This is a genomic window from Lysinibacillus sp. NPDC096212 (assembly GCF_044763105.1).
GTDB lineage: Bacteria > Bacillota > Bacilli > Bacillales_A > Planococcaceae > Lysinibacillus.
Genome location: NZ_JBIWFQ010000006.1, coordinates 171,161 through 213,947, shown reverse-complemented (window position 1 = coordinate 213,947; position 42,787 = coordinate 171,161). Strand labels below are relative to the sequence as shown.

45 protein-coding genes and 3 pseudogenes (1 of these 48 only partly in view) are annotated in these 42,787 nt (G+C 33.9%); 4 read left to right on the top strand and 44 right to left on the bottom strand.

All coding sequences use genetic code 11. The annotated features are described in order from the left end of the window. Positions 1-134: 134 nt before the first annotated feature. The 12 genes from ACIQ7T_RS08925 to ACIQ7T_RS08870 all read right to left on the bottom strand — a co-directional run bounded on the left by ACIQ7T_RS08925 (position 135) and on the right by ACIQ7T_RS08870 (position 6,672). Positions 135-662, bottom strand: a complete 528-nt coding sequence (locus ACIQ7T_RS08925; protein ID WP_402869860.1) for a hypothetical protein — start codon at positions 660-662, stop codon at positions 135-137. A 52-nt stretch (positions 663-714) separates the two neighbouring features. Beyond that, the gene (locus ACIQ7T_RS08920) at positions 715-1,137 is read right to left on the bottom strand and encodes a hypothetical protein (RefSeq protein ID WP_402869858.1); all 423 of its coding nucleotides are present in this window, start codon (positions 1,135-1,137) and stop codon (positions 715-717) included. Positions 1,138-1,202: 65 nt separating this feature from the next. Then, positions 1,203-1,772, bottom strand: coding sequence for a suppressor of fused domain protein (locus ACIQ7T_RS08915; protein ID WP_402869856.1), 570 nt, complete (start codon positions 1,770-1,772; stop codon positions 1,203-1,205). 37 nt (positions 1,773-1,809) lie between these two features. After that, complete coding sequence (locus ACIQ7T_RS08910) at positions 1,810-2,190, bottom strand: hypothetical protein (protein ID WP_402869854.1); 381 nt, start codon at positions 2,188-2,190, stop codon at positions 1,810-1,812. Positions 2,191-2,302: 112 nt separating this feature from the next. Beyond that, positions 2,303-2,539: a hypothetical protein gene (locus tag ACIQ7T_RS08905; RefSeq protein ID WP_402869852.1), complete on the bottom strand. Its 237-nt coding sequence runs from the start codon at positions 2,537-2,539 to the stop codon at positions 2,303-2,305. 9 nt (positions 2,540-2,548) lie between these two features. Next, entirely contained in the window at positions 2,549-2,980 is a 432-nt protein-coding gene (locus ACIQ7T_RS08900; protein ID WP_402869850.1) for a hypothetical protein, read from the bottom strand. A gap of 68 nt (positions 2,981-3,048) precedes the next feature. Continuing rightward, positions 3,049-3,501: a hypothetical protein gene (locus ACIQ7T_RS08895; protein WP_402869848.1), complete on the bottom strand. Its 453-nt coding sequence runs from the start codon at positions 3,499-3,501 to the stop codon at positions 3,049-3,051. Between the two features lie 231 nt (positions 3,502-3,732). Beyond that, entirely contained in the window at positions 3,733-4,167 is a 435-nt protein-coding gene (locus ACIQ7T_RS08890; RefSeq protein ID WP_402869846.1) for an SMI1/KNR4 family protein, read from the bottom strand. A gap of 69 nt (positions 4,168-4,236) precedes the next feature. Then, positions 4,237-4,539: a hypothetical protein gene (locus ACIQ7T_RS08885; RefSeq protein WP_402869844.1), complete on the bottom strand. Its 303-nt coding sequence runs from the start codon at positions 4,537-4,539 to the stop codon at positions 4,237-4,239. Positions 4,540-4,692: 153 nt separating this feature from the next. After that, on the bottom strand, positions 4,693-5,094 hold the full coding sequence (locus ACIQ7T_RS08880) for a hypothetical protein (protein WP_402869842.1): 402 nt from the start codon (positions 5,092-5,094) through the stop codon (positions 4,693-4,695). Positions 5,095-5,439: 345 nt separating this feature from the next. Beyond that, the gene (locus ACIQ7T_RS08875; RefSeq protein ID WP_402869840.1) at positions 5,440-5,937 is read right to left on the bottom strand and encodes a YfbM family protein; all 498 of its coding nucleotides are present in this window, start codon (positions 5,935-5,937) and stop codon (positions 5,440-5,442) included. A gap of 309 nt (positions 5,938-6,246) precedes the next feature. Next, positions 6,247-6,672, bottom strand: coding sequence for a hypothetical protein (locus tag ACIQ7T_RS08870; protein WP_402869838.1), 426 nt, complete (start codon positions 6,670-6,672; stop codon positions 6,247-6,249). Positions 6,673-7,004: 332 nt separating this feature from the next. Between ACIQ7T_RS08870 and ACIQ7T_RS08865 the strand changes: the two genes are divergently transcribed. Next, complete coding sequence (locus tag ACIQ7T_RS08865; RefSeq protein ID WP_402869836.1) at positions 7,005-8,243, top strand: DUF418 domain-containing protein; 1,239 nt, start codon at positions 7,005-7,007, stop codon at positions 8,241-8,243. 217 nt (positions 8,244-8,460) lie between these two features. Here the strand turns inward: ACIQ7T_RS08865 and ACIQ7T_RS08860 are convergent, their stop codons facing one another. The 15 genes from ACIQ7T_RS08860 to ACIQ7T_RS08790 form a co-directional block, all read right to left on the bottom strand. Beyond that, positions 8,461-9,108: a hypothetical protein gene (locus tag ACIQ7T_RS08860; RefSeq protein WP_402869834.1), complete on the bottom strand. Its 648-nt coding sequence runs from the start codon at positions 9,106-9,108 to the stop codon at positions 8,461-8,463. 294 nt (positions 9,109-9,402) lie between these two features. Beyond that, positions 9,403-9,960 (bottom strand): SMI1/KNR4 family protein, encoded by a 558-nt coding sequence (locus ACIQ7T_RS08855; protein WP_402869832.1) that lies wholly within the window; start codon positions 9,958-9,960, stop codon positions 9,403-9,405. Then, positions 9,947-10,573, bottom strand: coding sequence for an SMI1/KNR4 family protein (locus ACIQ7T_RS08850; RefSeq protein ID WP_402869830.1), 627 nt, complete (start codon positions 10,571-10,573; stop codon positions 9,947-9,949). The genes ACIQ7T_RS08855 and ACIQ7T_RS08850 overlap by 14 nt, the downstream gene beginning before the upstream one ends. Positions 10,574-10,881: 308 nt before the next feature. Continuing rightward, positions 10,882-11,577 carry an imm11 family protein gene (locus ACIQ7T_RS08845; protein ID WP_402869828.1) on the bottom strand — a complete coding sequence of 232 codons (696 nt, stop codon included), beginning with the start codon at positions 11,575-11,577 and terminating at the stop codon, positions 10,882-10,884. A gap of 61 nt (positions 11,578-11,638) precedes the next feature. Then, positions 11,639-11,956: a hypothetical protein gene (locus ACIQ7T_RS08840; RefSeq protein WP_402869826.1), complete on the bottom strand. Its 318-nt coding sequence runs from the start codon at positions 11,954-11,956 to the stop codon at positions 11,639-11,641. Positions 11,957-12,479: 523 nt separating this feature from the next. Then, on the bottom strand, positions 12,480-12,872 hold the full coding sequence (locus ACIQ7T_RS08835; protein ID WP_370079788.1) for an immunity 22 family protein: 393 nt from the start codon (positions 12,870-12,872) through the stop codon (positions 12,480-12,482). A gap of 207 nt (positions 12,873-13,079) precedes the next feature. Then, on the bottom strand, positions 13,080-13,472 hold the full coding sequence (locus ACIQ7T_RS08830; protein WP_402869824.1) for a hypothetical protein: 393 nt from the start codon (positions 13,470-13,472) through the stop codon (positions 13,080-13,082). A gap of 159 nt (positions 13,473-13,631) precedes the next feature. Next, on the bottom strand, positions 13,632-14,360 hold the full coding sequence (locus ACIQ7T_RS08825; RefSeq protein ID WP_402869822.1) for a hypothetical protein: 729 nt from the start codon (positions 14,358-14,360) through the stop codon (positions 13,632-13,634). A 157-nt stretch (positions 14,361-14,517) separates the two neighbouring features. Next, a complete protein-coding gene (locus ACIQ7T_RS08820; protein WP_402869820.1) occupies positions 14,518-14,958 on the bottom strand; it encodes an ankyrin repeat domain-containing protein in 441 nt (146 codons plus the stop codon). Between the two features lie 377 nt (positions 14,959-15,335). Further along, positions 15,336-15,977, bottom strand: a complete 642-nt coding sequence (locus ACIQ7T_RS08815) for a hypothetical protein (RefSeq protein WP_402869818.1) — start codon at positions 15,975-15,977, stop codon at positions 15,336-15,338. Positions 15,978-16,044: 67 nt separating this feature from the next. Beyond that, complete coding sequence (locus tag ACIQ7T_RS08810; protein WP_402869816.1) at positions 16,045-16,362, bottom strand: hypothetical protein; 318 nt, start codon at positions 16,360-16,362, stop codon at positions 16,045-16,047. A gap of 252 nt (positions 16,363-16,614) precedes the next feature. Continuing rightward, the gene (locus tag ACIQ7T_RS08805; RefSeq protein WP_402869814.1) at positions 16,615-17,244 is read right to left on the bottom strand and encodes a hypothetical protein; all 630 of its coding nucleotides are present in this window, start codon (positions 17,242-17,244) and stop codon (positions 16,615-16,617) included. Between the two features lie 194 nt (positions 17,245-17,438). After that, positions 17,439-17,783 (bottom strand): hypothetical protein, encoded by a 345-nt coding sequence (locus tag ACIQ7T_RS08800; protein WP_370079774.1) that lies wholly within the window; start codon positions 17,781-17,783, stop codon positions 17,439-17,441. A 92-nt stretch (positions 17,784-17,875) separates the two neighbouring features. Next, a complete protein-coding gene (locus ACIQ7T_RS08795) occupies positions 17,876-18,289 on the bottom strand; it encodes a hypothetical protein (RefSeq protein WP_370079772.1) in 414 nt (137 codons plus the stop codon). Positions 18,290-18,519: 230 nt separating this feature from the next. Next, positions 18,520-19,194: a hypothetical protein gene (locus tag ACIQ7T_RS08790; protein ID WP_402869811.1), complete on the bottom strand. Its 675-nt coding sequence runs from the start codon at positions 19,192-19,194 to the stop codon at positions 18,520-18,522. A gap of 280 nt (positions 19,195-19,474) precedes the next feature. Between ACIQ7T_RS08790 and ACIQ7T_RS08785 the strand changes: the two are divergent. Next, positions 19,475-19,728: pseudogene (locus tag ACIQ7T_RS08785) on the top strand (IS3 family transposase); the annotation flags it as partial. Between the two features lie 206 nt (positions 19,729-19,934). On the opposite strand, the gene ACIQ7T_RS08780 reads toward ACIQ7T_RS08785, so the two are convergent. Then, positions 19,935-20,831 (bottom strand): DegV family protein, encoded by an 897-nt coding sequence (locus ACIQ7T_RS08780; protein WP_323646460.1) that lies wholly within the window; start codon positions 20,829-20,831, stop codon positions 19,935-19,937. A gap of 166 nt (positions 20,832-20,997) precedes the next feature. On the opposite strand from ACIQ7T_RS08780, the pseudogene ACIQ7T_RS08775 reads away from it, so the two are divergent. After that, a pseudogene (locus ACIQ7T_RS08775) lies at positions 20,998-21,586 on the top strand (IS66 family transposase); the annotation flags it as partial. 251 nt (positions 21,587-21,837) lie between these two features. Here ACIQ7T_RS08775 and ACIQ7T_RS08770 read toward each other — a convergent pair. The 10 genes from ACIQ7T_RS08770 to ACIQ7T_RS08725 all read right to left on the bottom strand — a co-directional run bounded on the left by ACIQ7T_RS08770 (position 21,838) and on the right by ACIQ7T_RS08725 (position 31,094). Further along, complete coding sequence (locus ACIQ7T_RS08770) at positions 21,838-22,158, bottom strand: hypothetical protein (protein ID WP_370079766.1); 321 nt, start codon at positions 22,156-22,158, stop codon at positions 21,838-21,840. Between the two features lie 124 nt (positions 22,159-22,282). Then, positions 22,283-22,783: a CPCC family cysteine-rich protein gene (locus ACIQ7T_RS08765; RefSeq protein WP_402869809.1), complete on the bottom strand. Its 501-nt coding sequence runs from the start codon at positions 22,781-22,783 to the stop codon at positions 22,283-22,285. A 158-nt stretch (positions 22,784-22,941) separates the two neighbouring features. Next, positions 22,942-23,388, bottom strand: a complete 447-nt coding sequence (locus tag ACIQ7T_RS08760) for a hypothetical protein (RefSeq protein ID WP_402869807.1) — start codon at positions 23,386-23,388, stop codon at positions 22,942-22,944. Positions 23,389-23,725: 337 nt separating this feature from the next. Then, positions 23,726-24,151 carry a hypothetical protein gene (locus ACIQ7T_RS08755; protein WP_402869805.1) on the bottom strand — a complete coding sequence of 142 codons (426 nt, stop codon included), beginning with the start codon at positions 24,149-24,151 and terminating at the stop codon, positions 23,726-23,728. Positions 24,152-24,233: 82 nt separating this feature from the next. Then, complete coding sequence (locus ACIQ7T_RS08750) at positions 24,234-24,998, bottom strand: macro domain-containing protein (RefSeq protein ID WP_402869803.1); 765 nt, start codon at positions 24,996-24,998, stop codon at positions 24,234-24,236. A gap of 884 nt (positions 24,999-25,882) precedes the next feature. Next, positions 25,883-26,212: an Imm45 family immunity protein gene (gene imm45 / locus ACIQ7T_RS08745; RefSeq protein WP_370079757.1), complete on the bottom strand. Its 330-nt coding sequence runs from the start codon at positions 26,210-26,212 to the stop codon at positions 25,883-25,885. Positions 26,213-26,386: 174 nt separating this feature from the next. Further along, positions 26,387-26,824: an SMI1/KNR4 family protein gene (locus ACIQ7T_RS08740; RefSeq protein ID WP_370079755.1), complete on the bottom strand. Its 438-nt coding sequence runs from the start codon at positions 26,822-26,824 to the stop codon at positions 26,387-26,389. Between the two features lie 216 nt (positions 26,825-27,040). Continuing rightward, positions 27,041-27,487: a contact-dependent growth inhibition system immunity protein gene (locus ACIQ7T_RS08735; protein WP_370079753.1), complete on the bottom strand. Its 447-nt coding sequence runs from the start codon at positions 27,485-27,487 to the stop codon at positions 27,041-27,043. A gap of 602 nt (positions 27,488-28,089) precedes the next feature. Then, entirely contained in the window at positions 28,090-29,031 is a 942-nt protein-coding gene (locus ACIQ7T_RS08730; RefSeq protein ID WP_402869800.1) for a hypothetical protein, read from the bottom strand. Next, positions 29,022-31,094: an RHS repeat domain-containing protein gene (locus ACIQ7T_RS08725; RefSeq protein ID WP_402869798.1), complete on the bottom strand. Its 2,073-nt coding sequence runs from the start codon at positions 31,092-31,094 to the stop codon at positions 29,022-29,024. Before ACIQ7T_RS08725 ends, ACIQ7T_RS08730 begins: the two co-directional genes overlap by 10 nt. Positions 31,095-31,414: 320 nt before the next feature. On the opposite strand from ACIQ7T_RS08725, the pseudogene ACIQ7T_RS08720 reads away from it, so the two are divergent. Beyond that, positions 31,415-32,969, top strand: a pseudogene (locus tag ACIQ7T_RS08720) (IS3 family transposase); the annotation flags it as partial. A gap of 109 nt (positions 32,970-33,078) precedes the next feature. Here the strand turns inward: ACIQ7T_RS08720 and ACIQ7T_RS08715 are convergent. The 6 genes from ACIQ7T_RS08715 to ACIQ7T_RS08690 form a co-directional block, all read right to left on the bottom strand. Next, positions 33,079-34,539, bottom strand: coding sequence for an IS1182 family transposase (locus tag ACIQ7T_RS08715; RefSeq protein ID WP_402869796.1), 1,461 nt, complete (start codon positions 34,537-34,539; stop codon positions 33,079-33,081). Between the two features lie 192 nt (positions 34,540-34,731). Next, positions 34,732-35,670 carry a hypothetical protein gene (locus ACIQ7T_RS08710; RefSeq protein WP_402869794.1) on the bottom strand — a complete coding sequence of 313 codons (939 nt, stop codon included), beginning with the start codon at positions 35,668-35,670 and terminating at the stop codon, positions 34,732-34,734. Further along, positions 35,661-41,186: a DUF6531 domain-containing protein gene (locus tag ACIQ7T_RS08705; RefSeq protein ID WP_402869792.1), complete on the bottom strand. Its 5,526-nt coding sequence runs from the start codon at positions 41,184-41,186 to the stop codon at positions 35,661-35,663. The genes ACIQ7T_RS08710 and ACIQ7T_RS08705 overlap by 10 nt, the downstream gene beginning before the upstream one ends. A 30-nt stretch (positions 41,187-41,216) precedes the next feature. Continuing rightward, complete coding sequence (locus ACIQ7T_RS08700) at positions 41,217-41,615, bottom strand: DUF4280 domain-containing protein (protein ID WP_402869790.1); 399 nt, start codon at positions 41,613-41,615, stop codon at positions 41,217-41,219. Positions 41,616-41,991: 376 nt separating this feature from the next. Beyond that, positions 41,992-42,489, bottom strand: coding sequence for a hypothetical protein (locus ACIQ7T_RS08695; RefSeq protein WP_402869788.1), 498 nt, complete (start codon positions 42,487-42,489; stop codon positions 41,992-41,994). Positions 42,490-42,528: 39 nt separating this feature from the next. Further along, on the bottom strand, positions 42,529-42,787 hold the 3' end of the coding sequence (locus tag ACIQ7T_RS08690) for a pentapeptide repeat-containing protein (RefSeq protein ID WP_402869786.1). The gene runs 839 nt beyond the window's last position; the window shows 259 of its 1,098 coding nt (coding positions 840-1,098); its start codon lies off the right edge, out of view — the gene reads right to left on this strand; its stop codon occupies positions 42,529-42,531.

Sequence of the window (42,787 nt, the reverse complement as noted above, 5' to 3'; positions counted from 1 at the left end):
CGACTATCTCCTATAGGAAATCCAACAGATTCCCCAGTTGTCCGGATCAACTGGAAATTCTATCGGAAAGAGCTCTTACTACTAATATACGAGGGATTAGAATTATGAAATTAACTCAAATAGAAATTAATACATTATAGAATTTTTGATAGTTCTGTACCAATAAATTTATTCCCCCATCCTCTATTTTCTACTATAGAAGATTTTAGAAACGGTTCAATGTTTGGCAATGGGAATTTATTTTCAATCATAAAATTTATGAGTACTTCCAAGGATAAAAGACTGCCTTCACCGTATTCTTCAATGATTGTGTACACATGACTGATTCCAAGATTATAGATATATCGAAGTAACACATTAATAGAGTCCTCAACACTTTGATATAATTTATATAAAGTTATAAATTCATCTCTACTTAAACGCTCAAACTCTTCTTCTTCGTATGTTTTAAATTCCAATAAATTTTCTGGAATTAATTCGACTACTACATCATTCCAATTATCTAAATATTGTATGCTTGTGAATTCCCATAAATAGTTTAAAACTATTTTCCAATCGTTCCTATCATAATTTAATGCTATTAGTGCATTCTCAAAACAACTAACGCTATAAGCTACTCTCCCTCTGAAGGAGATCTGTCTAAATGGTTCCATATTAATCATAATAATTCCTCTTTAGAATCCCGATTGAATGTATCTTGTTAAAGATACACAGCTATTTAAACTTTTCTAAACTATAATATGGATTCGAAATAGTATCCCCCACTTCTTCAACTGTCTCTATTATTTCAGCTAGTATTATTTCATTTATCCGCTTATTCATATTTATAGAGTCTCTTATTTTTTGAAAACTTTTTACCAGTCCAAGATTTACAACTATAGAAAGTATGATATCAACCTCTTCATAAGAATCTGTATTCCATATTTTTAAAATCGTTAAATCCAATTTATTTCTTATACTATTTTCTAATAATTCGTATGTCATAACTTGTCTATCAGTTAATTGACTAATGATAAGTAAAAACTCACCCTTTACAATCTTTCCTTCTCCAAATTCAATTAAAGTTTTTTGAAAAATCAATGCTATCGTTTCTGTTGCTAATCTGTCCGGTAAATTTTCAACTTCTTTTAGATTCATATATTCATTTACCTTTTATGTATATACTTTTGTTATTAATCTATGTAGCAGGCAGACACTCCCTATTAAACCACCGAAGCTCTTTTAACGTTAAATGGATCCACGTTCCCTTCTTCTAACAGATCCTCAAATTTCTCTGCCCCATGTTTTGCAAAATAATCATATTCGGACTTTGAAATGAAAAATGCTAGCAGCAGTTTTCCATCCCTTTCGTAAGAGTCTGTAAGGGCCGTACTATATTCTTCTGGAAAAGCATACAGCTCAGTAAAATAGACAGCACTTTTATTATATTTATGAACAAAAGCAGCATCAATGTTCTCTATTCCACTGATCGCTATGCCTCTCCCTATCTGCATTTGATTTTGGACACAGTAAAATAACGTATTTGCAAGAATAAAGCCCGAACTATTAAACGCTCCATCAACTACCATAGAAATCTCAATATAATCGCCCACTACTTCTGTATATTTACTCAAACCAAGTGTGGTATAAACCAAGCATTCTTCAAAGACATTTTCATACTTCAAAATTTGGATACTTGGCATTTCTTCACTATATTTATACACCTCCCGATCGATTGGCCTTCCTAAAAATTTTGTGTAATGATCGAAGTAAAGAGTTCCATAGTTAATCATCTAATTTCTCCTTTAGTTCCTTCTATATTGTTTCCACCTAAATTTCAACTAAAGACAGCACTTCAAAACTAGCACAGTAAAATTTAATGATGTTATTTTCATAATCTTCTACCAAATATTTATTATCTAATTCAAAACCATTTTTACTTAAATTATGAATTGTAAAGCCCATTAATTGGTTGTAGCTATTTCCAAATCCTATTAAATCAAGGGAAGAAACATCATTAAATTTCATCTTCAACGTATACTTACTTCTATCCACTTCTACTAAAAAATCTACTTCTAAATAGGAAACTTCATCATAATATGAATTGTATCCTATATAATAATTGAAACCTGTAATATAGTTCATATTCGTTGAACTGAAACTTGGGATCTTTATTGGAATTACTGTTTCTTCATACCACTCTTTTGTCATTTGTATTGTTTACTCCTTTGACCATTGTTTATAATTAAAGATTCCCTATATCTTCAATAACAGCACTTTCATCCTGAATTCCGATTAGACCAAGTTGTAAATATCACCTATTTTAATTGATTTCTTCCGGTATTTTATATAAACAAAGAGTATCTAATGCTTCAAAAATGTTGTCGCCGAATTTATATAATGAGCTTGCATTTTTACCTAATACATCAATCACAGAATCATTTACTTGATATCCCATCGTTTCCAAAAACATTACGGATTTAGTTACGTTAATCTTATTATTTGGATTCCAGCCTGCCTGTAGTAGTATGTCTCTCGTTTTTACCGACAAATTCTCCATAAGCACTCTTTACCATTTCCCTCTCTCAAAATCATCAGTATCTATTTCTTTAACAAATACCGATATCCACAATACGGTATGCTCAATTGGATCAGTTTCAATATATATACCATTTGAACTAACATAGACTTCTTCAAAATCATCATATTGAAAACTCGGCTCTATTTTGTGCACCTCATCAATATGCATCCCAATATATATCTTGTTAAATAATAATCCTTTGTAATCTTTCAATGCTGTTATTTTAAAGAGCTTCCCATTCATCAAATTGAACCAAAGGTCTACAGAATCTTTAATTTCATATCTAATAAAAAACTTTGTAAACAATCTTGACTTCTCATCCATATTAACAATTAAATCGTAGAACTGGCTTATATGACTATAAAGCTTAACCCCTCCAAGTCCTACCCAAGGAACAATAGGTAAATTGTTATCAATCACTCTACTCACTCCTTTACAGAAAACAGGATAAATTCTCACAGTTTTGCTTACTCTGGATAGCTTTGCATTTATAAATTACCCTCGAATTTCTTATTAATATATTTACAAGCCGTCTCGAGATCTTTAAATATCCATCCAATTTTATCTATAGGTTCTTTACTATCAATTCCTAATAATAATGTTCTAACTGCCTTTTCACAGCCCGTCCCAACGATAACAGCTAATGGTAATGCCTCATTAGGGTATTTATCTGCACTAATATTAAACACATATTCTAGCATATCTCCCCATTCATAATTTAAATCTTGCAGATCAATAATAATGGCATCAGGATCCCATGCCTCCATCGCTGCCTTTCCCATAGCATTCATATAAATAGCATCAGTATTTCCAGCAGATCCGAACCCGTATTTACCAGAATACTTTATTACTAATATTTCTATTTCTTCTGAAACCCCAAAGTAATAATCAACTTGAATATCACTTAGTTGAGAAAGTTCGACTTTCTTAAGATTTTTCATTTTAATTCCTTTCTATTCGAAAGAGATTCTATTTCTTCTCCTAACAGGGCTTGGCACAATAATCTAATGCTTCGAAAATATTATCACCAGATTAACTCAATCAGCTACTCCTCAATCAGCTACTGATTATTCTAATTCAATGTTGGAGAGGATTGTCTCTTTTATGTAGTACAAATAATTATTAGCAGAAGAAGAAACTTCACTGAAACTTTTATCAAGGCTAATCAACATTTATCCATTTAAAAACTGAGGCAAGTTGTTGATCCATTCTTCAAAGCTTGTATTGTATTCCTCAACATTAAAATCTTCACTAGAATAGTAATATACAGGGGATGCTGGGCCGTATTTTGCATTTATACAAAAATAATCACCGTTACCGATCTCGAAGAATGGAATCATATTTGCATTCCAATTGCCATTATTAATCTCATAATCATACACAAACGTAATTAAATCATTCCCATTATTTTTTCCTGTTGATACGTTTAAAATACCTGGTAATACATATTTAGAAATTAAGATAAAAAAATATTTAAACTCATCCCCAAATCTACAATTAAGTTTTCTCTCTGTTTTTTCCCAATCATTCAAAGAAGGTGGATCTAAGTCATCCCATTCTCTATCCAACACTTGAGATAAAACGGCTTCCACTTCATCATATGTCATATTACATTACCTCTCTTTTTATATTAGAAAGTTTTGAATATGCAATAGCTTAATGCACCTCCCCCTTTTTTATTCCATATGCTCTTCAGCAATTTGTATATGCGTTTTTAAATTTAAGTCTGGATATCTTTGATCTAAAGAATATAGTAACTCAATATACTTTTTACTTTGCAAATTATAAGCAACTTCTTCGAAAACCTCACTTACAAATAAAAGTTCCATTTTTGTACATACTTGCAAGAAATTCATGGTCAAATTTTCTTCTTCACTTAGTAAGGCTATTAGTTCTTCCCATTTCTGCTCAATTCTTGGATCATTATCATGAAGTAATGCTCGTTCACCTATGACTTTCCTTATTTTTTCCTCAAACATTGATTAATATCTTCCTTTCGATTAGATGATAAATGATAGGGTTCGCACTTGGTATCTATTCGCTATGAATAAGGGTTTGTATTTGGTCAATGAAAAAATTTAACGAGCTCTATTTTTTAATACTATGATTTTTTCTTTACTCAATGTAACTATTCAAACCTTATAAAATTCTTCTACCGAAATGACTTCCATAGAAGTACAATAAAACTCAATAAATTCGAATCCATCATTTTCACCATATCCACTATCATCATGTACATGATAACGCTGACTGCTCACCAAACCTTGCTCTTTCATATCATGAACAATTAAGTCCCTAGACAGTGGAAAAGTTGTTGCTTTTCTTATCGTTAAATCGTAAACATGATAATATCTAATCCTTATTTTGAAAGGTTCTTTTGTTTCTATAAAGGTAATATGAAAGGTAAGATCCAGTGTTCCAATATAGTTATCTTCAACATCCTTTTCAACATTATATTCAATCTTTACGATTCTCTCGTAAACCCAAGCACCATCTAATCTCTGTTTAATTAGTTCTTTGTTTTTTAAATGCACTATGCTCTAACCCTCTTTTCATTTGGTAGTCCAAGGTATAAATCAAATCCAATCAAGCTCCTCTTATCCGTGTAAGCGTCAACGGGCATAGTGAAGCGTAACTGAAAAATGTTCTTAATACTTGAAAAAAGCGATGTTCGATGTAAAAAACAAATGTTGGTTGTGATTAAAGCTGTCAGTCGGCGACTGCTGGAGTTGACCGTGTAGATGTAGGTGTAATTTTTGCCACTCTATTTCTAAGCGTTTTAGAGTAAAAGAAAAAACTCGTCAGAATAAACTGTGCCCTATCGAGTAGACACTTTATAAAAGTCTCTCGATGGGGTACAGTTTATTATTGTTGCGGTTTTAATAAATGCTGATCAATATGTCATGACCCCGGGCAAGGCTTTGTTCATAAAAATGGATTAACTGATCGAGTTCCGCTATAAGTTCTGCGAAAAGTTCCTCAGCTTCATCGTCCGCCCAAATATCCGGATAAATCTGTTTCGCTCTAAAATCGGCTGGCTTGAATTGTTGCTGCAAGACGGTCCTATCCATAGAATGAAGAGCCTCTAAAATGCGGGGTAGCTCATCAGAACCAATGACGCTGACGAATTCTTCAATATCCAGCACGCGGACTCCGACAATGGCCTCGCTTAATGGGTGGTCCTCGATTGGCTGCGAGGCAGAGATCCCTGTTAGCAAACAATGCAATCCGTCCCATAATTTATCCATTTCATATACGGGACAGCATTGTTTTTCCATAAGCTCCTCAATCTTCTCGACGATATGAGAATTGTCTAACTGGGAAATTTCATCCGCTAAAGCATCGTTTAATGATAAGTAACTGGCCATGATTCCCATCGTGTATCTTCTCCTTTTTTTCTATCAATTTATTCTTAAACCTAAACGGCAAACTTGTGAGAATTTGTTCCCCTAATGCCGTCCATTTGGCATCGATGAAAACGTATCGTCTTCTCATATAAGATTACCATATTTTAGGTATGTTTGATAATTTTCAAGGCATACTTACGGTAGAACAAGCTGCAAACATTGGTACACCTTGCCACTCTCCCTGTTGCGCAGACGTTTTAATTAACGCGGAAGGTTTATATTCCATTTTCACTAAATTTGGAGATTATATGATAAACAAGAAATTGATTTTTCGAAAACTTATCTGTGCTTTTTTGCAACCTCACTATCTGGTTTTATTTTTAAGACTTTTTCAGCTAGTATTTTAGCCTCTCGATCACTTAATAATTTATCAGGTATAGCGTTAAAAAATAATAAATATTCTTTTAGCTCTACATCATCTTCATCGCAGTCGATTGCCTTTTTTGCGTGATAAAATGCTGCCTGATAAGCTCCCTCTAAATGACATAATGGGAGAGATAAAATAATTGAAGCTATATAGTGAAGGAAAGCTGTTTCTCTATTTTTTAATAAATCTAAAACAAAAGAATAATATATGATACTTTCTGATTTATAACACAACTCCAATATATAATCTTCAAATTCATCTTTATTCAAACCATCCACTAATGCTTTCGCTTCTATAAATTTTAACGAAAGAATGCAGTCTTCTAATCTAGTTTTCATTGTAGTTTCACCTCTTATAAAGTCATCATTACCGTACATAAAATTCCCTTAATTTATCTTCCATGTATATTCCAGGAATATCTAACTTAACATATCTTTTCCTTATGATACACTCTTTTTCCTACTTCCTTATCTCTGTTAATTCCGATAATTAATAGTTCATGCATAAAAAAGAATGAATTTCTTATACAGTAAATATTTCACAAAAAATCACGATATTTAGTTTTCCTTATAAAATCCTGATAATTATCATTTAAAGTTTCATTAACAAGTTTTTTTCAACTATAGGCCACTTGTTGAAAGGACAAAATAACAATTGAAAGGACGATTATATGAAGCAAAAGCTTTCACCCATATCTGCCAAAGAGCGGATTGAAACACTCGATGTATTAAGGGGGTTCGCATTATTAGGAATCATATTAGCCAATATTGTTTGGTTCCTTTATCCGGCCTATATGCAGGAAGATCTAAGTTTTAAAAATGAATGGACTTCTTTTTGGAATCAAGCCGATTATACAGTTCATACTATTCTTACTATGTTTGTCGAAGGAAAATTTGTTATGCTGTTTTCTATGCTGTTCGGTTTTGGAATGGTCATTATGCAAGAAAGAGCCACTGCTAAGCAATTAAACTTTTGGGGAATTTATTCTAGACGACTTATTGCGTTATTTATTTTCGGTTGTATCCACGCCTATTTCATTTGGTTTGGAGATATTTTAACAGACTATGCAATTTTAGGATTATTACTCCTTCTCATGCATAAGTTAAAACCAAAAGCTATGTTAATTATTAGTTTAACTTTATATAGCTTACTTTTGGGATCATTTACGTTTGGGGCAATATCTTCTGATTCTACTACGCCAATGTCAATGTCCATGTCCATGTCAGAGGAAAGTCGTCAGCTCATGCAAGTTACGATCGATGCCCACCAAAATGGAGATATTCAAGAATTATTAGATGCTAATCTTATGGAAAGAACTTTTTATACAATGCGTAATGGGCTGTATGTTCTTTTTTTAGGCAATCCTATATTTTTTTTATTTTCAAATCTTCCATTCTTACTAATGTTCTTATTTGGAGCAGCTGTTGCGAAGAAAAAATGGATTCATCGTTTTGAAGAATATCGAAAAGGATTTTTCATTACGTGGTTACTAACATTGATTTTTGGTGGAACATTGGGCTGGATATTACCTTCCCTTTCAGAAAACTTTTCTACTGTTCAATATATTAGCTCGCCACTCCTAACAATCTTTTATGCCATTAGCTTAATCTTTATTTATCACACGGTGAAAGGGAAGAAAATATTACAGTGGTTAGCGTTCCCAGGAAGAATGGCATTCACAAACTATATCGGGCAATCTATTATATGTACATTTTTATTTGGACCATTTGCATTCGGCGTATACGGAAAACTCCACTTAACTACAGCTATCATCATTGCCATTGTCATTTTTGTTTTCCAAGTGATTTTTAGTAAGCTTTGGTTATCCAAATTCCGCTTCGGGCCATTAGAATATATTTGGAGGTCATTCACTTATTTAGGTATTAAAAAGGAATCTATAAATGCATAGCTTAGGTGAGGATTGACTGCAATTAATTGAGTTCTCGATAAACTCGCAAAATTAATCGATTAATTCAGGATTCTTCTCGATAAAATGAACTAAGGGGCTGCCAGTTGACAGCCCCTCTTCAATTATTTCGTTAATCGTTCCTTCTTTTTAATAATTTTAACATCAACTCTTAATGTGAAACGCAAGATAAAGTTCCGTAACTACATTTTTTTGATTATCAACCATATAAGTAATCGATAAAATTTTCAACAAGTTCATCGTTTTTATTTATCTTACTTATCATCTCTTTTAAATCTTCTATAAAGCCTTCGAGCAATTCACAAGATTCATCATCTATTATTTCCCCATTATATTTTCCTTGTACTAATTCTAAAGTAATTGAGAGATAATCCAGAAAATCGGAAAAAGAGTTTGCAATCGGAAAAAGAGCACCTGTTTCATAAGAGGCCATGACTGGTGAGCCTTCTTTATCAGTTACAACCACGACAGGATCATCATTTTTATCTGCAATGACAAGCCAAAATGGATTCCATTCTGGATCATCTTCTAGATCCGTTCCAATCCAACGAAACCCCTCTTGCCTATAGACAAGATTTTCAGGAGACCAAAGACTAAGAGATGAATTTCCTAAATCAATGCTCGTGCTTTTTAGCTTGTGACCATCATGACGGATATCACAAATTATTTCACAACGTTCATAAAAAAAATTTAATTCAGGAGAAAAATAAATTTTTTCATCTACCTGTAGTTTTACTAATTCTGATTTATAACGTACTCCACCATTCTTTACAACTGGGGATTCTTCTTGTGGGTATTTATTCATTGTCTGTATAAATTTTAATATCGAATTTTCTATTTGTTTCACATAAGCTCAACCCTCTCGTTTATTTTTTTCATTGATCTGTCCAATGTTCTTGCCTCTAAGAGAGAAACCGTGATTTACAATACATTTCCCATTTCATTACGAATGACATCGATTATTGCACTAAGCTACTCGCAATCCAAAGGTTATCTGCCAATCCTTGAAAACCCTTTGTCTGATGAAACAGAGTAGTAAATACACAGGACAAGGCAGTTCTTTACCAACAAAAACACATATAAAAAAGCTTAATTGGCTTCTTTATATGTGTTTTTAAATCATTTCTGTTGTTATTTGTGCCTAAAGTTTTAAATAACGGAAATCAAAATCAATACCTTCGCCATCCAGCAGATTTGCTTTATACTCTATTTCTTCCTTAGAACTATCAAAAGTAACTTCTGTGTACAATTTCTGGATTTCAATTATCTCATTTAATAAATAGTCATTGAAATCTTTATATACTTTAGCCCCATTAATGGGATCATGAGAAAACAAATAAACCTCTCCAGTGTCTCTTTTAAAACAAATAGGATCATTGCTAGGGCTTTCAGAAAAAACAATATATTTATCTGTTTCTTCCTGTTGAAAGTGTAATGATACAAATTCCCAAATAGAATTTGTCAATACTTCCCACTCATCAATTTTCTTAAGGTTGTACATGAAATCAGAACTTTCAATACCACCAAAATTTATGAAATAGTCTTTCGTTTGTGAGGGAATTATCCAATCTAGATATTGCTCTGTCTTTTGAAAAATTTTTTCACATTCTAATGAAATCACTTCTACATCATAATCCTCAAGAAAGGATGTTAGGTTTTCAATCCAATCGTCTTCCCCTATCTGTCTAATTGGTATCATCATAAGCATCCCCATACGATTCGAAATTTTCAGCTAACCAAAACCAATTTTCACCTTTACTAGAGTATAAATGCTCTAACAGTTCCGTAAAGCTTTTAGCAATAATCTGACTATCCCCTGGTGTTGCATGGGTTTCCAAGAAACTATCATAGCAATAACCGAAATGAGACTTGCTCATGTCAATACTAATGTATTGGTTTATTTGTTCAGATTCAGCAATAAGATACCAGTCATTACTAATATCATCTTCTAGTTCCTCCCAAATAACATCATCCTCTGGATAAAGCCTTTTACTAGTCGGAATAAACTCATTTGAAGAAACTATTTTTATTCCATAAGGCTTATCTAAAAACATTTGTAAGGAGTCATAATTGCTAAAAAAATAATGCAAATCTTTTGGAAGAACTAAATCACTTGTGAAATCTGTGATCCTTTTCACAAGTCTACAATTACTATCCTGTTCAATTTTTTTAATAATCTCTATTATCTTCATACTTGCTCCTTTAATCTCAAATTTACTTGTATTTATCATATATGTATTATTGAATTCTTTGTAAAACTTATCTCGTGCTTCCCCTAGGTACTTAGCTGCATCAAACGTTACATCTAACAACTCTTGTGCTTGCTTTGCTATTATTTTATCCCAATCCCCCTACTTTTCCAATTGTTTCCTCGAATCACTTCTGAATACGTCATAACAATAGTTAAACTTTATCCAAAAGGTAAATAAATTTAGTTTAAAAAAAGAGTAGCAATAAATCCAGATACTGCGGATTTATGCTACTCCTTAAATGTTTTTTGCAAGTGAGAAATTCTTAATTATCATAGAGATATACAGATAAATGTTATCACATATCATCCAGCGAGTACTACGATGTCTGTTTTATTATCACTAAGTTTCTACTTCCATTCAGAATTATTTTATTTTAAATCAACAAATTCCGGACTACGTACATTTCCTTCTTTAACTAACAGAACGCCTTGAATTTTCTCTTTTCTGCAAGCATCCACGAAAACTTCATCTACAACTATCTCTTCTTTTGATTCTTTCATTCTTACGACATGATATCCATTAAGGGATTCTTGAATAAAAGCAATAATATTTAAACTAATTGGCCCATCAGGTATGGATTTAATTAGTGGTTCATAGTCTGATCTATTATGATCTAAACAAGGAATCAGATTTAAAACATTCATTACAAAGTAAGAATTGTTTATTTCTCCCGTTTCTGTAGATTTTATTATTGCAGGAATGAACTCGCAATCTGAACCTAATCCTTCTATTAGTGTTTTTAGCTTTAAACTTACTAGTTTACCACCGACTGTTGGTAAAATATCATACTGTTCCATATAAGAATCGAACCTATCTTCCACGTATAAAAGTTTTTCACTCTGAGAATAAGGTATTCCTTTATCTAAATTAAATCTATTATATTTGTTCTCATTAGAATAAAAGAAATATACATCTCTTTTGTAAGAAGCTAACAATCTGAAATAACTCATCTCATACTCATCCTTCACAATGTAGTCTGGTTTTGCAAGTTCTAAGATTTTTCTTTCCCTATTTATTATATCTTTCATAGCATAGTGGTATTGCTTAGAAGTCCATTTGCTCAACTCACAGACATTCGTTGTATGTTTTATAGCGATTCAAATATGAGCTGCAAACACCATGATATTAAATATTTATTGTTAACGATTCAGCAAAATTTTGTAATTTTTTTATAAGATAATTGATTTCTTCAACCCCCATAATCATACACTCGTCGGCTTCCATAATCATAATGTCTTTAATAATGCCTTCAATTTCATTTGGTAAGTGTCGATTATATTCTAAATAAACAATATAAGCAGATTTGGCAATCTCAATAGGATCGTTTGTACTTTCCCAAACAGATACTAGTTCAATTAATGATTTTTTTATCGACATATTTTTTGTAATCCTATTTTCCTTTCTTAATTTTTGTGCAACCTTACCTTCTTTGATATCTTTCAATATTTCCTGTCTTCTATTCTTTCTTTCTACCTGTTATACCCCAGGTTGAGAACTATTCGAGTCATATGTCGTAGATAAATTCCATTATCTCACTGTTGAAATCAATATCGTATTGTTTCAAAATTTCTATTGGCCTTGGAGCAGCAGGATGATCCATAGCAATGTGAAAACAGTTCCATTTATAGCAAAAAAAGAGCAGAAAAACCACCTATCACCTAAGGTTCTATTACTCTTTTGATATGCTTACTGCACTAAAATATAAACGTTTAAATAAATATGTACAAAAATGCTTTTTTAACCAAGTACATTTTTGATTTCCTTTGTATTATAACTTTACAGGAAGTGGCGAGCATCATAGCCTTGACCGGTTAGCCAGCTCTTGATATAGCTGGGTTCTAGGCTATTGAGTAGAGGTCCGTGTCAAGTTGTAATTATTCACGCATTTGTATAGAAAAGTAGTTAATCAGCGAAAGTGTACATACTTATACTAGCAAAAATGTACATTGTTATTTTTACGTTTGCACTAAAAATCGGTTTCGAATAATCCGATATAATGCAGGCCGTTATAAAGCTTTTTAACATCTGTAATTTCGATTTCCGAATCGAAATAATAAAACATTGTGTTTACTTTGTCTAATCCTTTTTGAATACAGATGTTTTTTATTTCAACCATCGACTCATCCTCTACTGATAGTTCTTCAATAAATTCATCCACGTCTGTTAATTTATCTTGCCAGTAGACACCAATCCAATCCTCGTCATACACTTTTTCATTAATATCCTTACAAAATTCACATATCTTATATTTTGGATCATCGATATCCATGTTTGGATCACTATAATCAATTTCAAAGTATTCATTAAAGGTATCGTTATCTACGTTGCTAATTCCTATCCAAACATGAACCTTACTCATTATCCCCATTATTATTTACAACTCACTTTTATATGATTTTTATGATATTTTGCAATTATTTTTCTAACTTCCCTTTTGGAGTTCTTGAAAGCCTGAGACAGTTGTCTATGAAAATTACTACTTGCTTTACTAGATTTTCCAGGTAGCCTTATTAAATTTACATGTGCTCGTTTAGGTTTCTACATCTTTTGTAATTAGCTATTCTTTTTATTCTATGTTAAATTTTCCATCAACCGTTTTTATAAAATCTATTACATTTTTTTCCGTAAAAGAAAATGGACTAAAAATATTTTTTGTTAACAACTCTTTTTCTTCATAACTCAACTTCTCCCATTCCACATTTTGAGCATTTTCTACTGCTCTTTCTTTAAAAAAATTATGATTTTCAATCTTCCGCCATTCACTCCATGTATCTTTACCTTTTTCTTCGATTTCGTATTCTGTTAACATATCTACAATATTGTTGCAGATTTTTGCAATAATGGGACTACCCGCAACATCGAAATTATCTGGACTCTTATGAAATTTTGCCTCAAGTAAAGCTTTATGTAAGTTTAAAATTTCATAATATCCCTGAACCTCTAGTTTTATTTCATTCATAGAAATGATTTCCTTCCTTTATAAAATTCAGTTTTTAAGCTCCTTACATGTGATTTAGTTTCCAATACCATATATAGATTAACCAGCATTATTTTCTCTTTCAGTAATATCTTTATGCAGTTTGTTAGGGATTCTTTCCATGTTCACTTGGATTATATTCTACTGGATTTTGGATTTTTTGATCTTCCACCTTAACTTTTCGACATCCATTTGATTTAGTTTCAATTGTTTTGTGTATATGAATATATCTTCGTTAACATACTCAAATCGAAATGTGGTAGTTGGTATAATATTTTTATTTTCATGATAGAAACCATTTCTAATAATTGTATCAATTGTCTCATTGCTATTATAAGAATATTTATCCACCAAAAATGTTTCTTCGTTCAATTCTTCGTCTCCATCCAAGTCAACGTCCTTTAAATAGAATATTACTTTTTCAATCGCAGTCTCTTTAAAAACTACACAATATACTTGTTCTAAAACTATTTCATCATTATCGTTATTTAGATACCTAAGATACAATTTCATTCCATCTTCTTTTATTACAAAAACGCTGCTCCATCCCTTATTTTCACTATCATATGAATAGTACAGTTCACCATCTTTTAACTTATTTACTATAACCCCCTCGTTAGATTTGGGCTCAGCTTTATAGATTTTCGGTTCCTTTAAATGATTCAGTGCATTTTGGTATGGGGAAAATTCCAAAAACGAATCACTCCAAATAACTGTTTCATTTACTATGTCTTTTATTTGGTAAAGCATATCTTCGTATGAGTCGAAATATTTTTCAAAAATTTTACGCAGCAAATCGTATTCTTTTTTTATCACCTTGTACACTTCCCTAATTTTTTTGTCGTTTTTGTTTCCCAACTTTAATTCCATCTGGATTTTCCGTAGACCGTCATGCTGATAAGTCTTTCGTCAAATACAAAAAACATATGTAAAGAAAGTGCTTATACGTCTTCTTTACATATGTTTTTGAATCTTAATAAAATACATTATTATCAAGAAAATAATATAGAATTAGTTGTAGATCGCACTATTCGAGTAAATCCTTTGGTGCTATCCCACGATTGTTTGCCTTTTTAGGATCTGCTCCATTCTCTAATAGATATCTTATTGTTGATGTTTCATTACTATTTTCCATGATCGCTCTCCATAAGGGTGTATTGCCTAAATTATCTACTGCATCAATTTCAGCACCACGAATTATAAGAACCTTAACAATATTATATCTGTCATAAATAGCTGCAAAATGCAGTACGGTTAAGCCCGATGCATCTTTAATATTAACATTACATCCAATATTCACAAGATAATTAACAATATCATCCTTTCCTTCAACGATTGCGGTCATCAGAAACGTACGACCGTCCCTATCCACACTATCTAAACCATATTTTTGTAAAAACGCATTAATTTTCTCGTAATTTGATTCATTTAGTAACACATACAACTGTGTATCATCGAATTTATTCATTTTCTTTTCTTTCCTTCCCTACATGATTTTATCTGATTTATCTTCGTTCTTATGACATTAATTCAATGCAGGGTCCTCGATATAGTATAAATCAGAGCTATTCATCATAAGCTTCACTAGGCGATCCGAGATAATTACTAATCATTATATTTTCGAATTTATCTGAATTATCCCGCGAGACATACTCATGTAGAATTCTATTTCCATCCTACAAATCTCATCGTTTTTTCGTCAGAACTCTTCTCTATTTCTCTACCTAGCGGGTCATACTTGAAAGAAACTTATGTCTTATCTGATTTGATTTACTTTGCCATAATATTCATACTTTTACGTATCAGCATTCATCTCCAAAGATTATAATCTTAAACTTTTTGATATTACTTTTTTCTTTTCCACCACACAACTTCATCAATCATGATTTTTTCTAATTTCTCTTCATTATCGTAGATAAAATCATAACATAATGGTGTCTCTACATCAGAATTACAAGCAACTACCTTTTCCATTCTATTAGAGTCATTATAAATATAGTTCATTGCTGACCAATCTTTTTTTCCACCTATTCCTACATCTATCCAATTATGTTCATCTATAGGTTTAAATACGCTAATACCTGATAATTTCGTAGGGAAATTATTCTCCGGATACCACCTCGTTACATACGTATTCACACTTTTATCTGAATTTATAGTATATATTTGAGTTCCTGTACCTAGTTTTATATTATTATCAATTTGTGGATATTGCATAATAATTAGTTGATCTAATTCATTAAATCCGAAAGAATGAATCATTCTTTTACTAAATCTTTCGCTTTCCGTTATATTTTTTAAAATTCTACCCTTTTTAAATTTATTTATCTCATGAAAGTAAGGAAGATGAGTATAAAATTCATCAGAAGCATATTTCCAATAAGAAATCTCTGATAGCTTTGTAGTAATCATAATGTCTATATTCTGTTCTACTTCACTCCACTTATCTAATAATTCTTTTCGAATTTCAAGTACTGTTGAGTTCATTCTACTCCTCCATTTAAAAACACATATCATTGAACCTTTTATAAGAGGTAACATATAAATCACTTAACTACGGCATAAGACTACTTACCCACTCTTTAAGATTTTCAGTCCACTCTTTACTCTTAACTTTTTTAAAGTAAAGTATCTTGCCATTCCGACTTCCTTCACAATAGAAAATATCATTCAGATTAGTACTTCTTCTCCCAAAATCACCATGAATAGGGAATATTAAAGTAATAGCTTCTTTATTTATACCTCTCGTTATTTTCCAATAAACTGTAAAATCATTTGTTACATAATACAATTGATTAGAATATGCATTTGAAACCGACCAGCCTCTTTGAATTAGCTGATTCTCTAACATTTCTAAATGTTTAATTGACATAGTTCTCCTTCTTAAAATTGATCCCGGAATTTTTACTCAAAGTATTTCCATCCTTAGTTAAATGTCTTCAATTTTTCTGCATTAAAGGAGAACCTCATCCGCAAATCCCCTTGGCGGGTGTTCTGGAAATTGGTTTTTCCATTTACAATATGTCTTCATCAACTTGATTTCCTCGTACATTATTCAAATATAGTTTCGTTTTCTATCCTCTATTTTATAAAAATAACTTATTTCACTAGAATATTTATCAACCTATGAATATTGCCAATATCCTACTATTGGATTCTTTATTGAATCCTCCGTCACAATTGCATACAAATACACAGCACCAAACCCAAATGGAAGGCTTGCGCCTGAATGGAATAATCCATTGGGATAACCGTCCTCATCAATTTGACACAAGAAACTATACCCATCTTTTTCTAATTCTGAGTAATAATATTCTTCTTCTTGAATGTGAAAGGGATTCCCACCAAGCTTAATAAAAAAAGGTGTTTCAAAGGCTTGTTCCTCATTTACAAAAATACCTTCTGAAATATAGTGTTTAACAATTCCAAATTCGGTATAAGTGGAATCCAAACTTTCTTTTGAAACCGGATGTTCAAACACGTACAATGAGCAGTTTGGATAAATATTTTTTGAAACACGATTTTCGTATTCTTTTGGTATAAAGATCGAAACCATGTTATTTTTATCTAGTGGACTTACAAAACAAAGATAGAAGTGATAATCAAATCCAATTTCACTAAAAAATTCACTTTTATCGTCAAAATATGCTGGGGCATTTCCACCAATCCATCCATTACCAACATTCTGATTTTTGTCTAACTGAAATATAATACTTTCTTTTCGTTCAACTACTATGTTATTTTTATTCTCCATATTATTATCCAAATAACTTATCGGATTTCCCCCCCCTTTGCTCTTTCTACAGATTAATCCATGTCTTCAGGCGACTTCATTCCATTACCAAAGTATTCGTACTTCCACACATCGCCATTCGGTTCTGTTTTCTGAATCAAGTGGCCCTATCATAGCTGAAAATCCTAGTCTAAGAAGAGGATGAAGAGTAAATATTACATCTCTTCCAGCTCATATTGCAAACTTAGGTTTACAATGACTTTACAAACTTCCTCTATTAACTCACTTTCTTGAACTCTTCTGTTACCATTAGTGCAGATGTATATTTCATCCTTGCAATTTTCTATAGTACACCATCGATCCCAATTAAAATCGTCATATGGAAATACAATTACTTTTTGATCCATAATTACATCTTTATACATTTCATTAGACTTTAGGACAGAGAATATCTCCTCGATTACCAAATCTATTTTTTCTTTATCTTCAAGAACTATACTGTACTCAATACCCATATTATCAACCCCCTTCTTCATGATTTCTTCATCTACGTCAGCCAAGTTGACTGCTTATTCGATGGTCTACCGGTATAATATATTCTTTACATATGTTTTTGGAAGTCTTGTATTTAGATTCCATCAAAATATTAAGTTCATCCAACAATCCAGCTAATTATTATCCCTTTTGCCTTTTTCAAATTATCATTATTTAATGTACAAACTATTACTAATTCATTCAGAGTACCTTTGGCATCAACAGTACTATTTCTCCAAGAGGTAAATACGTCCCCTTCAATTGGATTTTCTTGAATAACCCTTATTATTCTCCCATCTTTTTTAGATCTCGCTGAGAATATTGGGTTTCCATCCATCACTTTTTTCCCATTACTGAAAGTGGTTTTATAAAATGGGCTTAACCAATCGCTCTTATTAATATTTTCTGTATCTAGCCACTTAAAAAAGTTATCCATCCAATATTTTTCTAAAGCTTCATATACCTTTTCATCATTTAAATAATTATCAAAACCGTGGATATTTTCTTCTTTATCCAGGACAAACACCTCCAATGCCTTTCACCTATACAACTAACCTTTCATGCACAATTCCTTTACTAGAAAAACTTTTTTAGACTTCAGATACAGTTAGCGGATGATTTTGAGGCCATGCAATAGACTCCTCAAATTTTACAACTTGCTCTTGAATCCTATTCCGCAAAAAACATGTAAGGAAGGAGCTCTTAATTTTATTAGCGTTGGCTCTCTGAACATCACTCAAATTCTTTAGGAAGGCTATTTGCTTAATTTTTTACTGGACTAATTAGAATCACATTCTTTGAATTGTGAACCTCTAAACAATTGTATTTTTGATTTAAAATTTCAATTGTTTTTCCATACTTCATAAGTGTGATATCTTGGATCACTAAAAAAGGTACACCATTCAGTTTTTCTCTAATATCTTTTATAGAAAGTTTCAAATTAAAGCATTTTCTTATGTCCATAATAAATTTATTTGCATCATTTGGTACTCTGACAACATACACTTTTACCTCATCTATCAAATCAAGTTCGACTGAAGGAACATCTTCTTCATCTATAACAGGATTATTTTCAAGCCAAGTAAAAAAATCAATATCTAAAGAATATAAAGGCGACGACAATGCACCCAAATCTTGATAGAATACGTTTAGTTGGTCGCTATTCTTTTTTAAAAACACTCCTTGACCTCCACCATCATCCCCTATCAAAATATAATCTGCTGCATAAACACTTACTTCATACAACCCGTTCCTTTCCACTGCAATGTTAAAACCATAAATATTTATTCCGTTTTCAAATGTAACTTCCTCAAAAAAATTCCAAAACTCAATTAGTTTCGTAGGTATGTTCGTTTGAAAACTGGTATTGATCTCATTTGCATCAAAATTTCTTTCTGTTCTAGTGATTAAAGGTGTCGACTTAAAATTTAAAATCATTGATTTCCTCCAATTAAATATGACCTAGTTTATTTGCTATACCTTTAAGGAATCTTTTCCCCATTTCGCTGTTTGTTTCTGAGTTCTTCATTAGTAGAAGGAAAAAACAGACAAGCTAAAGCGATAACCTCTGTATAAATTGTCTGTTTTCTTTACCTAAGGCCCTTTTTTATCTCTTCTGGAATTAATCATCTTCACATTTTTCAAGATTATTTATGAAGGTAACAAAGCTATTTGATAAAAAATTGATGCTTCTTTCTGTAACTTCCCCCAAGTCCAAACAATTGATTCTACACAAGATACGTCATTCGCTTTGGATACTTTATATCAATTCTACCGCAATGCTGCATCTTGCATAGCGATCAAGGTTCTATGTACACATCATATGCGTATCAAAAATCAGTCAAAGAAAAAGGAATTACCCTAAGCATGTCCCGCAAAGGCACACCCACTGATAATTCCCCAATTGAAACGTTCTATCTCGACGGAATCTACCGCACGACAAATGCGCATATGATTCAAATCGTCGAAGACTAAATTACCTATAATAACAATATCCGTATTCAAACAAAATTTAACAGCCAGTCCCCCATACCTGAATGAAAACACTGCTATCATTCAAAAAATAACGTTACATCTGCCAGTTTACTTAAGCTAAAATGCTCTCTGACTGTATAATAGTTGGTTTATAGGAATTTCGCAACTTCATGTACCTACAATAATTTAGATTACAATTATGTTTATATAGTAACTAATTCAGCTTTCTTTTTCTTAAGTGGTGCAAGCTCTGGTAGACGTACCCAACTTAAACCAAGCGTTCCTTCACCTGCATGAACCGCTACACAAGCACTTAGTGGTAATACGGAGAAGTTTATGAGCGGATATTCGTTCTCTAAAGCTTTTTTCCAAGCGGTTGCGCCTTCTTCATCATTACAGTGAATAATTGCAACTTCAGGGATAATACTTTTTTCTAGATCTGTATTTAAAACATTTTGTACATATGTTTTAGCTCTAGTCGTAGCGCGTACTTTTTCTTTCATAACGGGCTTCCCATCTTCAAATGATATGACAACTTTAATATTCAACAAGTTACTTAAAAATGCTTGAGTCCCTGAAACTCGACCACTTTTATGTAATTGTGATAAGTTAGCCGGAATAAATGAAAGCTCACTGTTATCTGCCATCTCATTGATTCTTTCAACAATATAGCCAGGTTCAAAACCTTCACGCTCTAACTGCTGACCGAGTTTAATCATTTTCATCATCGGAAATGACCCGATTTTTGAATCCACTGGATATACTTCAAATTCAGCTTGACCAGCTGCTGTGAAAGTGCTTTGATAAGTGCCCGAAAGATGTTGAGAGGTATGAATTGCAATTGCACATGTATACCCTTGTTCTTTTAATGATTTATATAAGTCTACAACTTCACCAATAGCAGGTTGTGATGTCTTTGGATTTTTTTTAGCATTTCGTAGCTTTTCGTAAAACTGATCATGTGTCATATCAACAGTTTCGCGTAAAGCCCCTTCTTCGAACACTATATTAAGTGGTAATACGTGAATTTGATTGTCCTGTATGAACTTTTCATCTAACAATGCTGCTGTATCTGTAACCCATGCAATTTTCTTTCCCATTTAAAAGTAATCCCCTTCATCTATCGTAGAATATTATTCATTTTATCTTATGCAACTATACACAGATAAGATCATCATGAGTAGTGATATTTATAATACTGTATTTATTTTTTACAATCTTCGACATTATTTCGACAATAATTGCGATAAAAATAGCATTTTATAAGCATACGGTAAGCTATCTAATATTTCATTCGCTAATTGTTGGGCGCATATACGACGTTATTGGCTGAAAGCCGATAGCAAAAATGGGAAAATCGGCTTGGATTACTGTGATCAACTGTATCGCTTAGAACGGCAATATAAGCATCTCTCACCAGGAAAGCGTCGTAAAGCACAGCAAAAGCAATCAAAACCGATTGTCGAAAAGTTTCAGGAATGGGTAGATAAATCGCCATTCTTCGGAAAAAACACCTTGGATAAAGTTTCCAAAAATACATTAAATCGTGTACATAGGTTAAAAGTTTCTCTGTTCGATGGTCGGATTGGAATTGATAATAATCCAGTTGAAAATCCGATTCGTCCTAATGTGATTGGCCGAAAGAACTGGCGTTTTTCTGTGAGTGAAGCTGGTGCTAAAGCGAATGCACTGCTTGAGTCTGGCTGAAACAGCAAAAGCGAATGGTATCGATTTCTATCAATATTTAGTTAAACTAAGGATGGAGCTGCCGAATTTACCGATCCATCAGCAACCCCAAATTTTAAATAAATACATGCCTTGGTCGAAAAATATCCAAGCCACATGTGCAAAATAGCCATCTATTCGAAAAAAATTTCAGATAGATGGACATTCGTTGTGCGGTCCGGAAAGATGCGCATATTTTTTGTATTTCGGGCTTACAACATACGAGATAATACATTTCTATTTCTAAAAAAACACATGTAAAGAAGGACTTAAATACTTTTCTTTACATGCTTTTAAGTTTCATCTTGAAACAAGTAGCCCTGCTTTTTAATTTTTTTATAAGGTGTAACTATAGCTAAACAGTTTAATTTAAATTTTCTGTTATTTCCGAGTAACTGGAATCATTTTTTTATAGACTCCCCTCAAAAATACATCATTAATAGCGGATAATAGTTTCTCTTTGGTGATTTTATCTACTAGTACAACATTTTCCTCATAAAAGAAGCTATACATTTTTAATTCATCATCTACATCTTGCTTAAACCTTGTAGAATCATAAAAGTTGATCTGGAATTCATTTTCATTATTTATTTTTAAAATAGTACCATATAAATAACCTTTTGATTGCATTTCAAATTGAACTAATTCGTCATCTAAATCATAATCGAAAAATACTTGAAAACCATTTAGTTTAATTTCCATTTTATTATCACCTTGTACATTCTGTTTTTACTTTAGACAACTCCTGCTTATATTGCTCCGGTGTTACTATATAGGAATAACATTCAAAATGCTTCTAAATAGAAACCTCAGTTACAGCGAGAAACTACTGTGAATTCTCGTAACCTTTCTTAAAAGGAATTATATTTGTATTAATTTCTTTGTGTTTGCTCTCTCTGTAGTTTCTTAGTGTTGAAGCATTGGCATAACTATAATTGTCTTGAGAGGCTTCTGATTTGCCATCATCCTCCCAAAAACATACTGGGCAAACATCATACTCACCTCTAGATTCTAATGTTAAGTACCCACAGCAGTGACATTTGTATAATTCCTTTTCTTTGCCTATAACAGTATAATTTTCTTTGAAACAGTCTTTAATAAATTTTTCTAAAAATTCATTTGAAACACCAGCAAATATTTTTTCGCAATAGAAGTTAATTAAAAAATTTTGTACTTCATCAGAGTATAAATCACTGTATTCAATTGAATTTCCGTTATCATCTAAGTAATCAGCACAAAATCTATCTTTTATTTCGTTTTCAGATAAACTTGATATTTTATTAATAGAATAACATTTAAGCGCAAAGTTCCTACTTAACTTGTGCATTTAATTTTAACCTCCGATAAGGATAATCCTGGTTTTTCAGTGCTTTAGAATTTTTCTATCTTTAACATGCCTTACAAGTATCCACGATTACCTTACGATGAATTTTCTGAACCAATCCTGTCAGATTTGGTTCGTATTCGGCAGGGCTATAATACAAATCAATTTAGCTCGTTGACAGAATACGTCGATGCTATTAATTCAATATAGCTATCATATCCTTTAACAATATAATGTTTCAAATTCAACCTATTTCTGGGGTCGTACTTCTTTATATTTTCCTGTAAATGTTTAGAATCTATCACTTCATAAAATCCTGAATCTGGCTGATGAAGTATCTCTTCATCATTCTCCAAGTGATTTCCAATTGATGATTCCTTAGAAATACAAAAACCATTATAATTGGATTCATCGAAATTTAGCGTTACACATTTAACTTCGGCTACAATTGAAAAAATAATTTCTATGTTAACACATTTTTCTTTATCTATGCTCTTTAATGGTATAGCACCAACTTCAATTCTCACGCCACCCGATTCTGTATATACCAACTCTAAATCAGTAGTAGATATTTTGAATATAAAATTTAATGACTTTAAAGTTAACATTCTTAAAACCTCCCGTTTTTTCACCTAGACAACTTGTTACATTCTTAACAAGACCAGAACCATCTTTATTCTTTGCAATCGATTCACCCGACCTTACATAATCAAGATACTTGTTCAAAAGCGCTCAAACAAACGCTTACCTTAATATATAATTTAACAATTATTTCTGTAATCGTTCCGAGATAAGGAGGAATAAACCCAGTTAATCAAAACACGAAAAAACACATGTCCATGGAATAATACCCTTTACATGTGTTTTAAAATTTCCTACAAAGCTACACATTTCTATGTTGTAGATTTCTGTGCTCTTGTTAAATAATTGTAGTGGTTTATAAAATTATACGTTTTTATCCATTTTTTCATCAGCTATTCTAAGTCCATCTGGCAAAATAAGATTGTATTCTTGAGCCACAACTTCAATAACCTCATCGTAACATTCAAGAAAATAATGCTTAAACCCCTTTTCAACTAATGTCTTTTGCTGATTCAAAAAGTCGGAATCAATCACTTCACAAAAACATGTATCCAATAAATTTTCGTTAAAGTAATCAAGACCACAAAGTCCAAACTTGACTACATTTTTAAAAATGAAAGAAATATCAATGCATCGTTCTTCTGTAGAAATATTTGATGCCAACGCAGTTGATAAATTTAACGAAAGTTCAACTTCTCTTGGAAATCGATCCATAATGAGCTTTTTTAAAATCAACGCATCTCTAGCATCTATTACACCAACAGTTGTTTCTATTAATCTAGTTCTCATTATGCCCTCCATTTCTTTACCTAAAGCAACATCCTACCGGTTGTTCCGTAGATACCCATACGTTTTTAATATTCTTTATTTATTACAATTCAAAAACACTACATTTAATTTTATTATAAATCAGTTCCTCATTTATTATTTTTTCAATCTCTCTCCAGTCCCCGCCTGCTAACCCTGAACCAATTTTAGGCATCTGTATAGATAATCTATGTATTAATGAAAATCTTGCAACTTCTTTTAAACATAAACGAAGTGCATCGTAATCAATATAAGTTGTACTATCTTTATAATTTTTTCTCACACCTTTTTGCGCAAGCATATTTGCAATAAAAATTGTTTTCTGTTGATCTACACATACAAACTGAACTTCTCCTAACCTAAATGTTTCTTTGTCATTAGACCATTTTAGATATTCTTTTTTTGCAAGCGGGAATTGCTTTGATAGAGATAGAACAAAGCCTTTTCCCCATAATCCTAATAGGTTAACAACATGAATGATTAGTGTATTTTGTTCTAAAGGAAGAGAAGCATCACCTTTTAAGTAACTTATTTGTGATTTGTTAACATGATCTAAAATTCCCTCTTTCCACTTACCTTCAAATTCTAATCTAGTAATAGGTATACTATCACTTAAGTCTAAACTATCGATATGTCCATCGTACAATAAAAATCCAATATTTTCGTTCCAATCGTTCAACGATGAAGAAATATACATATCGTTATTGATTATATTGATCTGCCTAGTTGCAACTCCATTCTCAAATTCTGTAAATAATTGTCCGTTACCTTTTGCAAAATCAATATTATCGCATTTGTAGTATAATAAGCTTTCAATCTTTTCCTCCACTAATGTCCACCTCTTTCAGAATATCTAAATTCAATAATAAAATCCCTAATCTAGGTTCACGAACATTTAAAGCTGCAACATCAAAAAAGATACGCTATTTTAGTTTTCAAACATCAACATAAATATTTGCAGCTAATTTAAACACCCAGGGTAAATGTTCGAATCTTCTTAGGATCGAACAGAAAAATTCCTACAACGCCTCACCCGAAACAAAACTTCTTTCGCTATAATTTCAGTCTACGTTTCCCTATTCCAGGTCGGCAATATCTTAAATAGTTTATAATCAATTGCTGATTCCTTTAATACAGGGGGGCATTACTTTTACTACAACATCCTAATAAAATAAATCTTTCTGAAGTAACTTTAATTGCTCAATTCTCTCTGCTATAAAATCTTTATAACTTTCTTGTGTAAAACACTCAGGCCACGTATTACAGAATTCTTCACGTGAAATCGTACCTATTATTATTCTAATAATTTCCACGCAATAATATACAAAGGTTTTATTATAATAATCATCATCTGAATAGTCCTCTATAACTTTCCTAACCAACTGTTGCATTTTTATAAATGATTCTTCATTCCACTCTGCATTCATTCTAATGTAATATGCTAACTCCTCATCAGAATATCATATTCAAGAAACTGCTTTAAACTATCTTTCATAAAATTCAACCCGTACAGGTAATAGCACTGTTAGGTATTCCTCCTTCCACTAAAGCCTCTTTTGCTCCTTTTGCCATTTTATTTGCTCGATGAACGGGATCATCTTTATGTACCCTATAATCCATATGGCTCTTTTTTAAAACCATACGTAATAACTACAAATGTAAATGCTAGCACCAACCATGAAGACTACAAACATCTTGCGATTAATGTGGTTTTTAAATATCATAAAAATGGTTAGGGGAGTCTTTGTATATAATGTGTACTTCATCAATTGGACAGTCAATGTATCCCCACTTATTCCAATTTAATTTCAGCCACTTAATATCTATTGCATATCCCTCATTATCTTTTGGAATTGACTCTTGAGGTAAATGTACAAAAGTTAAGCCAGCTTTATATCCAGATGCAACTAATAATGAGTACTGTTTTTGTTGCTCAACAACCATAAAATCTACATAATCTTCATAGGGATATTTCCCCTTACATCTTAGTATTGCTCCGCGTTCTATATTTTCTTTTAAGTCAATCAATTTTATATTCTTCATATTAACCACACCTTAAATTATGTTTTCCAGAAGTATCAGCAGGCAAGTAAACTCATGTAAGGTAGGCTTTTAACAGCTTCATACATATGTTTTTGGATAATTATTAACTGGCTATTTCATTAGTGGATAAAGTTATCCGAAATTTAATTTAACTGCTTGGGAGTAATTCATAAATTACCATTCAGCAAAATTCTCCTCAACGAAATTTCCAAAAGATTTCGATAATACTTCTTTATCTCCTGAGTCGTGGTAGTATATTACGACTTCACCATTAGCATTTATTGCTATTGGATTACCTGAACCATCATCAGAAAAAATTAAGCTTTTGTTAATTTCAGGAGAAAACTCATCTCCTTCAAATGATTCTCTGCACCAATTCGTCAAATTAATAATAGTTTCATTACCTATGGATGAACCATTAGAAAAGGCATGAATTGCTATTCCTGCATAACTGCCTCCAAATCGCTTAATAAATTCTTTATAATCATCATCTAGCTTTATTTGAAGTTCTTCCTCTGCTTTCGCAATCTCTTTAAGCGTGGCAGGTATTCCTTTTAATTCAGGATGATTTTCAAGAAAACATTCTATTCTTTTCATCAGTTCTTCTCTCATTTTTCTTTAACTCCTTTTTTATTTAGCCCCGTCATCCAGCTATGTAAACACACCATTTTTATATTTTACAATCATTTGATTATAGAATTTTCCTTGTTCTAGCTTGTCCTGATTTCCAATTAATTACTGCACCAAACTTGACAGGTATTACATGGGTTATATGTGTTATTGATTGAATGATAGATTCATTCGGCACTAGGGTGTCCCACCAAAATATTATTTAATTTTATTTTTTATTATATTGATATAGCCCTGATACGTTCCCTTCTGTTCATCGAACATCCAAACATCCGCTAAATCTATTAAGTTGTTCTCTTCAACATTTACAATCATTCTATCTAATTTACTCTTATGTGCTGAGAGCATTTTCGAACTAATGGATGACAATTTTTCCATCAATTCCATTGAATCAATATCAGCATAGAAAGGTGTGTTCTGTTCATCAATCCTTTCAATAATTTCAAACGTTGCTAAATCAATAAAAACATCTTGTCTAATACAACGAATCAAATCAAAGTTTGATAACTCACACAGACGTTTCCCAGTAATTTCTAAGTACCATACAGGAAGTGACATATCCGAATATTGAGTTGCATTTTGTACTACACCTTCATATTCTTCATTAGTCAAAAACCCTTTTAATGTCATTTTTCTATTAATCATATACATTACTCCAATCACTATTTAGGTGGATACACTCCAACATGGGGGCAAACATATCTTCAATTTTTTTCATCGAAGCGTTTACCTCATTCAACTTAGATGTCGAAATTCATTATCTAAATTAGGATTTTTAACCATCCCTTCCCAACTTCGATTCAAAATCAACAAAACCTTAATATGCGTCAGAAACTTCTTGAGCATGATCATAATAGCCTCCGGTTTTGGAATAGGGTCACCAACTAAGTCCCTCTGTGCTCCTTTTAAATCCATTTAGGTTATATGTGTGTATGTTCTTTCCCGTTGATTCAAAGTAGCCCTCTGACTAGGTGATTTTAATTTTTGCAACATCTAATAAATCATCAACGCTTGGGAATAACCTGCAACGATCACCCGTACCCAATGTTGTAATTTTAAAATCCCTTAATAAAAAATAATCAACTTAAACCATATTTAAACTACTTCTCCCTCTTTATTATCGGTAATTCATAGGCTGTTTTTGTGCTTCATCATGCCGTATATAATGTTTACAAGTCATCTGATTGCCGCAGTAAGGCACTTCCTTTTTATTACACTGACTACTCTATAGAACGCAGTTGAGAAGTTTAGTAAAATAGATCAGCATTTTCTCCATGCTCTTTTTTTAATTGCTCCGCTATTTCTTCAAATGTATATATCTTTGCCTCTTTCTTAGTTCTCTCAACAAGTTGAAACTTTACGTCTAGCTCTGAACTATAACCAGTAGGAATCGTGGGATAGACAGCCATAGGCGTTGAAAACAGCTCATGTTTAATTACAGGGACACCTAATCCTAACTTTTGTCTCACTTTAAATAGATTAATTAGTTCCATAGGTACAAGACCAAAATATAGAAACTCCTCATCTTTCCATTTAGTTCCCGTAACACCGATTCCATTTAAATGATACTCACATAAGCTATCCCAATACTCATCCTCAATTTCATTGAATGAATGATCCCACTCAGCTACAATTCGCTCATAGATACCTAATCCATCACCGTATTGCATGACCTTATCTTTTATAGGATTCGGTATCCCTAGTTTCTCAATTAAGAAATGTATCAAATACGTACTTGGGTATACCTTTTGCTTAATGTATTCCTTATTATTCTTATACTCATCTCTTACTAAATCAGCAGCAGCTTTTGTTAATAGTAGTTCTATTAAATCTATTCTTTCCACATACAACGCATAATTTAATATTGGTGCAATTGGATCAATTAAAGGAAAACTAGCACCTGTATATGAGTAAGCATCGAATTGTGCAGTACGTTCAAAGAATTTCCAGCATTCATCATTACCTTGAAAAAGAAGATTTTTAGCAGCAATATGGTTACAATTAGGCGTTCCAGATAAAGTTTCATAAACAACATTAGTATTTTTCTTCAAATTCCTTTTTTCAGAGAAAAAGGAATAGTCTTCATAGAAATTTTCTTTAGTATCACACTGATTAATAACCTCATCATATCTATATCTCTTCAGTGCTTTTTTAATCAGATTATGTTTAAATTGCGGTTTTATTTGCACTTAATCTTAATTCTCCTTTTATCAACATTTATTTGTACCAATTTATATTTTAAAGTACCTTGAGTTTGTGCATTTCTAAGTTGTCTCATTAAATCATTTTGATACTTCGGCATATTACCCCAGTGTCCGTTTTCATTTTTTATTATTTTTTGAATATTATTTTTTGTCCATGTAGGCATATTTGATTTAGAACTATAACCTCTTCTACTTGATTTGACTTCTATAACATTGAGTTCACCTGTTGCACGATCTATTGCAACTAGATCAAAGCCTTGGTTTGATTTATTTTGTACCGAGCCTAAAACATTAAATCCGTTGCTACTTAGGTATTTAGAAGTGATTTTTTCTCCCCAATCACCTAAATTTTTATTACCAAAATTCATTACTTGACCCGCCGTAAATAAACCAAGAGGATCGAATTGAATATTTGGATTACTTACATATCCATACAAAGTCGGATTCCCACCAGCAAGCCCAATAGGATCTTGTTGTAAATACATTCCCTCACTTGGAGAGTAGTATCGGAATCTGTTGTAATATAATCCGATCTCCATGTCCTCATACTGTCCCTGATACCTAAACGGAATGAAATCCTGCTCACCCGTGAACTCCATCACTCGTCCATAAATATCAAGCTCAGCCGACCAAACCGAATTACCTTCTTCATCATAGGCTTCTACAGGCGTTCCTAGATAGTCACAAATAATACTGTAGTTACCATCATTCGTGATTTTAGCTGAAGGTACAAACCCATCATTAAACACCCATGTGACTAGATTATCAGGTATTTCAGACTTTTTCAGTGAAGAATATTCCTCTAGATCTTCAAATTTATCTGAATCATTCTGCGAGAAATACTCATGCAGAATAATATTCCCATCCCATACAAATTTCATTATCTTTTCGTCGGAACTCTTCTCTATTCGTCTACCTAGCGAGTCATACTTGAAAGTAACTTCTGTGTTGTTAGGCTTGATGACCTTCGACATCATGCCATTACCATAGTACTCGTACTTCCAAGTATCACCATTCTTCTCAACTTTCTCAATCAGATTACCTTCATCATCATAAGAGAAGGTTGCCTCTTTCGTTTCAAGTAATCTGCTGCCGGCACCATAAACACGATCTGTCTTTTCTTTCGTTTCATACAAATTCCCGACATCATCAACACTGCGATGTAAGAAGTCAAATTGATCGCCTTCATTTGACCATACGAGGTTACTGAATTCATCGTAACCATAGGTAACTTTTACACCTGTTAACTCGTTTACCATACTTCGTAAGCGATGATTGACGTCCCAATTATACATGCGTCTTCGTGTATCGCGGTTTTGACTACTTATTCGATGGTGTGTAGGTCTACCTGTAACGTCATACTGCCATTTGCTGATGACATCCCCCAGTAAGATTCTTTCAATTTCTTGGCCAAGTTCATTGTACTGCATTGACGCTGTCCAATTTTTTTGCTCTGAGCGAGAAGCTGTGATTTGCGACACATTCCCCATTTCATTACGAGCGACATCGATTTTTGCGCCTAAGCTACTCGTAATCTGTGAACGGTTGCCTAATTCATCATAGCTACTCGCAATCCAATGGTCATTTTGCCACTCCTTGATCACTTGTCCAGCCGGGTCTCGCTCTAGCTTTACAGCCACATGCTCATTCTCAGTTTCAATTAACGAACCATTTTTGTCATAGCCAAACGTTGCCCATGTTTCATCATAATAATCAGCCCGAATGACATTTCCTAAATTGTCATGCTGATACGCCGTCCAACGATCACCCGGACGTTGAATCCTCTGAACTAATCCTGCCAGACTTCGCTCATACGTTCTTTCCATCTCATCAAAGCCGATTTCCTTGATGATATTCCCTTTCGTATCGCGTTCAAACTGATACGCTTCGCCTTTTTCATTGATGACAGCGTTTAACTGCTCTTCTGTATCATAGGTGAAATTAACTTTCTTTCCACCTTGTTCTCGGGATATTAAACTACAAAGAATGGTGTAATCAAAGGCTACTTCGTATGGTTGTCTTTCGCAAGGGAGTACATGGATAATCAACAGACGTGTTATTATAATAAATTTTAAAAAGAACGAATCCTTTTTTAATGGGAATTCGTTCTTTCATGCTTTCATTATTTATATAAATCCATTCCTCCCCTGCTTTAAAGAATTATTCCTCTTCTATGGTAAAAGTTAGATTAAGCTTATTAAGTACAACAGAAATTTCTTTATTCAACAAATCCCTTTGTAAGCCCGTAATCAAATAACGCATATAAACAACCATGCACCTCCGGTACGATAAATGTATCAAATTGATATGCTCCCCGTTAGGTAGACAGATTAAAAAATAAAATCTGTTTATCAAATGGGGAGTTTTTATGAGGAAGCATTCCTTTTCTAAAGAAGAGAAGTTAGAAATTTTAAAGCTGTATCACGAAGGTCCACTTACATTAAATGAAGTAGCGAAAGTATTTAATGTTCATCGAGATACAATAAAAGATTGACAAAATGATTATCTTCATTTTGGAGAAGAGGGCCTTGAACGATTAAACCAGCATAATAGTTATTCTAAAGAACTAAAATTTGCGGCTGTCCAAGATTACCTTTCGGGCGAATTCTCTTTAAGAGAGGTTGTAAGAAAGTATAGACTTTCTAGTAGATCTGTTTTAAGGAATTGGATTAAAAAGTATACTAGTCATAGTGAATTAAAAGATTCGGGTAAAGGAATGAGCCAAACTATGACCAAAGGAAGAAAAACTACTGTAGAAGAGCGTGTTGAAATTGTAAAAACTTGTATAGCTAATGAGAAAAACTATCAAGAAACAGCGTCAAGATATGAGGTTTCTTACCAACAAGTATACCAATGGGTGAAGAAATATGAGGAAATGGGTGAGTCTGGTTTACTAGATCGACGTGGCCATACAAAGCCAGTAGAAGAATTAACCGCTGAGGATGAGTTACGTTTAAAAATCCAACGTATGGAACGTGAAAATGAACGATTACGTGCAGAAAATCTGTTTTTAAAAAAGTTAGAGGAAATCGAAAGGAGGCATCGTTAAGTAAAATTCGTATTCAAAGTCGTTACATCGCCATTCAGGAATTAGCAAAGAAAGAAGCATTGCCGATCATTGTATTATGTGAGATCGCTGGTGTTTCGCGCGCAGCTTATTATAAATGGTTGAACCGTAAACCATCCCCACAAGAAAGTGAGAATGAACAACTCTTAAAATCGATTCAACTTCTCTATAAACAAGTAGATGGGATTTATGGCTATCGTCGCATTACACTGACAATCAATCGTCAACGTGAGAAAGATAATTTACCAAAAGTGAATAAAAAACGCGTGTACCGTTTAATGCAAATCTGTGGATTGAAATCTGTGATTCGTCGAAAGCGAAAACAATATCGTAAATCAAAGCCAGATTATGTGGCAGAAAATATACTAAATCGTGATTTTATTGCAGATAAACCAAATCAAAAATGGTGTACAGATGTGACCGAATTCAAGTATGGCAATGGGAAGAAAGCTTATTTAAGCGCTATTATTGATTTACATGATAATTTGATTGGAGTCATATATTAGGTCATTCGAATAATAATAAACTCGTTTTTAACACAATGATACCAGCTATACAAGGTTTAAAAAAGGACGAACAGCCACTTATACATAGTGATCGTGGCTATCAATATACATCAAAATTCTTCAAACGGATGATTGAAGATGCTAATATGGTACATAGCATGTCGAGAGTTGGACGTTGTATCGATAACGGACCAATTGAGGCTTTTTAGGGTACGCTAAAAACAGAAAAATACTATCTCAATAAATATGATACATATGAAGCCTTAGAAGCAGCAATTGATACATATATTTCGTTCTACAATTCAGAGCGTTATCAAGAAAAACTAAACGGCTTGAGTCCATTGGAATTTGAGGGCACTGAAAAACTTGCATTTTTTATAAATAAATTCGTTTTAGAGAAAGATAGGGCGCTTCTTGTTCAATTTTGAACAGGAAACGCCCTAATTTTTTACCTTTTTATTACCCTTTTCCATTCAGAAGCTTCAAGATTCTTTTTAAATTGACAGCGAATATCGTCGTTGCTCCCTGAATTTGCATGCCAAATGAACCCGCAGCCGATGCTTGATCGTACCCGTGTTTATTTTTTAACTCACTATTTTTTGCTTCGATTTTATAACGTTCTCGAGCTAAGCGTTTAAATTCTTCTGTTTCTTGAAAAGCTTGTTGGTCTAAATGTTCCTCTGATTTAATGGCAACAGAATAGGTTTTAGTTTTTGCACCTTCTTTAAAACATCCTTCTCGGAGTGGACAGACCTTACATTTTTCAATGTCAAAAAAATAAACCATTCTTGCACTTGCTCCTGGATGCGAATCTGGTTTTTTACTTTTTCTATTTGCTAAATGTCCTGCTGGACATACAAATAAACCTGCATCTTTATTAAAGTCAAATCCTTTTCCGTTTGCTCGCCCATTTTGAGTAATCATTGGATTTAACTTAGAAATCAGTTGAATTCTTTGTTCTTTTGTATAAAGTAAATTGTTTTTCCCTGAATAAGCCGTGTCAGCGATGACTGTTTCAACTTCCATTCCTGTAACTTTACTTTTTTCAATCAGTTCTTGTAGATAATGTCCATCTGATTTTTCACCTGTTGTAACGACTGCTGCTGTAATAATACGTTCATCACTAATTGCTAAATGTGTTTTATAACCAAAGAAAGAACTGTCTGCTGTTTTATGTCCTACTCGTGCATCGGTGTCTGTTGAATAATTTAGATGTTCTTGCGTATCTTCTACAGCTTCTTTTAAAACGTTCAATTTTTCCTTTACAGCTGGTAGATGAGCAATTTGTGGTTTATTTTCAATAATGGCAATCAATCTTTCACAGTAAGTTAATTCATCTTTTACTTCGTTAGAAGTATTCTTCTTTGGAAATTTTTCTTTCATGGATTTATCAAATTGATACACTGCTTTGCGGGTATGTTTTGATTTTTCTTGTAAAAATTCTTTCGGTGATTTTTGGTTATAACGTGCTTTGGTATGTGTTGCGTCCACAATGATTGTTTTACTTTTGATAATGTTCTTTTCGAGTGCGATTTCAACTGTTTTTCCAATGAGCATATCTAATAAACTTACGTCTTGAAGACGAAGTCTGCGGAATTTTGTGAGTGAGCTTGAATCAATCACGTCATCTTCTGGCGCCATACCTAAAAAATACTTGAAAGACATGTCATATTTTGAACGTTCGACAAGGTCTACATCAGATACATTAAAAATGGCTTTTAACAATAAGTACTTAAACATTCGAATCGGAGGAATTGCATTTCTTCCATTATCTAAACAATATTTTGTTTTCAATTCTTCTAAAATGAATGAGAAATCTACTAGTTCGTTAATTTGACGAAGCATATTATCTTTTGGCACGACAATATCATAAATGGCCATATATGGACTTAAATTGAAAGTCTCTTGGTTTGAAATCATTGAGAACACCACCTGCATTTAGTCTCTCAATTATAAATTAAAAAGGCGAGGTATTCGACGATTGAATCGTCGAATACCTCACTAAGTGGAACCAATTGAAGTTTTTCAGTGCCCTCTTGGAATTTAGGGCTCAAGCCGCATAAAGCATTTTTATTATTTCCACTGTCTACTTGACAGGGAGCAGTTCAAAATTTAGTAAAATAGATCAGCATTTTCTCCATGCTCTTTTTTTAATTGCTCCACTATTTCTTCAAATGTATATATCTTTGCATCTTTCATAGTTCTCTCAACAAGTTGAAACTTTACGTCTAGGTCTGAACTATAACCAGTAGGAATCGTGGGATAGACAGCCATAGGCGTTGAAAATAACTCGTGTTTTATTACTGGAACATCTAAACCTAGTTTCTTTCTCACTTTAAATAGATTGATTAGCTCGATTGGAACAAGACCAAAATCTATAAGCTCCTCATCTTTCCATTTGGTTCCCGTAACACCAATTCCATTTAAATGATACTCACACAAGCTATTCCAATACTCATCCTCAATTTCATTGAATGGATGATCCCACTCAGCTACAATCCGCTCATAGATACCTAACCCATCACCGTATTGCATGACCTTATCTTTTACAGGATTCGGTATCCCTAATTTCTCAATTAAGAAATGTATCAAATACGTACTTGGGTATACCTTTTGCTTAATGTAATCCTTGTTATTCTTATACTCATCTCTTTCCAAATCATCAGCAGCTTTTGTTAATAGTAGTTCTATTAAATCTATTCTTTCCACATATAGCGCATAATTTAATAATGGCCCAATTGGATCAATAAAAGGAAAACTACCACCTGCATATCCGTAAGCGAAGAAATGTGCAGTCCGTTCAAAGAATTTCCAACATTCATCATTACCTTGAAAAAGAAGTTTTTTAGCAGCAATATGATTACAATCTGGTGCCCCTTCTAAAACAATATAGAGATTATTGAGATTTTTTTTTAATTTTTTTCCCTTAGTAAAAAAAGAATACCTATAAAAAAAATCTTCATTTGCCTTCTCTCGGTTAATATCGTCGCTATATTTGTACCTTCTTAAAGCCTTTTGTATAAGTTTATGATTGTATTGTTTTACTTGCACTTAATATTTATCCTCCTCTTATCTACATTTATTTGTACTAGTTTATTTTTTAAAGTACCATTCTTCTGTGCATCTTCTATCATTCCCATTAAATCTTTTTGATAATTTGGCATATTACCCCAATGGCCATTAGCATTTCTAGTAATTGTATTTATGTTATTACTTGTCCATGTAGGCATATTTGATTTAGATCTAAAACCTTTTCTACTTGTTTTGACTTCTATAACATTGAGTTCACCTGTTGCTCGTTCTATTGCAACTAGATCAAAGCCTTGGTTTGATATATTTTGGACCGAGCCTAGAACTTTAAATCCGTTGCTTTTCAGGTGTTTAGAAGCAATTTTCTCTCCCCAATCACCTATTTCTTTATTGCCAAATTTCATTACTTGACCTGCTGTAAACAAACCAAAAGGATCAAATTGGATATTCAGATCATTTACATATCCATACAAAGTCGGATTCCCACCAGCAAGCCCAATAGGATCTTGTTGTAAATAAATCCCCTCACTTGGAGAGTAGTATCGGAATCTGTTGTAATACAATCCGATCTCCATGTCCTCATACTGCCCTTGATACCTAAACGGGATGAAATCTCGATCACCAGTGAACTCCATCACTCGTCCGTAGATATCAAGCTCTGCTGACCAAACCCTATTACCTTCATCATCATAGGCTTCAACAGGCGTTCCTAGATAGTCACTAATGATACTGTAATTTCTTTCATTCGTGATTTTAGCTGAAGGTACGAAACCATCATTAAACACCCATGTTACTAAATTGACTGGTATTTCAGATTTACTCTGTGAAGAACACTCCCCTAGGTTTTCAACTTCACATGAATCTTCCTCCGAAAAATACTCATGTAGTATAGTATTTCCATCCCATACGAAACTCATAGTTTTCTCGGTAGAACTCTTCTCTATTCGTCTACCTAGCGTGTCATACTTGAAAGTAACTTCTACCTTGTCTGGTTTTATGACCTTCGACATCATGCCATTGCCATAGTATTCGTACTTCCACGTATCACCATTCTTCTTAACTTTCTGAATCAGATTACCTTCCTCATCATAAGAGAATGTTGCCTCGTTCGTTTCAAGTAATCTGCTTCCGGCACCATAAACACGATCTGTCTTTTCTTTCGTTTCATACAAATTCCCGACATCATCGACACTGCGGTGTAAGAAGTCAAATTGACCGCCTTGATTGGACCAAATGAGGTTACTAAACTCATCATAACCATAGGTAACTTTTACACCTGTTAGCTCATTTACCATGCTTCGTAAACGATGATTGACATCCCAATTATACGCTCGTCTTCGTGTATCACGGTTTTGACTACTTATTCGGTGGTGTGTCGGTCTACCCGTTACATCATATTGCCATTTGCTAATGACATCCCCTGGTAAGATTCTTTCAATCTCTTGACCGAGTTCATTGTACTGCATTGATGCTGTCCAATTTTCTTGCTCTGAGCGAGAGGCTGTGATTTGTGACACATTGCCCATTTCATTACGAGCGACATCGATTTTGGCACCTAAGCTACTCGTAATCTGTGAGCGGTTGCCTAATTCATCATAGCTACTCGCAATCCAATGGTCATTTTGCCACTCCTTGATTATTTGGCCAGATGGGTCTCGCTCCAGTTTTACGGACACATGCTCATTTTCAGTCTCAATTAAAGAACCATTTTTGTCATAGCCAAACGTTTCCCAAGTTTCATCATAATAATCAGCTCGAATGACATTTCCTAGACCATCACGCTGGTAGGCTGTCCAACGATCACCCGGTCGTTGAATTCTCTGAACTAATCCTGCCAGACTTCGCTCATACGTTCTTTCCATCTCATCGAAGCCGATTTCCTTGATGATATTTCCTTTCGTATCGCGTTCAAACTGATACGCTTCGCCTTTTTCATTGATGACAGCGGTTAACTGCTCCTCTGTATCATAGGCGAATTTAACTTTCTTTCCACCTTGTTCTCGAGATATCAAACTGCCAAACATGGTGTAATCAAAGGCTACTTGCGTATGGTTATCTTTCGCCAAAACAATATCGTCATAGGCATTGTACTTTAATTGAACGTCGTTACCATCTGATAGATTTGCACGTACAAGACGATTCAAGTTATCATATCGGAACTTCTCAGTAGCCCCTAGCGGATTGGTCGTTGTTGTGCAGTTACCACGACGGTCATATGCCCATGTCGAACTTGTCCCGTCTGGCAATGTTACTTGACTTAAGTTCAGATCAGCATCATAGGCTAAGCTTACCATATGGCCTTGTGCATTTGTCACCGTTTTAATTAAATATTGCTCATTATACGAAAATTCAGTCTTTGCGCCATCTTCTAAAACGTTTGCCTGTAATGTCCCATCTTCATTATAAATCCACTGACGACTTCCACCCTCTGCATTCACTGCCTGAATCAGCCTATCCTTCTCATCGTACTGAGCGGATACGGTACTGCCATCTGCACGAGTAATCGTCACTGGATTTGTCCACTCATCATAGCTATATGTCGTCACACGACCATCTTCATCTATTTCTTGGAGTAATTCAAAGTCCTCATTATATTGATAGCTAACTTCACTACCATCTGGATGAACAATTTTCGTACAGAGGTTATCTTCGTTGAAATAATAATAACTCTTATTGCCTAAGCTATTCGTAATTTCGTTATAGCCCTCGTGATAAGAAAGCTCATAAGCAAGGACATTGCCATCTCCCCATGTTTTGATGACTCGAGCACCTGTAGTTGGGCCATCATAGCGCCAGAAGAAGCTATTTTTATTGCGATCTATTTTTTGCATCATTAAATGATTAACATATTTTAAATGCGTACTTTGCCCTAACGCATCTTGGATTTCGACTAAATCTTGTCCATCATTGTAAACATAACGAACTAAGACTTCACGGCTCATCTGGTTACGTAAGGCAACTTCTGTCATTCTGCCTACCTCATTAGTCGTAACCTCGAGCACTCTACCAATACTGTCTGTTACTTGAGATAGGAAACCTTTAAGGTTATAGGCAAATTGAATATGATGCTCTTGCTCATTTTTCACTTCTTTTAATCGGTATTTCGTCTCTGTTGTTTGTTCAAATACATAAATCAATCGTGTATCATGCTCAAATAAATGATACCCCTCACCTGTATTTGTTAAGGTCATTCTTTCTTGTTTGTTAAAATAAGACAAGTTTATTGGTAAAATTGGAAACCCTATCGCGCGACCATCCGTCACAACAATCCCAATCAGGTCTTCTTCTTCAAAAATCTCTAAGGCAAGATCGTATGTAAAGTGCATACCATGACCTGATAAGCCAATCCGGCTACTATCACTGTACCAAACGCGTTCCCATGAAAGGGGGATGGGTCCAGGTAGTTCAAAGTCGATACCTTCATAAATCATACGCCCGGTAATTGTATCAACAGGATCTGAACATGTATTGGAACGTTTTTTACTTTGCCCATTTGTACACTTTTGCTTCTTTGATCCTTTACGATTAAATTTCTTTAGCGCGTCTTTGGCCATATCCTTCATACCATCTAATGCCTTCGACACTCCGAGCAATTCATCCATCGAAGAAATGACTTTATCTGCGGCCGTCTTCACAGCCTTAGATGCTTTGTTAGCTAGTTCCGCTAGTCCCTTTACTGCATCTAACGTTTTAGATATTTTCGGATAAGCTGCCTTCATCCCTTTTAGTAATGCTTTTGATCCATCCATAATCTTATCCGCAGTTTTTACAATTTTTCTCGCTTTATTGGCTTTATAGGCTACTTTTGCGGCATCACCAATTACTGGGATTGCCCCCGCTAAATTCATGGCTGCATCCATGTAATTCCCTCTTGCTAAGCTAATTCCTGCATTCGCAATATCTGCAAATGTACCGATGACAGGAATAAATCCAGCAACATCCAATGCTGCACTTACGCCATCTACTAAACTACTAAACCAGCCTTTCTTCTCTTTCTTCTCTTCTGCCTTTTGCGGGAAGATTAAGTCCACTTTCGTCGTAGCTTCGATTGCTTCTTCATTTAACTTCGGAGGTTGACTCTGCTTCTCTATACCTTCTTGCTCAATGAGCGTACTAATTAATTGTGTATCAGCGGCCATAATTACATGACTTTGTTCCTTGGCTGATATCGCAATCCATTCTTCCGCCTCTACGGCTAGCTCTTTCATACCACTAATTTCGAGTGTTTCATCGGCTGCTAGCATGATGGTACTGTTACTTTGAAATGTTACGCCATCTCCATCATCCATCTTTAAGTCCAATACTCCATCTACTGCACTAAAAGTAATATCACCAACACCTAATGTCACATCTTTCCCAACATTGGTCGCCAATGATTTAACGGTAGTGTCCGCCATTTTCTGCGTCTGCTTTTGCCCGCCCTCTGGTGTGGCTGGATTCACACGCACCGAGCTGATAACGATGGCTTCTTCTTCAACTGCACTCGGAAAATGCAATTGAGCACGCGCACCTATTTGAGGCATTAAATACATAACACCATTGGCATCTGCTGAATAAGCAAACCAATGTGCTTTTGCTTGATCCTGGCTTTTATCTATATCTAAATGAATTTTAACGGTGTTTTGTGTAACATCAATGATCTTTCCTGTAAATGCTGCACCAATGAGGTCTAAATTGCGTGCTAATCGCTGGCGAATACTTTTCTCTGGTTGGGCAGTATATTGAAACTTCAAAACGCCCTCATCAAGATGGGTTTCCCTAGCCGTTACGATATAGGAACTTCCCTTGAATTGCACCAACGTGCCTAGCTCATGGGGTTCCGTGCTTTCAAACTCACAAAAAGTATAATCGGCTTCACTTACATCCGTACCATCATTTTCAGTAATCAATCGATACGCATCGACGTCCATCCGTACTATAGAAGGCAGATGGTCGATCGTTATGCTTTTTCTACTTTGAGGTGTACCAAGCCAAAACCGAGCACCTTTTCCTTTTAAATCAGGAAAAACAACGGCGTGCAAACGGGAGGCCATTCTTTTAATGAATTCCCAATCTGTTTCTAAATATTGAATCGCAATACTACCAATGGCTTGACCGTTAGAAGCTTGGTCGATGTAATCCCCATTAGGATAGGCGCTTACGATGTTTTTTATTAACTGCACGTACGTCATGTTCGCATCTTGAAAAGAACGTGAGCGCTTTGCAATATCCATATTTGCTGTAAATGATACAGCCTCAACGGATACATAGTGCACCCCTTGTGATGCCTGCAACTCCGCATTTTCAATTCTTCCTGAGAACAATATGGCACTGTCTCGTCCAAATTTCACAACAACTTCATCTGTATAATTAACCCGCTGAATATACTTTTGCGCTTGCTCTTCAGCGATCATTCCCGTAAAGTACAACCTCGCATGGTCATTGCCCTTATGTTTGATAGTTAGTTTATCTAAATGAATAAGTGGATAAGGCCATTCGAGCACAAGATCCTCATACGTACTAATCATGTGTACTTCATTTTCTTCTAGCGATTTCATTACTTACCTCCTTTCCATCAACTTTGTCTTTTAAAAACCTTGTTTCGGTATTTCTATTTCCTCTTGCCCATCATGAATAATTTCGATTTTGCCTCCACCTGCTGAGCATTGAGTATGGCAGCGGCTTAATAACGCTTGTTTCCCCTCGACATTGACATTTTCCATACCTTCCATCCAATCAATGGAACATGTTGGCGTACATGGCTTTTGCAACTGTAAACAAACACCAAAGGTTGGGATGTTGTCAGGGTTTCGATCCCCTACATTCATTACGGCTTTCTCTTTAATATAAACGCCATGGTCTTGCGGCAAATTTAAATAATTGAGGTGGCTACCATGTTCACATGAAATGATTGCTCCATGAACGACATAACTAAATTGCTCCTGTTCTGAACCTTCTGTTTCCAAACTTTCTACAACTTGAGCCATTAACTATCCTTCCTTTCGTATCGATTGAACACTGTTTCAAACTACGACAGTGTTTTGGAATGATTTAGGCTTATCATCATAGCGTGTAGTTGATTTCCGTTCCGACTGGGCGCTTTGTTGCTGTCGCTTCGCTTTCGCACAGAGCAAAGCTTCCTGGGGGCGTCCGATGAGCCGCTTCGCTTTGCTCCAGGGTCTCGGGCCAACACGATGTTGGTCACGAAGGTGTTATCACAGGATGTGATGGTTTTAGCCTTCGTTCCCCTATCGCTAATCCCCAAGGAGTCGCCCAGTCTCTACTCCAATCAACTTATATAAATGAACATTAACAAATGTCATCCACAACTTTTGATAATGAGCCATGATTTATTAGAATGATCTATCGTCCTTGTAGTTTTACTCGTTGCAGCTGAATCCCGATATATGGTCGTCGTAGCATACTTTCTGCCACATCTAAATTGACGATGGTGAACGATTCCTTTTTGCCGTCGACTTGAAAAATACAATCCAGTTCCACTTTCTTCGGGTCAATTACGAGCTCCTTTATTTGTCCGTCTGGATAATAAGCCGTCTCATCGGAAATACAGTTCTTCTTTACAATGTCCATAAGCCAATGCACACGCTGTGTTCCTTTCTTCACATCCGTAAAGACAATGGCTGTAAATTCTAAGTTATCCTCATATTTCACCAATAACCCTTTTAAATCATCCGACACGATTCTTCGAGGCTTCTCTAAATAATCCAGATATACCGCATTCTCTTTTTCTATTACTTCCCCGAATACAGATGAACAGACGAAGTTATCATCGAGGTCTGTTTTGAAAGGAATAATTGGATTTGTAATGCTTTGATCTTGCCGAACAATAAAATACTCCATCTTTTCCTCCTGTAACTATCATTTCTGTTGATTTCAAAGTTAATGAATCCAATGAATGTCTTTTATCTGGTCTGGGCTAAATAGACATTTCTCTTGATCTCGTTTAAAAAAGGTAGCTCCTTTTAAATTAGCACCTGTAAAATTAGCGCCTGCGATCTGCGCAAACTCAAATTTTGCATTTTCCAAATTTGCATGACTGAAGTCAGTGCCAAGGTAACACGCAACTTCATCATCAGGAAGCATTAGCGTTTTTCCTTGTGCATGCGTAAAATTAGCGCCTGCTAAATTGGCATTTCGA

Excerpts from the sequence above, each read along its gene's own strand:
- ACIQ7T_RS08865 (WP_402869836.1), top strand. The coding sequence starts at position 7,005 with ATGAAGCAAAAGCTTTCACCCATATCTGCCAAAGAGCGGATTGAAACA.
- ACIQ7T_RS08805 (WP_402869814.1), bottom strand. The coding sequence starts at position 17,244 with ATGGAGAATAAAAATAACATAGTAGTTGAACGAAAAGAAAGTATTATA.
- ACIQ7T_RS08835 (WP_370079788.1), bottom strand. The coding sequence starts at position 12,872 with ATGAGTAAGGTTCATGTTTGGATAGGAATTAGCAACGTAGATAACGAT.
- ACIQ7T_RS08740 (WP_370079755.1), bottom strand. The coding sequence starts at position 26,824 with ATGAGAGAAGAACTGATGAAAAGAATAGAATGTTTTCTTGAAAATCAT.
- ACIQ7T_RS08810 (WP_402869816.1), bottom strand. The coding sequence starts at position 16,362 with ATGTCAATTAAACATTTAGAAATGTTAGAGAATCAGCTAATTCAAAGA.
- ACIQ7T_RS08820 (WP_402869820.1), bottom strand. The coding sequence starts at position 14,958 with ATGAATAAATTCGATGATACACAGTTGTATGTGTTACTAAATGAATCA.
- ACIQ7T_RS08910 (WP_402869854.1), bottom strand. The coding sequence starts at position 2,190 with ATGACAAAAGAGTGGTATGAAGAAACAGTAATTCCAATAAAGATCCCA.
- ACIQ7T_RS08915 (WP_402869856.1), bottom strand. The coding sequence starts at position 1,772 with ATGATTAACTATGGAACTCTTTACTTCGATCATTACACAAAATTTTTA.
- ACIQ7T_RS08735 (WP_370079753.1), bottom strand. The coding sequence starts at position 27,487 with ATGATTAATAGAAAAATGACATTAAAAGGGTTTTTGACTAATGAAGAA.
- ACIQ7T_RS08760 (WP_402869807.1), bottom strand. The coding sequence starts at position 23,388 with ATGTTAACTTTAAAGTCATTAAATTTTATATTCAAAATATCTACTACT.
- ACIQ7T_RS08695 (WP_402869788.1), bottom strand. The coding sequence starts at position 42,489 with ATGGAGTATTTTATTGTTCGGCAAGATCAAAGCATTACAAATCCAATT.
- ACIQ7T_RS08875 (WP_402869840.1), bottom strand. The coding sequence starts at position 5,937 with ATGGGAATCATGGCCAGTTACTTATCATTAAACGATGCTTTAGCGGAT.
- ACIQ7T_RS08790 (WP_402869811.1), bottom strand. The coding sequence starts at position 19,194 with ATGATTTTAAATTTTAAGTCGACACCTTTAATCACTAGAACAGAAAGA.
- ACIQ7T_RS08890 (WP_402869846.1), bottom strand. The coding sequence starts at position 4,167 with ATGACATATGATGAAGTGGAAGCCGTTTTATCTCAAGTGTTGGATAGA.
- ACIQ7T_RS08705 (WP_402869792.1), bottom strand. The coding sequence starts at position 41,186 with ATGAAATCGCTAGAAGAAAATGAAGTACACATGATTAGTACGTATGAG.
- ACIQ7T_RS08780 (WP_323646460.1), bottom strand. The coding sequence starts at position 20,831 with ATGGGAAAGAAAATTGCATGGGTTACAGATACAGCAGCATTGTTAGAT.
- ACIQ7T_RS08870 (WP_402869838.1), bottom strand. The coding sequence starts at position 6,672 with ATGAAAACTAGATTAGAAGACTGCATTCTTTCGTTAAAATTTATAGAA.
- ACIQ7T_RS08700 (WP_402869790.1), bottom strand. The coding sequence starts at position 41,615 with ATGGCTCAAGTTGTAGAAAGTTTGGAAACAGAAGGTTCAGAACAGGAG.
- ACIQ7T_RS08855 (WP_402869832.1), bottom strand. The coding sequence starts at position 9,960 with ATGATACCAATTAGACAGATAGGGGAAGACGATTGGATTGAAAACCTA.
- ACIQ7T_RS08825 (WP_402869822.1), bottom strand. The coding sequence starts at position 14,360 with ATGGAATTAAAGTTGGGAAACAAAAACGACAAAAAAATTAGGGAAGTG.
- ACIQ7T_RS08895 (WP_402869848.1), bottom strand. The coding sequence starts at position 3,501 with ATGAAAAATCTTAAGAAAGTCGAACTTTCTCAACTAAGTGATATTCAA.
- ACIQ7T_RS08925 (WP_402869860.1), bottom strand. The coding sequence starts at position 662 with ATGATTAATATGGAACCATTTAGACAGATCTCCTTCAGAGGGAGAGTA.
- ACIQ7T_RS08815 (WP_402869818.1), bottom strand. The coding sequence starts at position 15,977 with ATGAACTCAACAGTACTTGAAATTCGAAAAGAATTATTAGATAAGTGG.
- imm45 (WP_370079757.1), bottom strand. The coding sequence starts at position 26,212 with ATGAAGAATATAAAATTGATTGACTTAAAAGAAAATATAGAACGCGGA.
- ACIQ7T_RS08770 (WP_370079766.1), bottom strand. The coding sequence starts at position 22,158 with ATGGAAATTAAACTAAATGGTTTTCAAGTATTTTTCGATTATGATTTA.
- ACIQ7T_RS08905 (WP_402869852.1), bottom strand. The coding sequence starts at position 2,539 with ATGGAGAATTTGTCGGTAAAAACGAGAGACATACTACTACAGGCAGGC.
- ACIQ7T_RS08830 (WP_402869824.1), bottom strand. The coding sequence starts at position 13,472 with ATGAATGAAATAAAACTAGAGGTTCAGGGATATTATGAAATTTTAAAC.
- ACIQ7T_RS08765 (WP_402869809.1), bottom strand. The coding sequence starts at position 22,783 with ATGCACAAGTTAAGTAGGAACTTTGCGCTTAAATGTTATTCTATTAAT.
- ACIQ7T_RS08715 (WP_402869796.1), bottom strand. The coding sequence starts at position 34,539 with ATGATTTCAAACCAAGAGACTTTCAATTTAAGTCCATATATGGCCATT.
- ACIQ7T_RS08755 (WP_402869805.1), bottom strand. The coding sequence starts at position 24,151 with ATGAGAACTAGATTAATAGAAACAACTGTTGGTGTAATAGATGCTAGA.
- ACIQ7T_RS08885 (WP_402869844.1), bottom strand. The coding sequence starts at position 4,539 with ATGTTTGAGGAAAAAATAAGGAAAGTCATAGGTGAACGAGCATTACTT.
- ACIQ7T_RS08920 (WP_402869858.1), bottom strand. The coding sequence starts at position 1,137 with ATGAATCTAAAAGAAGTTGAAAATTTACCGGACAGATTAGCAACAGAA.